This is a genomic window from Sphaerospermopsis sp. FACHB-1194 (assembly GCF_014696235.1).
GTDB lineage: Bacteria > Cyanobacteriota > Cyanobacteriia > Cyanobacteriales > Nostocaceae > Sphaerospermopsis > Sphaerospermopsis kisseleviana.
The window spans coordinates 1-57,671 of record NZ_JACJPU010000031.1 but is presented as its reverse complement, the minus strand read 5'-3'; the positions used below and the strand labels follow the sequence as shown (position 1 = coordinate 57,671).

General features: G+C 39.0%; 58 protein-coding genes, 1 pseudogene and 1 CRISPR repeat array (1 of these 60 running past the window's edge). Of the genes and pseudogenes, 39 read left to right on the top strand and 20 right to left on the bottom strand.

The features are described from left to right. A protein-coding gene (locus tag H6F45_RS17425; RefSeq protein WP_137668807.1) for a DUF3536 domain-containing protein crosses the window boundary here: on the bottom strand, positions 1-144 show its start. Its footprint begins 2,559 nt before the window's first position; only the first 144 of its 2,703 coding nucleotides appear in the window; it begins with the start codon at positions 142-144; its stop codon lies off the left edge, out of view. A 480-nt stretch (positions 145-624) separates the two neighbouring features. On the opposite strand from H6F45_RS17425, the gene cax reads away from it, so the two are divergent. After that, positions 625-1,719 carry a calcium/proton exchanger gene (cax, locus tag H6F45_RS17420; RefSeq protein WP_096572071.1) on the top strand — a complete coding sequence of 365 codons (1,095 nt, stop codon included), beginning with the start codon at positions 625-627 and terminating at the stop codon, positions 1,717-1,719. Between the two features lie 410 nt (positions 1,720-2,129). Here cax and H6F45_RS17415 read toward each other — a convergent pair whose 3' ends face one another. The 3 genes from H6F45_RS17415 to H6F45_RS17405 form a co-directional block, all read right to left on the bottom strand. Next, a complete protein-coding gene (locus tag H6F45_RS17415) occupies positions 2,130-2,444 on the bottom strand; it encodes a hypothetical protein (RefSeq protein ID WP_096572072.1) in 315 nt (104 codons plus the stop codon). A 24-nt stretch (positions 2,445-2,468) separates the two neighbouring features. Beyond that, positions 2,469-3,137, bottom strand: a complete 669-nt coding sequence (locus H6F45_RS17410) for a glutathione S-transferase family protein (protein ID WP_096572073.1) — start codon at positions 3,135-3,137, stop codon at positions 2,469-2,471. Between the two features lie 257 nt (positions 3,138-3,394). After that, a complete protein-coding gene (locus tag H6F45_RS17405; protein WP_096572074.1) occupies positions 3,395-3,625 on the bottom strand; it encodes a hypothetical protein in 231 nt (76 codons plus the stop codon). Positions 3,626-4,208: 583 nt separating this feature from the next. Here H6F45_RS17405 and H6F45_RS17400 point away from each other — a divergent pair. From H6F45_RS17400 to H6F45_RS17385, 4 genes are all read left to right on the top strand, one after another. Then, positions 4,209-4,712 (top strand): IS607 family transposase, encoded by a 504-nt coding sequence (locus tag H6F45_RS17400; RefSeq protein WP_236104138.1) that lies wholly within the window; start codon positions 4,209-4,211, stop codon positions 4,710-4,712. Beyond that, the gene (locus tag H6F45_RS17395) at positions 4,630-5,874 is read left to right on the top strand and encodes a transposase (RefSeq protein ID WP_347237745.1); all 1,245 of its coding nucleotides are present in this window, start codon (positions 4,630-4,632) and stop codon (positions 5,872-5,874) included. Before H6F45_RS17400 ends, H6F45_RS17395 begins: the two co-directional genes overlap by 83 nt. Before the next feature lie 89 nt (positions 5,875-5,963). Next, positions 5,964-6,539: a hypothetical protein gene (locus H6F45_RS17390; RefSeq protein ID WP_137666928.1), complete on the top strand. Its 576-nt coding sequence runs from the start codon at positions 5,964-5,966 to the stop codon at positions 6,537-6,539. Between the two features lie 131 nt (positions 6,540-6,670). After that, positions 6,671-8,494, top strand: coding sequence for a penicillin-binding protein 2 (locus H6F45_RS17385; RefSeq protein ID WP_190347927.1), 1,824 nt, complete (start codon positions 6,671-6,673; stop codon positions 8,492-8,494). 85 nt (positions 8,495-8,579) lie between these two features. Here the strand turns inward: H6F45_RS17385 and H6F45_RS17380 are convergent, their stop codons facing one another. Beyond that, the gene (locus H6F45_RS17380) at positions 8,580-9,677 is read right to left on the bottom strand and encodes a glutamate--cysteine ligase (RefSeq protein WP_190347933.1); all 1,098 of its coding nucleotides are present in this window, start codon (positions 9,675-9,677) and stop codon (positions 8,580-8,582) included. Positions 9,678-9,893: 216 nt separating this feature from the next. Between H6F45_RS17380 and H6F45_RS17375 the strand changes: the two genes are divergently transcribed. From H6F45_RS17375 to obgE, 3 genes are all read left to right on the top strand, one after another. Beyond that, positions 9,894-10,553 (top strand): Mo-dependent nitrogenase C-terminal domain-containing protein, encoded by a 660-nt coding sequence (locus tag H6F45_RS17375; RefSeq protein WP_137666925.1) that lies wholly within the window; start codon positions 9,894-9,896, stop codon positions 10,551-10,553. 83 nt (positions 10,554-10,636) lie between these two features. Continuing rightward, positions 10,637-10,840 (top strand): hypothetical protein, encoded by a 204-nt coding sequence (locus H6F45_RS27355; protein WP_347237744.1) that lies wholly within the window; start codon positions 10,637-10,639, stop codon positions 10,838-10,840. Between the two features lie 219 nt (positions 10,841-11,059). Continuing rightward, on the top strand, positions 11,060-12,088 hold the full coding sequence (gene obgE / locus H6F45_RS17365; protein WP_096572078.1) for a GTPase ObgE: 1,029 nt from the start codon (positions 11,060-11,062) through the stop codon (positions 12,086-12,088). 138 nt (positions 12,089-12,226) lie between these two features. On the opposite strand, the gene H6F45_RS17360 is transcribed toward obgE, so the two are convergent. Continuing rightward, a complete protein-coding gene (locus H6F45_RS17360) occupies positions 12,227-13,357 on the bottom strand; it encodes an acyltransferase family protein (RefSeq protein ID WP_190347926.1) in 1,131 nt (376 codons plus the stop codon). 418 nt (positions 13,358-13,775) lie between these two features. Between H6F45_RS17360 and H6F45_RS17355 the strand changes: the two genes are divergently transcribed. The 3 genes from H6F45_RS17355 (at position 13,776) to H6F45_RS17345 (ending at position 15,489) form a co-directional block, all read left to right on the top strand. Then, complete coding sequence (locus H6F45_RS17355; RefSeq protein WP_242052652.1) at positions 13,776-14,474, top strand: hypothetical protein; 699 nt, start codon at positions 13,776-13,778, stop codon at positions 14,472-14,474. Further along, positions 14,471-14,956: a PIN domain-containing protein gene (locus H6F45_RS17350; RefSeq protein WP_190347925.1), complete on the top strand. Its 486-nt coding sequence runs from the start codon at positions 14,471-14,473 to the stop codon at positions 14,954-14,956. The genes H6F45_RS17355 and H6F45_RS17350 overlap by 4 nt, the downstream gene beginning before the upstream one ends. Before the next feature lie 71 nt (positions 14,957-15,027). After that, positions 15,028-15,489 carry a peroxiredoxin gene (locus H6F45_RS17345; protein WP_096572080.1) on the top strand — a complete coding sequence of 154 codons (462 nt, stop codon included), beginning with the start codon at positions 15,028-15,030 and terminating at the stop codon, positions 15,487-15,489. A gap of 208 nt (positions 15,490-15,697) precedes the next feature. On the opposite strand, the gene raiA is transcribed toward H6F45_RS17345, so the two are convergent. Then, complete coding sequence (gene raiA, locus H6F45_RS17340; RefSeq protein WP_096572081.1) at positions 15,698-16,345, bottom strand: ribosome-associated translation inhibitor RaiA; 648 nt, start codon at positions 16,343-16,345, stop codon at positions 15,698-15,700. Positions 16,346-16,903: 558 nt separating this feature from the next. Beyond that, positions 16,904-17,194 (bottom strand): hypothetical protein, encoded by a 291-nt coding sequence (locus H6F45_RS17335; protein WP_190347934.1) that lies wholly within the window; start codon positions 17,192-17,194, stop codon positions 16,904-16,906. On the opposite strand from H6F45_RS17335, the gene lipB reads away from it, so the two are divergent. The 6 genes from lipB (at position 17,193) to H6F45_RS17305 (ending at position 24,552) form a co-directional block, all read left to right on the top strand. After that, the gene (gene lipB, locus H6F45_RS17330; protein ID WP_096572082.1) at positions 17,193-17,867 is read left to right on the top strand and encodes a lipoyl(octanoyl) transferase LipB; all 675 of its coding nucleotides are present in this window, start codon (positions 17,193-17,195) and stop codon (positions 17,865-17,867) included. The two genes, H6F45_RS17335 and lipB, sit on opposite strands and share 2 nt — an antisense overlap. Positions 17,868-18,056: 189 nt before the next feature. Next, on the top strand, positions 18,057-19,559 hold the full coding sequence (locus H6F45_RS17325) for an ABC transporter permease subunit (protein ID WP_137666919.1): 1,503 nt from the start codon (positions 18,057-18,059) through the stop codon (positions 19,557-19,559). A gap of 354 nt (positions 19,560-19,913) precedes the next feature. Then, positions 19,914-20,738 (top strand): RnfABCDGE type electron transport complex subunit D, encoded by an 825-nt coding sequence (locus H6F45_RS17320; RefSeq protein ID WP_137666918.1) that lies wholly within the window; start codon positions 19,914-19,916, stop codon positions 20,736-20,738. A gap of 160 nt (positions 20,739-20,898) precedes the next feature. Next, positions 20,899-22,275: a DUF2330 domain-containing protein gene (locus H6F45_RS17315; RefSeq protein WP_190347931.1), complete on the top strand. Its 1,377-nt coding sequence runs from the start codon at positions 20,899-20,901 to the stop codon at positions 22,273-22,275. Between the two features lie 243 nt (positions 22,276-22,518). Next, positions 22,519-23,190: a CAP domain-containing protein gene (locus tag H6F45_RS17310; protein ID WP_190347924.1), complete on the top strand. Its 672-nt coding sequence runs from the start codon at positions 22,519-22,521 to the stop codon at positions 23,188-23,190. A gap of 195 nt (positions 23,191-23,385) precedes the next feature. Continuing rightward, a complete protein-coding gene (locus tag H6F45_RS17305) occupies positions 23,386-24,552 on the top strand; it encodes a pyridoxal phosphate-dependent aminotransferase (protein ID WP_190347923.1) in 1,167 nt (388 codons plus the stop codon). A gap of 290 nt (positions 24,553-24,842) precedes the next feature. Here H6F45_RS17305 and H6F45_RS17300 read toward each other — a convergent pair whose 3' ends face one another. After that, positions 24,843-25,694 carry a WYL domain-containing protein gene (locus H6F45_RS17300; RefSeq protein ID WP_190347922.1) on the bottom strand — a complete coding sequence of 284 codons (852 nt, stop codon included), beginning with the start codon at positions 25,692-25,694 and terminating at the stop codon, positions 24,843-24,845. Positions 25,695-26,157: 463 nt separating this feature from the next. On the opposite strand from H6F45_RS17300, the gene H6F45_RS17295 reads away from it, so the two are divergent. The 13 genes and pseudogenes from H6F45_RS17295 (at position 26,158) to cas2 (ending at position 37,839) form a co-directional block, all read left to right on the top strand. Further along, positions 26,158-26,361, top strand: a complete 204-nt coding sequence (locus tag H6F45_RS17295; protein WP_236104022.1) for a hypothetical protein — start codon at positions 26,158-26,160, stop codon at positions 26,359-26,361. A 150-nt stretch (positions 26,362-26,511) separates the two neighbouring features. Beyond that, positions 26,512-26,763 carry a DUF433 domain-containing protein gene (locus tag H6F45_RS17290; RefSeq protein ID WP_190347921.1) on the top strand — a complete coding sequence of 84 codons (252 nt, stop codon included), beginning with the start codon at positions 26,512-26,514 and terminating at the stop codon, positions 26,761-26,763. Continuing rightward, positions 26,760-27,119, top strand: coding sequence for a DUF5615 family PIN-like protein (locus tag H6F45_RS17285; protein ID WP_190347920.1), 360 nt, complete (start codon positions 26,760-26,762; stop codon positions 27,117-27,119). The genes H6F45_RS17290 and H6F45_RS17285 overlap by 4 nt, the downstream gene beginning before the upstream one ends. Before the next feature lie 28 nt (positions 27,120-27,147). After that, a complete protein-coding gene (locus H6F45_RS17280; RefSeq protein ID WP_190347919.1) occupies positions 27,148-29,844 on the top strand; it encodes a CRISPR-associated protein Csc3 in 2,697 nt (898 codons plus the stop codon). A gap of 28 nt (positions 29,845-29,872) precedes the next feature. Continuing rightward, a complete protein-coding gene (gene cas7d, locus H6F45_RS17275) occupies positions 29,873-30,892 on the top strand; it encodes a type I-D CRISPR-associated protein Cas7/Csc2 (protein ID WP_190347918.1) in 1,020 nt (339 codons plus the stop codon). A gap of 3 nt (positions 30,893-30,895) precedes the next feature. Beyond that, a complete protein-coding gene (gene cas5d / locus H6F45_RS17270) occupies positions 30,896-31,669 on the top strand; it encodes a type I-D CRISPR-associated protein Cas5/Csc1 (protein ID WP_190347917.1) in 774 nt (257 codons plus the stop codon). Beyond that, positions 31,662-33,941, top strand: a complete 2,280-nt coding sequence (gene cas3, locus H6F45_RS17265; protein ID WP_190347916.1) for a type I-D CRISPR-associated helicase Cas3' — start codon at positions 31,662-31,664, stop codon at positions 33,939-33,941. Before cas5d ends, cas3 begins: the two co-directional genes overlap by 8 nt. Before the next feature lie 42 nt (positions 33,942-33,983). Then, entirely contained in the window at positions 33,984-34,589 is a 606-nt protein-coding gene (locus tag H6F45_RS17260; RefSeq protein WP_190347915.1) for a type I restriction enzyme HsdR N-terminal domain-containing protein, read from the top strand. Between the two features lie 2 nt (positions 34,590-34,591). Next, a pseudogene (locus tag H6F45_RS26625) lies at positions 34,592-34,711 on the top strand (type I-D CRISPR-associated protein Cas5/Csc1); the annotation flags it as partial. A gap of 66 nt (positions 34,712-34,777) precedes the next feature. Further along, positions 34,778-35,596, top strand: a complete 819-nt coding sequence (cas6, locus tag H6F45_RS17255) for a CRISPR-associated endoribonuclease Cas6 (RefSeq protein ID WP_190347914.1) — start codon at positions 34,778-34,780, stop codon at positions 35,594-35,596. 117 nt (positions 35,597-35,713) lie between these two features. Then, entirely contained in the window at positions 35,714-36,322 is a 609-nt protein-coding gene (cas4, locus tag H6F45_RS17250) for a CRISPR-associated protein Cas4 (protein ID WP_190347913.1), read from the top strand. A gap of 140 nt (positions 36,323-36,462) precedes the next feature. Continuing rightward, positions 36,463-37,467 carry a type I-D CRISPR-associated endonuclease Cas1d gene (gene cas1d / locus H6F45_RS17245; RefSeq protein ID WP_190347912.1) on the top strand — a complete coding sequence of 335 codons (1,005 nt, stop codon included), beginning with the start codon at positions 36,463-36,465 and terminating at the stop codon, positions 37,465-37,467. A gap of 99 nt (positions 37,468-37,566) precedes the next feature. Then, positions 37,567-37,839 carry a CRISPR-associated endonuclease Cas2 gene (gene cas2 / locus H6F45_RS17240; protein WP_096572095.1) on the top strand — a complete coding sequence of 91 codons (273 nt, stop codon included), beginning with the start codon at positions 37,567-37,569 and terminating at the stop codon, positions 37,837-37,839. Positions 37,840-38,066: 227 nt separating this feature from the next. After that, a CRISPR array of direct repeats spans positions 38,067-38,689; the repeat unit is 37 nt; unit sequence ATTGCAATTTCCATTACTCCCTATTAGGGATTGAAAC. A 112-nt stretch (positions 38,690-38,801) separates the two neighbouring features. Here the strand turns inward: cas2 and H6F45_RS17235 are convergent. The 3 genes from H6F45_RS17235 to bchI form a co-directional block, all read right to left on the bottom strand. Further along, complete coding sequence (locus H6F45_RS17235; protein WP_137666904.1) at positions 38,802-40,088, bottom strand: glycosyltransferase; 1,287 nt, start codon at positions 40,086-40,088, stop codon at positions 38,802-38,804. 84 nt (positions 40,089-40,172) lie between these two features. Next, complete coding sequence (locus H6F45_RS17230) at positions 40,173-40,490, bottom strand: hypothetical protein (protein ID WP_096572097.1); 318 nt, start codon at positions 40,488-40,490, stop codon at positions 40,173-40,175. 543 nt (positions 40,491-41,033) lie between these two features. Continuing rightward, the gene (bchI, locus tag H6F45_RS17225; RefSeq protein WP_190347910.1) at positions 41,034-42,152 is read right to left on the bottom strand and encodes a magnesium chelatase ATPase subunit I; all 1,119 of its coding nucleotides are present in this window, start codon (positions 42,150-42,152) and stop codon (positions 41,034-41,036) included. 42 nt (positions 42,153-42,194) lie between these two features. Here bchI and H6F45_RS17220 point away from each other — a divergent pair, with 42 nt between their 5' ends. Together H6F45_RS17220 and H6F45_RS17215 are read left to right on the top strand one after the other, a co-directional pair. Then, positions 42,195-42,560 (top strand): hypothetical protein, encoded by a 366-nt coding sequence (locus tag H6F45_RS17220; protein ID WP_190347908.1) that lies wholly within the window; start codon positions 42,195-42,197, stop codon positions 42,558-42,560. 8 nt (positions 42,561-42,568) lie between these two features. Next, on the top strand, positions 42,569-43,246 hold the full coding sequence (locus H6F45_RS17215; protein WP_137669334.1) for a Uma2 family endonuclease: 678 nt from the start codon (positions 42,569-42,571) through the stop codon (positions 43,244-43,246). Positions 43,247-43,321: 75 nt separating this feature from the next. On the opposite strand, the gene H6F45_RS17210 is transcribed toward H6F45_RS17215, so the two are convergent. Then, positions 43,322-43,858, bottom strand: a complete 537-nt coding sequence (locus H6F45_RS17210; protein ID WP_096572862.1) for a P-loop NTPase family protein — start codon at positions 43,856-43,858, stop codon at positions 43,322-43,324. Between the two features lie 215 nt (positions 43,859-44,073). Here H6F45_RS17210 and H6F45_RS17205 point away from each other — a divergent pair, with 215 nt between their 5' ends. Beyond that, positions 44,074-44,655 carry a nucleoside monophosphate kinase gene (locus H6F45_RS17205; protein ID WP_137669333.1) on the top strand — a complete coding sequence of 194 codons (582 nt, stop codon included), beginning with the start codon at positions 44,074-44,076 and terminating at the stop codon, positions 44,653-44,655. Here the strand turns inward: H6F45_RS17205 and H6F45_RS17200 are convergent. Then, positions 44,633-44,914: a hypothetical protein gene (locus H6F45_RS17200; RefSeq protein WP_190347907.1), complete on the bottom strand. Its 282-nt coding sequence runs from the start codon at positions 44,912-44,914 to the stop codon at positions 44,633-44,635. The two genes, H6F45_RS17205 and H6F45_RS17200, sit on opposite strands and share 23 nt — an antisense overlap. Before the next feature lie 78 nt (positions 44,915-44,992). Here H6F45_RS17200 and rph point away from each other — a divergent pair, with 78 nt between their 5' ends. Together rph and H6F45_RS17190 are read left to right on the top strand one after the other, a co-directional pair. Continuing rightward, positions 44,993-45,736 (top strand): ribonuclease PH, encoded by a 744-nt coding sequence (gene rph / locus H6F45_RS17195; RefSeq protein ID WP_096572099.1) that lies wholly within the window; start codon positions 44,993-44,995, stop codon positions 45,734-45,736. Positions 45,737-45,902: 166 nt separating this feature from the next. Further along, positions 45,903-46,688, top strand: coding sequence for an MlaE family lipid ABC transporter permease subunit (locus H6F45_RS17190; RefSeq protein ID WP_096572100.1), 786 nt, complete (start codon positions 45,903-45,905; stop codon positions 46,686-46,688). A gap of 283 nt (positions 46,689-46,971) precedes the next feature. On the opposite strand, the gene H6F45_RS17185 is transcribed toward H6F45_RS17190, so the two are convergent. Beyond that, on the bottom strand, positions 46,972-47,223 hold the full coding sequence (locus H6F45_RS17185) for a hypothetical protein (protein WP_190347905.1): 252 nt from the start codon (positions 47,221-47,223) through the stop codon (positions 46,972-46,974). Between the two features lie 70 nt (positions 47,224-47,293). On the opposite strand from H6F45_RS17185, the gene pgl reads away from it, so the two are divergent. The 4 genes from pgl to H6F45_RS17165 all read left to right on the top strand — a co-directional run bounded on the left by pgl (position 47,294) and on the right by H6F45_RS17165 (position 50,361). Further along, positions 47,294-48,016, top strand: a complete 723-nt coding sequence (gene pgl, locus H6F45_RS17180; RefSeq protein WP_190347903.1) for a 6-phosphogluconolactonase — start codon at positions 47,294-47,296, stop codon at positions 48,014-48,016. A gap of 169 nt (positions 48,017-48,185) precedes the next feature. Then, positions 48,186-49,223 (top strand): FHA domain-containing protein, encoded by a 1,038-nt coding sequence (locus H6F45_RS17175; protein ID WP_190347901.1) that lies wholly within the window; start codon positions 48,186-48,188, stop codon positions 49,221-49,223. Between the two features lie 106 nt (positions 49,224-49,329). Further along, positions 49,330-50,070: a M50 family metallopeptidase gene (locus H6F45_RS17170; protein WP_190347899.1), complete on the top strand. Its 741-nt coding sequence runs from the start codon at positions 49,330-49,332 to the stop codon at positions 50,068-50,070. Positions 50,071-50,196: 126 nt separating this feature from the next. Next, complete coding sequence (locus tag H6F45_RS17165; protein WP_190347897.1) at positions 50,197-50,361, top strand: hypothetical protein; 165 nt, start codon at positions 50,197-50,199, stop codon at positions 50,359-50,361. A gap of 105 nt (positions 50,362-50,466) precedes the next feature. On the opposite strand, the gene H6F45_RS17160 is transcribed toward H6F45_RS17165, so the two are convergent. The 5 genes from H6F45_RS17160 to H6F45_RS17140 are packed head-to-tail and all read right to left on the bottom strand — an operon-like array spanning position 50,467 to position 56,850. Continuing rightward, positions 50,467-52,497: a DUF1998 domain-containing protein gene (locus H6F45_RS17160; RefSeq protein WP_347237743.1), complete on the bottom strand. Its 2,031-nt coding sequence runs from the start codon at positions 52,495-52,497 to the stop codon at positions 50,467-50,469. Positions 52,498-52,522: 25 nt separating this feature from the next. Then, entirely contained in the window at positions 52,523-55,987 is a 3,465-nt protein-coding gene (gene drmA, locus H6F45_RS17155) for a DISARM system helicase DrmA (RefSeq protein ID WP_190347895.1), read from the bottom strand. Continuing rightward, complete coding sequence (locus H6F45_RS17150; protein WP_190347893.1) at positions 55,923-56,120, bottom strand: hypothetical protein; 198 nt, start codon at positions 56,118-56,120, stop codon at positions 55,923-55,925. Before H6F45_RS17150 ends, drmA begins: the two co-directional genes overlap by 65 nt. Beyond that, positions 56,117-56,587 carry a DUF3368 domain-containing protein gene (locus H6F45_RS17145; protein WP_187041991.1) on the bottom strand — a complete coding sequence of 157 codons (471 nt, stop codon included), beginning with the start codon at positions 56,585-56,587 and terminating at the stop codon, positions 56,117-56,119. Before H6F45_RS17145 ends, H6F45_RS17150 begins: the two co-directional genes overlap by 4 nt. Continuing rightward, positions 56,584-56,850, bottom strand: a complete 267-nt coding sequence (locus H6F45_RS17140; RefSeq protein WP_096572106.1) for a UPF0175 family protein — start codon at positions 56,848-56,850, stop codon at positions 56,584-56,586. Before H6F45_RS17140 ends, H6F45_RS17145 begins: the two co-directional genes overlap by 4 nt. Positions 56,851-57,671: the final 821 nt, after the last annotated feature.

Sequence of the window (57,671 nt, the reverse complement as noted above, 5' to 3'; positions counted from 1 at the left end):
ATAAAAATGTCCATGCACCGTCACGTATACACCACGGGGTTTTTTCAGGGGATCATTTTCAGTCAGGTGTTGAGAATCTGGTTCTGATTGATTTAATGTTAATGTTAAGCCAGAGTTTACTGGCAATTCAGCAGCAGATGTCATCATATTTTTATCCCAATTAAAATTACAGGTCAAATTGCAATTGTGGCGAAAGTGTGTGTTATGTGTACCTTTTTACATTTGTTTTATGGTCTAATCCGCTTTAAACAACAGCTTGAAAATCAAACCGAATCAGAATTTTGGCAAAAATTGTCTCAATATGTCAGGAAATCTGCATTCTCGCGCAACTGTTCCCTCGTAGATGAAAAATGATCAAAGATGGCATAAAATTTCATATTGGGGATTATATCACTGGCAACGCTCATCAGCCAAGACAATTAACGGTATTGTAATCTATTAAAACCCATTTTTGTGATAAAACCCAAGTTGAAAGTCATACTTTTGCAACAAAATATTGCAATATTGAATTAAATCGTCATCTTATTTTATATATCTGCGGAAATCATTGAAACAGTAGAATTTCCGAAAGCTTGACAGTATCCTATATCTTGGTTATACCTATCCAAAATTCGAGATCATATAATGTCAACTAAAAACATCATTTTTCTTGGCCTATTAGTTTTTATCCCCATTTCCCTAGCAGCGCACTTTTTAGAGTGGGGAGAATTGGTAGTATTCATCACCGCAGGATTAGCTATTTTGCCCCTAGCCGCTTGGATGGGTGCAGCTACCGAAGAAATTGCTGTAGTTGTCGGTCCGGTGCTGGGAGGGTTATTAAACGCTACCTTTGGTAATGCTACAGAATTGATCATAGCCTTGGTTGCCCTCAATGCTGGACTGATAGAAGTCGTTAAAGCCAGTATCACAGGTTCAATTATCGGTAACTTACTGCTAGTTATGGGTCTTTCTATGTTATTAGGCGGACTACGTTACAAGGAACAAACTTTTGAATCGGTGGTAGCTAGGGTAAATGCTTCGTCGATGAATTTGGCGGTTATAGCAATTTTGCTACCCACAGCTATGAACTACACTTCCATTGGCATTAGTGAAAAAGTAGTACAAAATCTGTCTCTAGCTGTGGCTGTAGTCTTAATTTTAGTTTATGGCTTGACACTGCTATTTTCTATGAAAACTCACGCCTATTTATATGATGTAGGTGTAGCAGAGATAGAAGAAGCTGAAGAAACTCCCCATGAAAAACCCAATCTTTGGTTGTGGAGTGGTGTACTCTTAGTTTGCACTCTGCTGGTGGCTTTAGAATCAGAATTATTGGTAGATTCTTTGGAAGTAGCTACTTCTAAACTAGGTTTAACAGCTTTGTTTACAGGGGTAATTTTAGTTCCCATTGTTGGTAATGCTGCTGAACACGCTACGGCTGTAACTGTGGCCATGAAAGATAAAATGGATCTTTCTTTATCTGTTGCGGTGGGTTCAAGTATGCAAATAGCGTTATTTGTTGCTCCTGTTTTGGTTATTGCAGGTTGGTTTATGGGTCAACCAATGGATTTAGATTTTAATCCTTTTGAACTGGTAGCTGTAGCGGTATCGGTTTTAATTGCCAATAGCATTAGTTCTGATGGTAAGTCTAATTGGTTGGAAGGAACTTTACTTTTAGCTGCTTATACAGTTTTAGGTTTTGCTTTTTATTTCCACCCGGTTACTAACAGTATCGGTTAGTGATTCAGTTTTGATACTCCCCACGGCTAAAAGCCGGGGGATTCTTGAATAGTCCACAAACGAACCTTCAACGGTGCTATCAAACCCACATTCCGCACCCCCTAGTGTCACAATCGGTAATTTCGGATTTTTGAATACCTTTGAGGATAATTTTGATACAAAATAGTCTAAATCTTAGGTGGCGATAGCGAAGCGCTGCTGCAAGCAGTTCGCCAATCTCAAATCCCCAAACGGTCAATCTTCGTTGTGTGACAGTTTAGGGTGCGGAAGGTGGGTTTCAAGGGGAAAAAACCCAAAAAAAATCCGCCCTTTAAGGGAGAGGTCATTGTCAATTTTTAATTGTTAATTGTCCATTATTGAAGAGCCTCAAACCTTTGATTTATGAGGCTTTTTGGTTTATTCAGCAACCCCTAAATATCTAAAAAAGGGAAAAGCTGTAATAATGTCTTGCGTAACTGTAACAGAAATATTTTTTCTCGGATTTGAGCATTAAGTTTTGGTGGGGGGCTGGTTTGTAGTTGCGCTTGTATTTGGGCATATTCAGCAGCAGTTAAGAGTTTACCATCAATAGGCGATCGCCCAATGGTAATAATCTCTGTCCGCAATATCTCCTCTGGTATATCCTCCACAGGTGGTAATGCCATGACCTTTGTTCCCCAATGGCTACTAACCACCACTAACATAGCGGTACTTATACCCAAAAACCAAAATTTCATACATCTCATTTTTGACTTTTGACTTTTGACTTTTTACAGTCCTGGTGGTAATGCTTCACCACACAATTGATGAATTTTGACAATGCGTTCAAACAACCAAGGATATCCTTGACGATATTGAGGAATAAGTGCTAGAGGACTCAATAAAGCGGCTGCGGCAATATCAGCTACACTCAAATGATCGCCTACTAAATATTCGCTGCTTCGCCAGCGTTTAGATAATTCTTCTAGGGCAATTGTCAGCCTTTTAGTAGCTAATTCTACACTAGCATTGTTAATACCATATTGTTTCCTAACCACACCAATCACTATTTGACTGGATAAAGAGGGATCAATGTTTTTACCTTCACCAGCCCGAAAATGATAATATACAAACCTTGTAGCAGTACCAATGCTTTCATCTAACCAGTCTTCCAGCATCAAAGCTTCTGTTTGTTGTTCCGGGTTACTGAAAAATAATGAAGGTTCTGGTTGATACGATTCTAAAAATTTTAAAACTTGCGTAGAGTCGCCAATAGCTTGGGGTTGTCCCTCTATTTGCGGCAACAAAACAGGCAGAGTAGTTAAACCTGTTAATGGCTTCACCTTGAGGATGTGCAAGCCAGGAGTGAGATTTTCTACCTGATAATTAATACCCTTGTAACCTAAAACCAGTCGAGCTTTACGACAATAGTGAGATGTACTGAATTGCAGTAGCAACATAAAGCTACTTTCTAAGTAAAGACAATTGTTGCAATCATGGACAATGAACAATTGACAATTACCGAAACAATTATCAATTGATAACCATAAGCGGATTGATTCGATTTTATCATAGTCGAGTCGCTCCGCTTTGGTTTTGATGGTCCTGCCAAGAAGGTTATCTCATACTGTTTACCATTCTGGATGCCTGATCAAATTATTTATGTGATTGCGATGCAGAGAGAATCGCTATCCTCAATAAATTATCGTATCCAGTCTTAGTTTGGAGTAGCAGCGGGGGTAGCTTCTGGTGTTGTTGTAGCAGCGGGGGTAGCTTCTGGTGTTGTTGTAGCAGAAGCGGGGGTAGCACCAGTGTCAGCAGGCTCGCCAGCTGCTGGTGTAGCAGCGGGAGTAGTGGTAGTACCAGCGGGATTGCCACCACCTTCACAAGCTCCCAGAGTGGTAGCCAGACTTAACATGAGAGCCAAACCAAAGATTTTTGTTTTCATAACTCCTCTTTCACCAATTAAGGCAATACTAAAAATTGCTCTGTTGACTACAATAGCTTATTTGTCGATTTTTTTGAAATGCTTTGAGAGTAGAAATTTCCACCCAACTTTTGGGTAATCTCTAACGGTAAACCAATATGAGTATTAGGTATTGCTTCTGACTGCTCTGCATTGCCATAATTTTAAATGTATTAAGTTTAAGTACAAAATCTATCATTTACAAAAATCATGACTGCTGTCCGCAAATTAGCTGTTGCTACAAAAAGTGCCTGGTTCAAGCGAAATTTGACCCCACCCTGGGGTCCTCACAAGGGTAGGTATTTTACATTTTCGTGAGGGCAAGACTTGGGGGACAAGGAAGGACAGTGGACAAGGGAGGAAAACCGTACAAATAATGTACAATTGGTAACAAAAACTGAGGCTAAACAGACCTTGTTTTGTAGAAAATCTTCCTTGTCTACAATACCTCCTTGTCTTCGGTGGTCCTGCCTCAACAGATAATATTAAAAACCTACCCCTGCGGGGAGGAAATTAGCTAGTTAATCATTTGCTAACTTTCGCTAACTAATGCTATACTTTCCTCATGGCATACATACCACTCAGAAAAGCGGTCGAATTTCTGGGATTGCATCCAAACACTTTAAGGAGATATGCAGATGAGGGGAAAATCAAAAGCATTAAAAACCCAGCAGGGCAAAGATTGTACGATGTCGAATCATACATCAGGGGCGATTCAACTAGAACTCCCACTATTTGCTACTGTCGGGTTAGCTCCTCAAAGCAGCGAGATGACCTCGATAGACAAATCGCTTATATGCAATCCCTCTACCCAGACGCAGAAATCATCAAAGATATTGGCTCAGGACTCAACTTCAAAAGAAAAGGTCTGCGCTCCCTATTGGACAGACTTCTGCAAGGAGATAAGTTCATCCTTGTTGTTGCCTGTCGGGACAGACTCGCAAGATTTGGATTTGAGCTTGTACAATATATGGTCGAGCAAAACGGTGGACAAATCGTGGTTCTCGACAAAACTGTACACTGTCCACAATCAGAACTTACCCAAGTGGTTCGGCTTCGCTCACCATAAAATTTACTATCAATCCTTCACATCTTTTCCTGTAGAATGCAGGACTGGAGAAAATACTTTAAAAAAATCAAAGAGGATTTATCTGAAATTGAGTCCTGCACAGAAAAGGAAGGTTAAATATTGGTTTGGTGTTTCCAGATTTGTTTATAACGAAACAATTCGGTATTTACAAACTCCAGAAACAAAAGCCAACTGGAAAGGGATAAAAACTGGGATTATCCAAGGATTACCTGAATGGTGTAAAGATGCGCCATATCAAATTAAATCTATTGCCATTAAAGATGCTTGCCAAGCTGTTAAAAATGCTAAGAAAAAGTATATTAATGGTGGTGGAATTAGCAGGTGTAGATTCAGAACCAAAAAAGATCCTGTGCAGTCTTGTTATATTCCCAAATCTGCCGTAAAAGATGCAGGAATTTATCACACTGTGTTAGGAGAGCTAAAATATAAAGATCCTCTCCCTGATGGGTTTGGAGATTGTAGATTAGTCTCATTTTACGGAGATTATTACATCTGCTTACCAATAGAAAGTCTACGGCATAAAACCGAGAACCAAGGTCGTGTTGTAGCTTTAGATCCCGGAATTAGAAATTTTTTAACCTTCTTTGCGGATAATTGCTTTGGATGGTTAGGCGAAAATGCTAATCTAAGAACCCAGAAACTTTGTTTCAAATTAGATAAGTTAATTAGCAAAATATCTAAGGCTAAGAGCAAACAGAAGAAGAGATTAAAAAATGCAGCAACTCGGCTAAGAGGAAAGATTAAATATCTAGTAGACGAGTTGCATAAAAAGACAGCTAGATTTTTGGTTGATAATTTTGATGTGATTCTACTTCCTACTTTTGAGACATCTATGATGTCTAGAAAAGTCAAGAGAAGGATTAAGTCTAAATCAGTCCGACAAATGCTTACTTTAAGTCACTACAAATTCAAGCAATTTATCAAACATAAAGCGCACGAATTTAATAAAATAGTGGTTGATGTTAATGAAGCATACACTTCAAAAACAGTAAGTTGGACTGGTGAAATCATCAATAATCTAGGGGGATCTAAAACTATCAAATCTCGGATAGATGGTAAAACTATGAACCGAGATTTGAATGGTGCGCGAGGAATTTATGTCTCGGCTTGCGCTCGACACAAGTCTTCGTGCATTGGTTGATACGCCTTGGTTGAGAGATAATCTCAACTTATGCATTTGTTAGCATTAGTTAGCAAAAAGGTATCGGCTCTAGTATCCTGTTAAAAAATATGCAAACAAATTCTAAATCGAATAGTGCATCCACAGTAGTGCGCTCTAAAAGAAAACGTAATTCCCCTAGAAAAATATCAACTTCTCTAGTCAGTGAGGCAGTAGTATCAACATTGGAGAAAAATTCTGGACAAAAAACAGTCACAAATACCACAAATGTGAATGGGCAGTCCAAGGATAAACACCTAAATGAGATGTCTACTGCTGCATCCACACCGATATGGTTGCTACGCTTGCACGCTGTCTATCGTTATTCCTCAGCTGCGACATTTGTATCTGTGGCTGCAACACTGGTGGTTTATGGTTTGACAGTCTATTCTCAAGAGCTTTGGAGTCAATATTACCGCACTCTGCAAAGCCTACAACGTCATGAGCGGCAGTTGAACACAATCAATGCAGCACTGATCAAAAAAATGGCTGAAGAGGGAGAAAAAGCAGAAGCAGGACTAAGATTACCAACTCCAGGGGAGACAATTTTTTTGCCACCAACATCCCCTAGTCCAAAGTCAGCATCCTCAAGTATAATTCCCAATTCACAAGTGCAGTCCCAAACTTCCTCTCCATTAGGATATTAAAATTTAAAGAGATTGGTGATTGCTAATTGATTACCCCTATTCCCTGTTCCCTGTTCCCTATTCCCTGTTCCCTATTCCCTGTTCCCTGTTCCCTGTTCCCTAACAACTGAGAACTGACACAAAAAAACCCAATGCAGAAGTCACCAAGCCGAACAAAATTGAGAAATTTGCAGAATTTAAAGTTTACAAGGCGGCGCAAGTTCTACAAACAAGCTGTACCAGAGAATGGTTTTCCTCAAGCTCAAGCAACCAATCCCAAGTCTCGACTGTTGATAGTTTGGGGTATATTGGTTGCTGCTGGGTTGGGGTTGGCTTTCAATTTGTATCGACTGCAAATTATTGATGGTGCAAAACTCACTCAAAGGGCAAGAAACCAGCAAATGGTGAATGTGCGTCCTTTTATACCCCGTCGCCCAGTGGTTGATCGCAATAACAATATGTTGGCCATTGACCGTCCAGTATATACCCTGTATGCCCATCCCAAACTATTTGATAAGTCTAAGGAGGAAATAGCAGAAAAAATTGCACCAATTCTCAACAAAGATGCTCGTCAGTTAGTAAAAACATTTGAAAGTAGAAGCAGCGGTATTCTAATTGCTAATGGTATTGGCGAAAATATTGCCGATCGCTTGATTTCATTCCGCTTGAATGGCTTGGAATTTATTCAAAAATATTCCCGTTTCTACCCACAAGATGATTTGGTTGCTAATGTAGTGGGCTATGTTAATCTTGACCGTCAGGGTCAGGCGGGGGTTGAATATAGTCAAGAGACACTATTGGAACGCTCCAGGCAAACAGTGCGTCTCAGTCGGGCTGGTAACGGCGCAATTATGCCAACCTATGCACCAGAAGGATTTTTGCATTCTGATGATTTAAAACTGCAACTCACTATTGATAATCGTTTACAACGGGCAGCCCGGACGGCACTCAAAGAACAGATTGACAAGTTTCAGGCTAAACGCGGTGCTGTAATTGTGATGGATGCCACCGATGGTTCATTATTGGCCTTGGTTTCTCATCCTACCTATAATGCAAATCAATATTCCAAAGCAGATATTTCACTGTTTAGAAATTGGCCTGTCGCGGATCTTTATGAACCAGGTTCTACTTTTAAACCTTTAATTGTGGCGATCGCTCTGGAAAATGGTGTCATCAAACCAGAGGATGTATTTAATGACCCAGGTACTATTAAAGTCGCTGACCGCATTATCAAAAACGCAGAAATTAACAGTTTTAGACGAATTAATATTGCCGAAATTTTACAAACTTCTAGCAACGTTGGTATGGTACAAATTATCCAACGTCTGAAGCCGAGAACATATTATAACTGGTTAGAAAAACTGGGACTAGGACAAAAAATGGATACAGATTTGCCTTTTGCAGTCAGTGGCAGTCTCAAAAGGCAAGAAAAATTCCTATCCTCTAATCTAGAACCAGCAACTACTTCTTTTGGGCAAGGTTTTTCTTTGACACCTTTACAACTGGTGCAAATGCACGGCGCTTTGGCTAATGGTGGTAAATTGATAACACCCCATGTAGTTGAAGGCTTGATTGATAATCAAGGTAAAATTCACTACTCACCTAATCTACCAGCACCACGCCAGATTTTCTCACCTACAACTACCCAAAAGGTCATGGACATGATGGAAACTGTGGTTTCTCAGGGAAGTGGTAAAGCTTCTCAAATCAAAGGATACGGTATTGCAGGTAAAACCGGTACAGCCCAAAAAGCCTCTCCTAAAGGTGGATATATTCCCGGTGCAAGAATTACTAGCTTTGTGGGTATTGTCCCAGCAGAAGCCCCCCGTTATGTAGTTTTGGCAATAGTCGATGAACCAAAAGGAGCAAATGCCTATGGTGGAACTGTGACAGCGCCTATTGTTAAATCTGTAATGGAAGTGCTTATTCCTATGCAGAAGATTCCACCAAGTCAGCAGGTGACAGGTGATAATTGATAATTGATAATTGATAATTGATAATTGATAATTGATAATTGATAGTTGTTTTTATCCAATTACCAATTACCAATTACCAATTACCTCAAACATAAGTTCTCTTGATTGTTTCTTCAATTGAACCTAGATTTTCAAACATTTCAATTAGTTGATGGGATTTGGTTTTGCGATTTGCCAAAATATCTTTTAATGGGGCTAAAAATTTAATATCTGGGTCATTTTCTAGAGCATTTTCAGCAGCGTGTAAAACTTTGGTGGCATTTAGAAAAATATCATCATGATCAAATCCTGCTTTGGCTGAAATTTGATGTAAAGTTGTATCAGGTACAATAGCTCTACCTTCCAAGGTTTTATCTAAAGCCAAACCTTTTAACAGTGCCAGTAACCCTGCATAAATAGAAAAATTATCACAGCTATCACAAGCTTTAAATTCGATTCTTCCTACTTCTGCGGGAATGCGGGCAATTTTCGTTAATGAAGGTACACTTTTAATTAAATGTTCCTGGTTTTCCACAAACACTAATGTTGCTGATCTTTTGCCAGTTCTGATAAATGTCCTCACTGATAAACCTTCCCATAAACTGCCATTATAAAACGGAGAACTGTAACTAAAAGGAACAATAAAAGGACTGTAATAGGTCAGTTTTTTCCCAATATCAATTACATTTTCTATAGGCAAATCTGCTATGGAAATATTTAAATCTGGACCATAGGAAACCATGTAAATATGGGCAGTTTGTTCATCTGGATAAGCTTGTAATTGCCTAAGTTCAAAATCATTTAATGGTGGTTGGGGTTCAAAAACACAAGTATAGGGATTAAAACTGATTAAAACAGGAGAAAAACCAAAACTAGCAGCTGTCTCACGTAGTAAAGAAAAACTAGCTGTTAATTCATCAATTGCACCTTGAATAGTAGAATTTATAGTAGTTCTAATTTCGATGCCTTTAGCTACACAATCAATTACTGCTTCTGAATCAGCAAATCTTTCAAAACCCTCAATATACCATCGCTTCTTTTTAATACCAGCATCACCAACCCTCAATTGTGGGTAGTCATGGGGGTAAAGAGGTAATTTGTCAACTATTTGCTGAAAATCAGCAAATTTTGTACAAGAGAAATCAGCAAACTTTCCTTCATGGTTAAGAAAAGCAACTTCATGTTCAATTCCGAAAAAAAACATAGGTGATTGGTGATTGGTGATTGGTGATTGGTGATTGGGCATTATTAGATTATTAATCTTCCCCTGCCTTTTGCCTCCTTTAAAGTAGTAAATAGAAAAAATTATCAATAATCTTTGTAAAAGGGATTTTAGCGCAAAACAGACGATTGGGGTAGTTTAGAAATGAATGATTGATAATATCTTGAATGTCTTGAATATCTTGAGGCGTGAGTTTTTATGACAAGTGCGGTTAAAACCCCCTACAGTAGCGAACAAATTACGGTTTGGTTACGTGGACTACTAACTATTGCTTGGGCTGATGGTAATTTTGATGCCCAAGAACAGGAGTTAATTAACAGCATTACCAAAGATGAATTAGCCCCTTGTCTGAAATGGGATTCATTAGAGATAATTACACCTGAAGAATTAGCTGCTGTGTTGGGTAAAGGTACAGCAGTTGGGGAAAATTTTTTGCGGACAGCAGTGATGGTGGCGATCGCTGATGGAATATATTCTCCCAGCGAAGAAAAAATTTTACACAAGTTTTGTCAAGCTTTGGAATTAGACACCCAAGCCCTCACAGCTTTACGTCACACATTGGAACATCCCAAACAAGTACAAGAAACCACCCTACACCCACCAGATATATTGCACCCGCTTCGGGATTGGTTAGACGGGTTAGAAATTCATGATCCTAGAGTGGCCAGATTTTTATGTAAAATGATTCCTTCCCAGTGTCCTTTTGAAAGAGATGTCACCCTATTTGGTAAAAAAATAGTCCATATTCCCCCAATGTGCAAAATCAACCCATTGTATGAACAATTAGTAGGTTTACGCTTTCGCGCTCTTTCCTACCTTGCTGATGAATGTCAGGAGGATGTTTCACAGTATATTTAGGCATTAGGTATGGAGCATGGAAGATTTTTTATGCTCTATTCCCGCCCTTAACAAATAAACCAGGTGCATAAGTCTTGTATTTAATGAATAGACCAGATTTTGAAAATTTAGAGGTTTACAAATTAGCTGAAAAGTTAGCTAATCAAATTTGGTATATTGTTAAAGAATGGGACTATTTCGCCAAGGATACTATAGGCAAGCAAATTGTGAGGCTGCTGATAGTGTTTGTACCAATATTGAGGAAGGCAGGGGGCGATATAATGACCAAGATAATCGCTGATTTGTAAAAATTGCTAGAGGGTCTTTATATTAAACAATAAGTTTGTTAAGACTAGCATACTCTAGACAATTATTAACCAATGAACAAATAAACCGATTCAAACCAATTATTGAGGAACTGTTACCTAAACTTAGTGCTTACTTAAAATCAATAGGAAACAGAAAAGACAACTAATAGCTAATTTTCAATGCCCAATGCCCAATGCCCAATGCCCAATAATTAAATTATGCAATTTATCGATCAAGCAGTAATTGAAGTTCAAGCCGGTAAAGGTGGCGATGGTATCGTCGCTTTTCGCAGAGAAAAATATGTACCAGCAGGTGGTCCTTCTGGTGGTAACGGAGGAAAAGGTGGTTCAGTGATTTTTGTGGCTGATACCAACTTACAAACCTTATTAGACTTTAGATATAAACATATATTTAAAGCCGATAATGGTGGTCGTGGTGGTCCTAATAATTGTACAGGTGCAAACGGCAAAGATTTAATTATTGAAGTTCCCTGTGGTACTGCCATTTATGATGGGGAAACGGACGCTTTGTTATGTGATTTAGTTGAACCTGGACAACGTTTTCTGGCTGCTGAAGGTGGCAAAGGTGGTTTAGGAAATCAACATTTTTTAAGTAACCGTAACCGCGCCCCAGAATATGCCCTTCCTGGTTTAGAAGGTGAACATAAATTTTTACGTTTGGAGTTGAAACTGTTAGCAGAAGTGGGAATTATTGGTTTACCAAATGCTGGTAAATCAACTTTAATTTCTTCTTTGTCTGCTGCACGTCCGAAAATCGCTGATTATCCTTTTACAACTCTTGTTCCTAATTTGGGAGTAGTGAAAAAACCCACAGGTGATGGTACTGTTTTTGCAGATATTCCTGGTTTAATTGAAGGTGCTTCTCATGGTGCTGGTTTGGGTCATGATTTTTTGCGGCACATTGAAAGGACTAGGGTTTTATTACACTTAATTGATGCTACAAGTGAAGATGTAATTGGTGATTTCCATACTATTCAAGAAGAACTCAAAGCTTACGGAAGGGGTTTGGCTAAACGTCCGCAAATTTTGGCGTTAAATAAAATTGATGCGGTTGATAGGGCAAGTGTTGATTTAGAGGCTTTAGCTACACAATTAAATCATCTTTCTTTAGCTCCGGTTTTTATTATTTCGGCTGTAACTCGCACTGGTTTAGATGAGTTGATGCAGGAAATTTGGCGAGTGGTTGATGAAGTGAATGCTTTGGAAGCTGCGGAGGTTGGGGTGTAGTTGATGTAAGGATTTTGTTGAGTAAATGTCCGCAAATGCGGACTCATTTTTACTATTTTCGTAATTATTTGGAAACAATATCTAACAAAATATTGGACAGGCATCTTGCCTGTCCCACAAAGGTTTTAATTACATTATTTACACTTTAATAAACCAGCGTTTCTGATACATTAAAACCGCCACACCATACCAAAACAACAGGGTAAAAAGTGCAAATAAAAATGAACCGTTGGCATTTCCCGCCCACGATGCCAAGATATTTTGATAAATCCAATTGTAGATACTAATGGCATTTTCACCAGTACCAATTTGAGTTCTTACTGTGACTTTGATTAACAAAACTGAGGCGATAAAAATAGCGATCGCATTTAACCCCATCACCTCAAAAGGTTTACTCCAGCGTTTTATCCCTCTCACTTCTATCAATTCATAACAACCCGCTAATAACATTAACCCCCAACCGCTGGTAAACAAAACATAGGAACTTGTCCAGAGTTTCTTGTTAATGGGAAATGCTACATCCCAAATAATTCCAATTACTAAACAACACAAACCAAATAAAACTAAATCCATGCTAGTTTGTGAATTAGCCTGTTTTTTATTTTTAATCCAGTCTCCTGCAAAATAACCGACTAAAACGCTAACTATTGCTGGAATTGTACTATATAATCCTTCTGGATCTCCCATGAAATTAAACCCATCACCTTTATATAAATGTGGTTTGGGAATAATTAATCTGTCAATAAATGCGCCAAAATTACCTTCCCGCGTCAGCACTCCCGCACCATAACCGGGAACAGGGACATACATCATTGTTATCCAATAACCAATAAGTAATATTCCTGCTAATATCCATTGACTTTTGCGGGGTAATTTTAAAACTATCAAAGATGCAAAAAGGTAAGTTAAACCTATTCTTTGCAATACCCCCATCAAGCGGAGACTACTAAAGTCAAAAGTCCAAACACCTTTATTCCAAAAGCCGTTAAGTATTAATCCTAATACAAAGAGAATAGCAGCGCGGCGCAGAATACGTAAGTAAACAGTTTTGGTAGGTTTGTTATTAGCGGTGTACTTTGATAAAGAGAAATTCATTGCTACACCAACAATGAACAGAAAGAAAGGAAATACTAAATCGGTGGGTGTACAACCGTTCCAGTCCGCATGATCTAAAGGGGGATATTTAGCCTCTGCGACTCCCGCCATATTGACAAGAATCATACCCGCAATAGTAATACCACGAAATACATCCAGTGAAGTCAGGCGCATAAGCGAAATAGTTTTTTTTGATGAATATTAAACTACCCTGCTTGATGCACGTTATCAAGAAAAAAAATGTATAAACTTGGTTAGAAGGTAAAATTTTGTTAATAAATCACCATACAAGGCATTTGCTCAATACAAAAAACCTGAAATTACTTAATTTGCCTAGAAGACATATAGGAATCCTACTTGAATCTTGCTCAATATACTGAAAATCAATCGTTGATAATATAGGGTTTAGGGTTTACAGCTTGTTCAAAAATCAAATAGGAGTCCTATAGATTGTGTGCGTATATTAACGATTGTCAAGTACAAATTTAGTTTAAACTAGAAATTGAATCACTTTGCCTCAAAAATGAAACCACCGCAGCTAGTTCAATCTGGAAAACTCCATACGAGCCTAACAGTTGACATTGATGGCTCGTTGCTTCCGTTTGACAAATTCCGCAAAGCCCAAGAAGAATTAGCAAATATATTACATGAAGTGGATCAGAGTCTGAGTGAAAAAAAACGTCCATCTGTAAATTGGGTTGTTTCATCTGTCACCAGTGGTAGTGTTCACCTAACAATAGAGGGTATAACGACTGATCGTGTAGCGATGGCGGCAATAGCTGAAGTTGTTACTACAGTAGAAACAGGAATTGCTACTCTTGAGGAATATCCTAAACGGCCACCTTTCTTTTCAGATCGAGCATTAGAAAGTGCTAGGTGTTTAGCTGGTTTAATTGGCGAAGATATATTAACTATTCAGGTAGGAGCTAATTCAAAAAAAGTTAATCTTACACAACATTTAGTTGCCAATGTTGATGAACTTATAGGCGCTCATTATAAAAGTTTTGGTTCTGTAGAAGGTGTTCTTAAAGCTATAGATTTAAGCCGAAAGCCTTTATTCAGAATTTATGATCTACTTACTGGCAAAGGTGTAAAATGCCATTTCATGCCAGAAAATATTGACTCTGTAAAGGATGCTCTTGGCAAAAGAGTATCTGTGTATGGTCTGATCCGTTCTAGGGAAGATGGACAAAAAGTTAGTGTAGAAGTTGAAGAAATGGAAGTTTTTCCAAGTGAGATAGAGCTTCCCCGCATTAAAGATATTATTGGTATTTTAGGAGGCGAAGATTGAAAAAGTCATCCAAGCCTCGTCATTACTGGGATTCATGTACTTTTTTAGCTGTGCTTAAAAATGAAAGTGATAAAATCAATGAATGCCTTTCAGTCATCAAAGCTGCTGAAGCTGGCGAAATTATCATTGTTACCTCTGCATTAACATTTATAGAAGTTATTAGGTTGGAGAAAGGTAAACCTAAACTTTCTAAGGATGTTGAGGAAAAAATACGTTCTTTTTTCAGACATGAATGGATTTATGTGTATGATGTAGATAGAAAAATTGGAGAATTAGCCAGAGATTTAATGTGGCAATATGAAAGTTTAAAACCCAAAGATGCTACTCATGTAGCCACTACTATACAGGCTAAAGTGGATGTTTTAGACACTTTTGATGATGGATTGCTCAAACTTTCTGGCTTGATAGGCGATCCTCTTTTACCCATAAAAAGACCTTATTGGCCAAATCAACTAGAACTAGAACTTTTTGATGAAATATAACTAATGTTGAGAATACCAAATGACAAATAATTAGTTAATGTAGATTTGTTAAGCCATTATTAATAGCCACCATGTCTATCAACATTGGAGATACTGCACCTGATTTTAGTCTACCCTCTCAAGACGGTTCTACAGTCAGTTTAAAGGATTTTCGCGGCAAAAAGGCTGTCGTCCTTTACTTTTATCCTAAAGACGACACCCCTGGATGTACTGCGGAATCTTGCGCTTTCCGAGATCAATATGAAGTATTTAAAGCTGCTGGTGCTGAAGTCATCGGCGTAAGTGGTGACTCTAGCGAATCTCATCAGAAGTTTGCAGCTAAGTACAATTTACCTTTTACACTGTTGAGTGATAAAGGCGACAATGTTAGAAAACAATATGGTGCAACTACTGCTTTTGGTTTTATCCCCGGCCGGGTAACTTACGTAATAGACCAAAACGGCATTGTTAAATCTGTGTTTGATTCCATGTTTAACTTTAAAGGTCACGTTGAGGAAACCTTGAAAATGTTACAACAGTTGGCTGCAAGATGATTTGGTGATTGGTGATACAATTTTGGAGTTTGGATTTTGGAGTTTGGATTTTGGAGTTTGGATTTTGGATTTTGGATTGTATTTCATGTACTCCAATCTAAAATCTAAAATCTAAAATCTAAAATCTTGTCCCAGTCCCCAGTCCCCAGTCCCCAGTCCCCAGTCCCCAGTCCCCAGTCTCCAGTCTCCAGTCCCCAATCACCTGAAATCAGACTTTAGACTTTTCCGGCATGGGAATATTACCTTGGGCGGTTTTGCCGTTCTTGCCGTTAGTTTGTCCGTTAGTGTTAGGGTTGCGGGGTTGAATGACACCATAACCGCCGTGGTTACGTTCATAAATAACGTTGATTTCTCCTGTTTCGGCGTTACGGAACATATAAAAGTCATGTCCTACAAGTTGCAGTTGTTCTTGCGCTTCTACAACTGTCATCGGAGGCATGGAAAAATACTTAGTCCTGACTACTTCTCCTGGTAGTTCAGGAGTGCGATCGCCGATTAAATCTGCTACTGGTTCGGCAACTACGGCTTCATTAGTTGGTATAGGCTGGGTTTTGTGTTCTTGTCTTCTTTCTTTGTATTTTCGCAGTTGACGGGATATTTTATCTGCCACCAAGTCAATACTTGCATATAAGTTCTCGCTGCTTTCCTCTGCACGGATGACGTTACCATTAGCATAAATAGTGACTTCAGCCGCTTGTCTAGTATTAATTCGCGGATTGCGAGCTACACTTAAATGGACATCTACTTCATTCGTGATGTTTTGAAAGTGACTAACTGCTTTTTCAATTTTTTGATGCACATATTCTCGAATTGCATCGGTAATTTCAATATTTTTGCCGTGGATGACAAGCTTCATGTAAACTCTCCCGCTAAATATTTAGCTAAATATTTATTTGATGTGAATGGGTTTTGTATGCACAGAGATTGCGGTAAGGTCTATCACTGCCGCCAATACAAATTGTGAACTGCTTTTAATGTAAGGCTTTTGTATTTGTTTCTCAAGTTGTTGCATCTTAACTATAAGTACCTCTAGCTTTGATTTAGTTTGTGAAACTCTGTGTTAGTATCCAACTGCTTGCCAGACAACTGGATCTGCAAAGAAAAACTTTCAATCAATCATTATTAGCTGTTCTGTACCTGCTTTTTCAGTTTGAGCAACTTTTATTTACAATTCTAGAAGTAGCTCCTCTTGTGATTCTTCTGTTGGCTTGCTCTTTCTATATATTAATTATGCCAGCCAGAATAGAAGTTTTGATTCTGATCGATGTCAACAACTTCTGAAGATACCATCAGCCATTCTATTTCTCTTGTTTTGGCGTGATGCTTATTGCAGGTAATTCCTCCCATCACCATTGAGGTTATATATTTAAACTAACACTTTCTTGTGGATAAAGTTTATTTCGTTGACTTTCCTTTAAGATCCTTTGCATTGCTTGACATTTGTTGACCCAATTCTTACTTTTTTGCAACATATATTCAGAGAATAGGTGACTGGGGACTGGTGATTGGTGATTGGTGATCTGTGATTGGGGACTGGTGACTGGTGACTGGTGACTGGGGACTGGTGACTGGGCATTGGGTTATTAACTTCCCCCTGCACCCTGCACCCTGCACCCTGCTCCCTTCCCCCTGCTCCCTGCTCCCTGCTTCCTGCTCCCTGCTCCCTGCTCCCTGCTCCCTGCTTCCCCTCATTGATTTTTTCCATGATCCATACTCAGACACCTCACAAGCACCGCTGTTTTTTGTATAACAAAGAATTAATGCCTTATGTAGATGCTCTTCAATGGCAGCGATCGCTACTCAAAGAACGCATCAATAACCCCGATCTCGAAGATGTACTCATCTTGCTGGAACATCCGCCAGTTTACACTTTAGGACAAGGTGCAAACCCGGAATTTCTTAAATTTGACCTTGACAAAAGTGAATATAATGTGCATCGAGTTGAAAGAGGTGGCGAAGTTACTTATCATTGTCCTGGACAACTGGTAGGGTATCCAATCTTAAATCTGCAACGTTATCGTCAAGATTTGCATTGGTATTTGCGTCAACTTGAGGAAGTATTAATTCGTGTTTTAGCAAATTATGGTTTGCAGGGAGAACGCATTCCCGGTTTTACAGGTGTGTGGTTAGAAGGAAGAAAAGTTGCAGCTATCGGCATTAAAGTGAGTCGTTGGGTGACAATGCATGGTTTTGCTTTAAATGTTTGTCCTGATATGACAGGATTTAATCGCATTGTACCCTGTGGTATTACTGATAAGCCTGTGGGCAGTCTAGCAGAATGGATTCCCGGTATCATAAGTTTAGAAGTGCGTTCTTGTATAGCTCAGTCATTTTCTGAGGTTTTTGGTGTGGAATTAATAGATTTACGTTATGAATAATACACCAGAAGTCAGTATTAATGCTATACCAATAGCTAGATAAATAACATTATAACCATACATGGATTAATTATTGTATAATAAAATACTGGTTATGTAGAGTATATGTGATCTCAGTAAAGCGATGGGGAAATTCCATAAATTTTCTGAGAAGATTATGATCTAAGTTACTTTTAAATCAAGGGATAAATGGTAAAATTTTTATTTGGGTGTTGGTTGCGTTGGTGTTTAGTGATAGGTTTAAGTTGCTGGCTATTAGCTAGTTGTAGTGTGAATCCTAGTGTGGCAAAAACTCTGCGAGTAGCGACTGAACCAGCATTTCCACCGTTTGAGTTTCAACAGAATGGGGGAGAGTTACAGGGTTTTTCTATTGATTTAATGAAAGCGATCGCAACTGCGGCTAATTTCCAGGTAGATTTTCAAAGTTTACCTTTTGATGGCATCATTCCCGCATTGCAAGCTAAAACCGTAGATGTGGCAATTAGTTCAATTACCATCACTCAAGAAAGGTCAAAAACTGTAGATTTTTCTCGTCCTTATTTTAAAGCTGGGTTAGCGATAGCTATTCGCACAGATAACCAAGAAATTAATAGTTTTGAAAGTCTACAAAATAAAAAAATCGCCGTTCAAATTGGGACAACAGGAGCAGAAACAGCTAAAACTGTACCTGGGGCGCAGGTGAGCAGTTTTGATTCTGCACCATTAGCATTACAAGAATTACTAAATGGAAATGTAGACGCAGTTATTAACGATGCACCTGTTACATTATACGCCATTAATACAGGTAATCTCCAAGGAATCAAAGTTATACAACAATTACTCACAGAGGAATTTTACGGAATTGCTACTGCTAAAAAATCACCTTATTTATCTTTAATCAATCAAGGTTTGACAAAAGTATTAGAAAACGGGACTTATCCAAAAATTTATCAAAAATGGTTTAAGTCAACACCGCCAGTATTACCAGAAAAAACACTATTTGCAAATCAAAACGCCCCTACTGTAAATTCTTTAGGCTTAATATTGCAATCATTACCGAATTTATTAACTGGTGTTTTGGTGACATTGCAACTAGCAATTATATCAGTTTTCTTTGGTTTAATTGGTGGTTCATTCATAGGAATTATTCGCCTTTCGGCAATTAAACCTGTGCAGTGGTTAGCCAGAACTTATATAGATTTTTTCCGAGGTACACCTTTATTAGTGCAGATATTTATGATTTACTTTGGTATACCTGCACTTTGGCAAGAATTGGGTTTTACCTTATCATTAAATCGCCTCGTTGCGGGAGTCATGGCTTTAAGTTTAAATAGTGCTGCTTACATTGCAGAAATAGTTAGGGCTGGGATTCAATCAATAGAAATTGGACAAATAGAAGCAGCCAAATCATTGGGGTTAAATTCTGTACAAACTATGCGTCATGTAATTTTTCCCCAAGCCTTCCGGCGCATGATTCCCCCTTTGGGTAATGAATTTATTAGCTTATTAAAAGATACCAGTTTAGTTGCGGTAATTGGTTTTGAGGAATTGTTTAGAAAAGGACAGTTAATAGTTGCAGAAAATTATCGCGCCTTTGAAATTTACGCAGCGGTAGCTGTGATTTATTTATGTTTAACCTTGGTTTCTTCTCAAGCTTTTAGTCGGTTAGAAGCGTGGATGAATCCAGGAAAAAAGCCAAATGCAAAGATTTAATAATTTATGAATTATTCAGGAGTCAGGGTAATACAGCCGTTTCCTAAGTTATGAGGTACAAGGCTAACAGGCAGGATGCCTGTTCCACAAGGGTTTTATGATTTCCGTTTGTACCTCACTAAAATGAAATATGCTGTAAGTAGAACGACGGGAAAAAACCAAAGTATCTAAAGAAAAGTAAATTAATCTAAAAACCTCTTCTCTCTTGCCTCTTGCCTCTTGCCTTGTCATAACGACAATTTTTAACGCCTACCTACTTAGTTGTCAGTTGTTACGATTTTTGAAACAAGAAGATGATTTTCTCTAACTCTAGTCTAAATTAATGAAAAGTTAGGGGTAAACCCGTACACAGGGATAATGTTCACAGATATTCGAGACTATCAAATTCTCTTTCTCAGTGTATTCCTGATTTTAGGAATTGCTGCTAGGGACTGGACATTGCGGCCTGAGTTGATTTTAATTGCGATCGCCACTTGTCTAGTCACACAATGGATATTGTCATTATTCATTAGTCATTGGTCATTATTAACTACCACAGCAAATGACAATAAGTTAACATTTAATTTCCGTAGTTCTTTAATTACTGCTTTAGGACTTAGTTTACTACTACGGGCTGACCATTGGACAACTATGGTTTTAGCCGCAGCAACGGCAATAAGTAGCAAATTTATCTTGAAAACAGGTGATAAGCATTTTTTCAACCCTGCCAACTTTGGCATTATTTCCGCCTTATCCCTTACCTCTGATGCTTGGGTTTCCCCTGGACAATGGGGGGACGAATGGTGGTATGGACTGTTATTTTTTGGTACAGGAGGAATGATTTTACAAAAAGTTGGTCGTTGGGACACTACCGCAGCTTTTTTAAGTGCATATTCCCTACTAGAAGCAGTGCGTAATATTTGGCTAGGTTGGACTTGGGATGTTTACTTACATCGGTTGATGAGTGGTTCGTTAATACTGTTTGCATTATTTATGGTGACAGATCCCCGATCTATTCCTAACGCTCCCATCGGTCGTATAATTTGGGCAGTTTGTATTGCCATTTTTACCTTTATTTTGCGAAATTATTTCTTTCTTTCTACCGCAGTTTTTTGGGCTTTATTTGTCCTTGCGCCGTTAACTGTTCTCTTTGATAATCTTTGGTTTTCTCCTAGATTTTCTTGGTTGCAAGAAGATTAGCAGTTTAATAAGATTGGCAGGAAAATATTTTTACCAATTCCCAATACCCAATCACCAATCACCAGTCACCAATCACCAGTCACCAATCACCAATTATCAATCACCAGTCACCAATCACCAATCACCAATTACCAATTACCAATTACCAATTACCAAAAAAATGAAAAAATTTCGTTTATTCATTCCCTTAATCATAGCACTTTTAGCTGTTTTATCTTTTGCCCCTACAGCTTTAGCTTTTTGTGGTTTTTATGTTGCTAAGGCTGATACTAAATTATATAACCAAGCTTCTCAAGTAGTCATTGCGCGAGATGGTAATAAAACAGTATTAACAATGGCTAATGATTTTCAAGGAGATGTGAAAGATTTTGCAGTTGTCGTACCTGTACCCACAGTCATCAAAGAGGAACAAGTGCGGGTTGCTCAACCTAATATTATTGAAAGATTAGATGCTTTTAGCGCCCCTAGATTGGTAGAATATTTTGATGAAGATCCTTGTTCTCCACAAATAAGACCACGGTCAATGTTAGCACCAACTGCCGCTGCAAGAGGTGGAAGTTCTGAAGAAAAAACAATGGCAGATAACAGTTTGGGTGTGACGGTTGAGGCACGGTTTAATGTGGGTGAATATGATATTTTGATCCTCAGTGCTAAAGAGTCTAATGGTTTGGAAACTTGGTTAAATCGCAATGGTTATAAAATTCCCAGAGGTGCAAATCAATTATTAAAACCTTACATTCGTTCCTCTATGAAGTTCTTTGTTGCTAAAGTTAACTTAGATAAATTTGAGGAATCTGGTTATCAATTTCTCAGACCTTTACAAATTGCTTATGAATCACCCAAGTTTATGTTACCCATTCGTTTGGGTATGATTAATGCTAATACTGAACAAGATTTGATTGTTTATATTCTCTCACCTCAAGGACAAGCAGAAGTTACTAACTACCGCACAGTAAAAATTCCTTCTAATATGAATATTCCTGTGTTTGTGAAAAACGAATTTGGGGACTTTTATAAATCTATGTTCCAAACTTCTTATACCAAAGAAGATAAAAAAGTAGCATTTTTAGAATATGCTTGGGATATGGGTAATTGTGATCCTTGTTCTGCTCAACCTCTCAATACTGAAGAACTCAAACAAGCTGGTGTATTTTGGTTAGATAATAATGGTAATAACAATAATAGAATCGCACCAGGTTTTGGTTTTCCGTTTTCTAATAATAATGTTTACATCACTCGTTTGCACGTTCGCTATACTCGCAATAAGTTTCCTGAAGATTTGATGTTTCAAACAACTTCTAACCGGGAATCTTTTCAAGGACGTTATGTTTTACAACATCCGTTTACAGGTAATTTACAATGTTCTGCGGGGAGAGAATATAAAAGATCATTACCCCGACGTTTTGAAAAAGAAGCACAAACTTTAGCCCAGTTGACAAATTGGAAAATTCAAGACATTCGCCAAAAAATGAGAATCTCTGTGGGAAATATCACAAATTCTTGGTGGGAAAGTTTCTTAATGTTTCTAGGATTATAAACTATTCTCTCAGACTTTTTTCAAAGTTTTAGTTTGTGAGTTGAAGAACTGGGGTATCCCCCTAACCTTTATCTAAAAAAGGGGGATAAATTCTTTATTAGTCAGGACTTACGCAAAAGATCACGAAAGTACAGGTAATTCATGAGTACGGGTAATTCATGAATTACCCCTACGCAATAATCAGCTTTTTAGTCCTATTTTGCGTAAGTCTTCTTAGTGCATTACCAACATATATTTTGAACTATGAATAGTAAGAAAAAAATCAAGAAATTTAATCTTTGGTGGCGATATTCACTTTTATTTATGGTGCTGTGGGTTACTCCTCCTACTATGCACTTTATTAGCCAAGCTTTGCGTGGGTATCCTTTGGATATTAACTATTTCTGGAGTGAACTTTCTTTGTTTCAAATTTCTAATCTTGGTTTTTATAATGGTTCTGGTGGTAGTGATGGGAAAATTGGACAAGCACAGGTTAATATTTGGAATGCAGAACAGTTGCGAACCGTAACAGAGTTAAGAAATTTTGCTTTAAATTTAGTTAATAGAGATAGAAAACTTAATAATTTACCGCCTTTAGTAGTAGATAATGTACTATCACAAGCTGCTCAAATTCATGCAGAAGATATGGGAGAAAAGAGATATTTTGATCATATTTCTCTGGATGGGAAAAGTCCTTATGATCGTTATGTTGCAGTGGGTGGTAATAGTAATTTAGGCCTAGGTGAAAATATATATCAAAGTTCAGGAACAGGTTTAGGGTTAACTTATGGAGAGGTGGAAAAATTCCAACGTGGTTGGATGTATAGTAATGGACATAGAAAGAATATTCTTTTACCAGAATATAAAAAGTTTGGTTATGGCATAGCTATGGGGAAAGATGGTAGTATTTATGCAGTGCAAATGTTTAGTAATTAATTTTTAGGAGTCAGTAGGGGCGAAGCATTCGGAAAATAGCCTTTTCATAAAATTGATAATTGATTGCCCGAATGCTTCGCCCGTACAGTAAGAATAAATACTAATGACTAATGACTAATGACTAATGACTAATGACTAATAACCAATAATCTGAGATATCCTGATAAATGATAGAGATTGGCTTAAAGAAGTAGAATGAAACTGGCAGCAAGAGTAAGTCAGGTGACACCCTCGATCACCTTAGCGATCGCAGCTAAAGCTAAGGCCATGAAAGCTGAGGGTATTGATGTTTGTAGTTTTAGCGCGGGAGAACCAGATTTTGACACTCCAGCCCATATCAAAGCAGCCGCAGCTAAAGCTTTGGAGGAAGGAAAAACTAAGTATGGTCCTGCTGCTGGTGAACCCAAGTTAAGGGAAGCGATCGCCAACAAGCTAAAAAGCGATAATGGTCTTGATTATAAATCAGAGAATGTGTTAGTTACCAATGGCGGTAAGCATTCTCTCTACAATTTGATTGTGGCATTAATTGATCCGGGTGATGAGGTGATTATCCCTGCACCCTATTGGTTAAGTTATCCCGAAATGGTAACGTTAGCTGGTGGGAAGTCGGTAATTGTCAATACAGATGCTTCCAATGGCTACAAAATCACCCCAGAACAGCTAAAAAAAGCGATTACCCCAAAAACTAAGTTATTTGTCCTTAACTCCCCTTCTAACCCCACAGGGATGGTGTACACACCAGAGGAAATTAAGGCTTTAGCTAAGGTAATTGTTGATGCTGATATTTTAGTTGTTTCTGACGAGATATACGAAAAGATCCTCTATGATGGTACAGAGCATATCAGTATTGGTTCTTTAGGTGCGGATATTTTTGCCCGGACTTTGATCAGTAATGGTTTTGCTAAGGGTTATTCTATGACAGGATGGCGTCTAGGTTATTTAGCCGGACCATTGGAAATTATTAAAGCAGCGAGTACCATTCAAGGACATAGTACATCTAATGTGTGTACCTTTGCTCAATATGGGGCGATCGCTGCTTTGGAAAGTTCCCAAGAATGTGTAGAGGAAATGCGTCAAGCGTTTGCTAAACGTCGTCAGGTGATGTATGACAGACTTAACGCTATTCCTGGGTTAAGTTGTCCTAAACCCGATGGTGCTTTTTACCTATTCCCAGATATCAGCAAAACCGGTTTGAAGTCTTTGGATTTTTGCAACGCTTTGTTAGAAGAATTGCAAGTTGCTGTTATTCCCGGTGTGGCTTTTGGTGCTGATGATAACATCCGCCTTTCCTACGCTACGGATATGGCAACTATAGAAAAGGGGATGGATAGGTTAGAGAAGTTTGTGCGTTCTCGGATCTAATAGGTGACGGTGAATAGGTGACAGGTGACAGAAAGTAGTTTTTTAGTAGGGGTTTATCTGTTAGCTTCCACACCCGCCAGAGAATAAATTCTCTGTCTCATAGCTCAAGTCCGTTAAAACGGACTAATCAATTTTCCTAGTGTTTAGTCATCTTTAGATGACTTTCTCTATTAGCAAGGAACTTGAGTTCCTTGCGCGATAGAGGTTTTATGTTAAGTTGATACCAATGTCCCCACCTCTTTTCTTAACTGTCACCTGTCACCTGTTCCCTGTCACCTGTTCCCTGTCACCTATAAAATGTCATATTTTTGACATTGTTCTATCAGTTTTTTCTTGATGAGCGATCGCACGTTTTCCGGTGAGACTATTTCGCAATTTTCCCCATAACGCAACACTTCCCGCACCAACCAAAAAGGGTTTGACACTTTTCTTACCACTTGACGCACTTCTCCTACAACTTCGTTACTGATGTCATTGGGTTTTGCTTCATAAGCTTTCACCATTCCCCCATAAAAGTGTAAGTGTATTTTTAGGGTATCTAGCCCTTCATGCCGCCATTGTCCGTTCACTGGGACAACACCTTTGATTCTATCCAGACGTAAACAACGGTTGTGTATAAGTTCTGGAAAGTCAGGTTTGACAATATCTTCAGTTTCATCACACCAAATATTTAAGAAAAAACGCTTTTCCTCAAAAGCAATTTCCGCATAACGCACTGTAAATGATACATCCTGTCCTTGAGAATTGGTATAGAGTAAGTGAAATGGTTGTTGACTTTGGCGAAATTGATCTGCAAGTATGCGCCATGCTTCCGTCGGTTGGCTAACTTGCTGAAGTAATAATTGACGCATCGGTTGTTCAAGTTGTCCGCGTTCAAGTAACAAACTAGAGACAGTTTGCGCTTGTTCAATAAAACCGGAATCCTTGAGTATTCCTATAGCTTGCTGGAGTGCGGTTACTTGTGTGGAGTTGAGGGTGAAAGGTTCACCGACCTCAAACTCTTTTTGGGCGATCGCTACAAGTAAACCAGAGATACTAGGAGATTTTCCCCAGAAGATCCGCAATTTGCGGGCGATTTCTTCTAGTTGTTCCTTTGTTCCAGCCGGAATTGACAGTGTAATTGTTTCTTTTTTCCTATTCATCTAAAAAGTGTAACTACATTATTGACATATTGCTGATTTACAGTTATTGTATCTGTATACAAGGGGGATAGATAAATGAAATGAGGAAAAATACAAGGTTACTATCTATGCAGATACAAAAAAAGCCAGAGTCTAGCTCTGGCATACAAGCCCTCATAGGGATTAATGAGTGTATTAAAGCCTTGATCACATCTCTTCTATAATTTCAATCCCTGATAGGGATTAGGTTTTAGTTTCAAGGCTTCTCTAGTATACATCTTGGGCAAAGCTAATGGAAAATTTTTTATTTTGCCTTCACATCTCTCCTATAGACCTAAAAATAAATGCTATGATTAGGAGAACTGAAAGAAAGTCATTCCAGTTCACCTGTGTTGAGTGGTATCTCATAGGTTAACACTGATATGGCTTCTTCGGCGCAAACCTATTGACATGATTTCTTATGAAAGAAAATCTGCCTGATCGTATGCTTCAGCTTATGTCAGATGCTTCTTGGTATTCTACAGAGGAGCTAGTCGAAAAAATTAGCCACCGGTTTTCTGCAACTATGCACGTTCTCAAGAAACAAGGTTATCAATTTGAAAAAAGACGTACTCACGGTCAAAAGTATGAGTATAGATTAGTAAAAGAGTCAAAAGCGATCGCTTCGCTCGCCATAGGCAACACTTAAAAAGAATTTCTGACATACTGGGGGTAGTTTCTCCTACTCCCATTTTCTAAAAATAGTAGCTAGTGAGGTCAAAAACTATGACCGATGATAATTTGCTGTCCAGAATTTCCATTGATCCAAATAAAGCATTTTTCGCTAAATAGGTAAACAATGAACGAACAAACATTACTAGAAAGAATCACATTTAACCCCCAAATCTTTGGCGGTAAACCCATAATTCGTGGTCGTCGTCTAGCTGTTGAACATATTTTAGGAATGTTAGCAGCAGGAGATACCATTGAAACTTTGCTAGAAGCATATCCCTGGTTAGAACGGGAAGATGTGCAAGCCTGTTTAGTTTATGCACGGAGATTAGTTGGACATGAAAGAGTTGAACCTTTATTGATAGAAACCCCAAGATGAAAATATTACTAGATACTTGTATTAATGCTAGGGTGCTTACCAACTTACAAACAGAAGGATATGATGTGATTTGGTCTGGAGACTGGCCAAAAGATCCAGGTGATGAGGAAATTTTAGCAACTGCTTATCGTGAAGGTAGGATTTTAGTTACACTGGATAAAGATTTTGGAGAGTTAGCAATTTTGCGGGGAAATCCTCACTGTGGTATTTTGCGTTTAGTTAATCTCTCAACTAAAGAACAATCAATAGTTTGTTTACGAGTTATCCAGCTTTACGGAAATGAATTATTGTCTGGTGCAATTGTCACTGCTGAATTAGATAGGGTCAGAATTAGACCTCCTGAAAATAGATTTTGAAATTATATTACAATTTCCATCTTTTAATATGATTAAACGTGGTCGGCTTTTAAATCGTCCTCCCATATCCTTGGAGGAACGTTACTTTAGTGAAATTCGCCCCCAGCTTTATGAAAATCATGCACATCATGATCAAACTGGTGTGAGAAAGGGTACAACTCTTGCAGAACATTTAGACTCTGCTTGTCAGTTTATTTTGACAGTTAGCCGCATAGCAGAAGTAGCAGAAGATAAACGACCTTTATTATTAGCTGCAACTGCTGTTCATGACCTCAATAAATTAGAAGGTTCTAAAGGACGAAATGTTAAAACTTTAGCTAGGGATCAAGACTTTCTAAAAGAACAGCTTGAAAAGGCTTGTGTTCTTAGCTTTGTAAACACAGAAGATGATTTAGAATTAGTCAGAAAACTGATTGAACGCCATTCAGGTCACAGTGCCAGTGATGGTGCTAGATTTTTACCAGAAGACCCAAATATTGAACGTTGGGCGGCAATGTTAGTTGCGGCTGATTTGTTTGATTTAGGTATTCCAGATGCGCTAAGATTTCGCAAAATAGAAACAGAATTAACCGTTGCTTTCGGCAGAAAATGTAATTTTTTCAGAGTGCGTTTATCAGAAGATAAAGGTTATATTACATCTCTGTTACTGGGTGCTTGTGAAGAAGTTTTACAAAAGTATGGCTTTCATCCCATCGCAATTTTTCCAGATAGCGAACTGTTTGAAGGGGCAAATTTACCAAATGTAGATTTAACAAACGAAATCGCTGCTGTTTGGCAAAATAAAATTGATCAAGTTTTTGGTAATAATATTGAGAAACTTGTCAGACCTACTAAAGATGGTATCAAAGTTACTCATCAGGCTATTCAACAAAATGTTGATGAAGTTTTGGTTAATATTCAGGCTCTTTTAGAAAAGAAAAAAGCTGGTTATAAATCAGATAAGATTGCTAAAGATGTAAGTAAATGGGGTGATAATGCTGGTGAGAAAGCACTAAAAAAAGCGGCTGAACTGGGATTATTACCTGTAAGTAGTGCAGAAGAATTTGCTATATCTGAAGGTTTAAAAGCAGCTTATTTGAGTTATAGAGAAGCTGGTTTAAATCCTAAAGAAGTTTGGGATAAAATCGCTCATCATACTGGAATTTCTGAACATCAACGTCTTGCGCTTGAACCATTTAATGGTCAGTATGGACGACCTTTATTTGCAGCAAAAGCCGCTATTAATGGCATTGAAGGTATTAACGAAGCTCTCAAAGAGTCTTTTAAATTAAGAAATAACAGTACAGAAACTTCTGAAGAAATACAAGTATCTGAAGAAATGATTTTAGCAGTTAACAGAATGGTAAATTTACCTTTTGCTAATCAGCTAATGGGAATTAATGAATTAGATGCTTATGTAGAAGCTAATCCTAGACAAAGATGTTCTTTAGGTGCTACATCCAGTGAAATAGATGAATTAATTTCCGCAAATATGCCTCCTGGAACAAAAGTACAGGCTTTTTCTAATCGTTTACCAGGTGGTATTAGTGCTGAACCAAAAAGACAAGCAGATTCTATTGCTGCTTTAGCTTATCAACTAATGACAGTGGGTGCTAATTTTCCTAAAGTTAGCAAACAAGAACCTCTTTATTTACATTTAGCATTACCTAAAGGTTCTGCTCCTGAACTTTTGAGAATTTGGCGTGAACTGTTAAAACAACTGGCAGCAACAAATACTGAAGGTGGTACTATTACTGTTGATCAATTACAACTTTATCGAGATAACAAACTTGAATTTAAAGCTAATAAGGTAGTTGGTGCAGCATTACCTAAACGACCAGATTTTGTTCATACATCTGTGATTATTCCTCTAGTTTGGGGAGATGTTAATGTTTCTTTAGCTTTGCTAAAATCACTGAGATTAGGATTAGAAATATCTTTATCTTTAGATATTGGTTTTTCTTTTACTTTAAGCAGCAATATGGAGGTAGATTTATTTGATGATGTATATGGCAGAGTTGAAGGTATTCCCTCTGCACTGCAACCATTACTAGGAAATGGGCAATATGATCAAAGTCAGGATGCAGAAAAAATTCTTGAAAGATTACGTTGTCTTGGAGAATTAGCAATATCTGTTGCTAGTATTCAAAAATCTGATGATTGTTTGTATGATTTGGCTCGTACTTGTGATAGACCAATTGAACTTTACTTTGTTTTATTACGTCGGATTTTACGAGAACAAGATGAACCAAATTTGAGTGTTATTTGGAGTCGAATTTGTCAGCCTTTAAATACATTACTGGAGAGCCTTATGCCTAATGATAATTCACTTTTGACTAAGTATTTGAAAGAAGCTGCTCAAATTGCAGCAGAAGGCAGAATTTGGGGAAGTTCATTTAAAAGAACTGCTCAATCAGAACCTTTCACAGCTTTTATTACTGCTGTAAAAAATCAAAAACCTTATTTGGATTTGGAGGTAATGTTTGCAGCTTTAGTTCAGCAATATCATACTCGTTTAGATAGGATTAGTGAATATAATGTAGGATTGAAAAAACTTGAACAAGTTAAGCAATATTATGAGATATTACGCAAGCTATATGAGGAGGTTTACTCTGCACGTCCAGAAAAGTTGTTATCTGATCAAAAGACTTTAGAAGCTGCTTATTTATTTTTCTTAGAAGAAGCACGTACAAAGCTAAAAAGTAAATCAGAAAATGATTCTGATGACACAAATACAAATGTTTAATGAACCATTAACTAACTAGGAGTTTATCATGTCAATTCAAAAACTTTCCCCTGTTCTTGCAACCACCTATGAAAATTTCCCCAAAGGTCGGTTTATTACTTTAATTGTTCTCAGAACTACTCACTCAGAAACCATTTTTCGCACAGAAGGTTCTGGTGAATCAATGTGTAATGAGTTTGTTCAAGCTGGTGTGAATAATGATAATATTATTCAACGGTTGGTGATGACTAAACGTAAACAAGTAGCACCAGAAAGACGTTATGGAAGAGAACATTTAAGGGCGCATGAACTTTTATACAGCAAAGATGGTTCTCTTTGTTCTTTAAATACTAATGCACCTTGTGAAATGTGTGTAGATTGTTTCCTTTATGGTTTTGCTGCTGGTGGAGGTGGCGCACAAAAAAGCCGTATTTGGACTGAAGATGCTTTTAGTATATTATCTGCTACTGATGTGGTAGGCGATCGCACTATTAACGCCATCTATGAAAACGGCACAATGCGAGATGAAAAAGGCAATCCTTCCACCGCTTTAAATACCAGCGAATACATCAAACCAGGAGTTCATTTTTTAGATGTTGTCACCCTCAAAGATGTAACTGCTGATGAACTGCGGTACATTGTTGGAAATATTCTTTTTACCAGTCGTTATGGTGCTGTTTCTAGTCGTGTAGGAAGGATGGAAAATCAAATATTAGGTGTTTTTGGCAGTATTACAGAATTGCCTAGTTCTTTGGAACTTGTACAAGCTACCTATGATACGTTAGGTGAACCTTTAGAACATCCTTTAAATATTCATCGAGTCATTGCAGCAACGAAACAAGTAATTACCAACTGGCAAAATAGAAGAGGGGTTTCTGTGCAACTATCAGATGAAGAATTAACAAATTTAATTACTGATGTAGAAACCCATTGGTCAGAAGCAGAACGTGATACTTTTCTCAAACGTTTAAGTCAATCCTATGAACCTTTCCGTCAAGTTGCACCTGAAAAAAACAAAGGCAAAGGTAAAGCTAAAAACAAAAATACTCCAGTTGAAGTAGAGGGTTAAATTATGTCAACAATTCCTTTTTCACAGGCAAAACTTATTGAATTAAACTGTCTTGAACCAGTCTTTTTTGCCTCTAGGGAGTTGTCTGATACCTATTACACTGAGGGGTTACTTGGGAATTATGCTTTAACCTATGCTTTAGGTTGGGTAAATTCCCCCTATCGTCTCCAAGGTCAGGCTACAGGACGACCAACCTACAAAGAAGATTTCCAAGCAATAGCGTCATCTTGCTACATTTTACCAGCTTCACCAATAGGCAGAATTACATTTAGATTTGAAAGATTTAACGCTCTTTCTGATGCTTATTGGTATACCATGACTAATAACCGTGTAGCAACTGCCAGAGAAGATTTACCATTGCAACGTCAATTACAACTTCAAAGCAAGGGAAAACCCAATTCATTTAAAGCAAGTAATTTTCCTCAAACGGGAAGATTACGCATGATTGAAAGGGGTAATAAATTCCAAACATTAGTATTTGGAAATCAACAATTACCAGATTATATTCGTGTGGGAAAATTTGCTAGTAAAGTAAAGGTAAAAGTTTTAAAAGAATTTCCTATAACTTTACTCCCAGAAGGCGAATATAAAAGTCAATTTTATCTAAATGTGGCAGATTTACCAACACAAATAGAAGTATTTGCTTTTGATTTGATTTCTATACCTCCTGCACCGATATTAAAAAATCTCCACTTCCGTGGTGCAGCTTGGCAAATTGGCGAAATGATTGTACCCGCAGGTTTACATTATTGTGGTAGAGAAAACAGAAATGAGTAATCAAAAATTAGTGATCAGGTTAGAAGATCGGAGTATTTCAGCTTGTGCATCTCCAGATGAATTATCTTTCATGGGTAGTAAACCACTACAACATCAAATTGATGTATTTGAAAAATCAAAAGATGCTGATATTATCCTTGATTTAGCACCCACTGGTACAGGTAAAACTAAAGCTGGGTTAACAGTTTTATTACATCAAAGAAACCAAAGTGCTGTTTATATAGCTCCAACTAATGCTTTAATTGAACAACAAACAGAAGCAGCACAAAAATTTCTTAAAGATGCCAATTTACCTCATGTAGTTAAATCAGCTTCAGCTAAAGACATTAAAAGCTGGCCTAGTGATAAAGTTGGCAATCGTCCAGGAGAAAAACTATATAATGTTTTGCGAAATCCGGCGACTGTTTTTAGTGATGTCGGTGCTAATACACCGATTCTGCTAGTAACTAACCCTGATATTTTTTACTATGCAACTTTCTTTGCATACAACAGGTTAGATAAAGGTAATATTGCTAGTGGTTTTTACACTAAATTCTCCACAGTTATCTTTGATGAATTTCATCTTTATGATGCTAAACAGCTAGTAGGGATGTTATTTTATCTTGCTTATTCTCACGTTTTTAAATTTTTCCAGTATGGACGGAAAGTAGTATTATTGACAGCAACACCTGAACCAGCTTGTGAATTAGCATTAGAAAATTTACAAAATGCAGGTGTAAGGATAGCAAAAATTGACGGAGAAGCAAATAATGGTCAGCTTTTACCGTCACAAACAGCAGTTAATTTAGAATTACGACCTAAACCAGACAATAAAGAAGAATGGTTAACAGAATTAGCAGCAGAAGTTGTTAAACGTTTTCAAGAAAAACCAAATGAAAATGGTGCAGTAATTCTTGATTCTCTGGATAATATTAATCGTCTCTCAGATTTACTAAAACAGCAAGGACTTAGTGAACATATTGGACGTATCACAGGACCCGCACCGAAAAAAGATAGACATAGTGCTATGCAACGTCAAATCATTTTAGCAACTAGCACTGTAGATGTAGGATTTAATTTTGAAAGAAATCCTGAACCAACAAGACAAAATTTAGATTGGTTGATTTTTTCAGCACGCGATCGCTCGGCATTTTGGCAGAGAATAGGTAGAGTAGGCCGTGTTTTAGGTAAATCTGAAACTAACATTGATTCAGAAGCTATTGCTTACTTACCTGCTGAAGCGTGGGAACAAGATATAACTTCTCTTGATACTACTGGTGGACGTGCAGCACTCAAAGAGATGTTAGATAAACTTCCTTGTTTAGATAAACCTTTCCTCAAAGTTTATTGGCATTCAGAAGCATCACTAGAAATAGCACGTCCTTTATTAGAATTGGAAGAATTACTTGATAAAATACCTGGTGCTGAATTAATTCCCCAACTGTTTGATACATTAAGACTAATTTTTGAAAGTAAACGGACTTGGGAAAAATGCCGCTACAGAATGAAAATTTTGCGAGGTGCAGAAGCTATTGCTGAAAAAACTATCCAAGAAATTAAAAAAGATTGGATAAGAATTAAAGGTCGTCAAGCTTTTATTAAAAGATTTATCGAGATAACATCACCTGAAGAATGGAATGATTTACAAGCTGGATTGACAATGATAGAAAAATATGAGGAGGAGTTTAGAAAGCGAGATGATATACTGGCTGATTTAAAAGAATTTGCTGAAATCTTCAGTACCAGCTATGCACCTTTATTTAGTTTCCGCTACAGTTTATTTGACACTCTTCCGATTCGAGATCCGCATGGATTTATTTTAGATGAATCTGAAGAAACACAATTAGATCCTTTTCACTTATTGAGGTATTATGAATTTTTCCAAAACGGTGAAGTTATAGAAATCCAAAGTCGTGCAAAAGAAATCTATAACATCAGTTTTAGAATGCGTTACCGTGATAGTAAACGAGAGTTTGCTAGTACGGAAATAAATAAATTAACCGCTTTTTCTAATTGTCAAGTTGTTCGCAAGATTGGAGATGCAATTAGACCAACACCTGCATTACAAATGTTATCAAAATATCTCTTACCAGGAGTAATTATTTGTCCCATAACTAATGCTGCTGTGATTTTTCAATTGCGTAAACAAGGAATAGTTTCCTATCCTATAACTATTGTTTGTAATGATGGTGAAAGAGAATATCAATTTTTAACAGGTTTATCAGGTATCTTAACAATTGCCATGAAGTTTAAACAGTTACAACTTCCAGATGATGAAGTTTTGATTGCTTAATTTCATATCCATAACAAGATTGAAACTGAGGAAAATTAGATAATGACCATTCTCGATCCCTCTCAGTCTTATACATTTAGCAAATATTTTGAGATGCACATTTCCCCTCAAGATTTTGCTGAAGAATTTGGCTATACATTTACTAGAAAACGTTTGAATTTACCCCAATATCAACAAAACCTAGACCGATTAACAGAACTGCAAGAAAGACTTGATGAAATTCTCCCATACTTTGATTTAGCTAATGAAACAAGTCGCAGAGAAGTATTAATTTCTCCCATCATTTTAGACTTAGTTCACTATACTAAATCACAGGTGAGAATTGAATATCAAATTAAAGTCAGTGAACAACTACAAGGTTACTTTGATTATCTCATCAAAAATCGCCATAACCTCTTAGTAATTGAAGCTAAAAAAGAGGATTTAGATTATGGTATGACACAACTTTTTGCAGAATTAATCGCCCTAGATCAATGGCAAGAAAATCCACAACAAACTCACATTATTGGTTCAGTTACCACTGGCAAAATCTGGGAATTTGCTCAACTAGATCGCATTAATAAACATCTCATTCAAGGACTTGATAGTTATCGTGTTCCTGATGACTTAGACCCCCTAATGCGGATTCTAGTTCAAGCACTCATTTAGCGGTAAATATGCCTCCAGTTAGCCTGAGTCAAAATGTACAAATGCGAGGAAAATATTACTATTTTGATGACCTCAAAAATGTAAAACTTCCCAAACAAATGCAGTACAAATTTAAGGCTTAAAATTTCAGATCCCCCCAACCCCCCTTTTTAAGGGGGGCTTTAAGAAATTACTAACCATTAATAATTATGCCCCACAGTCTCATCCTCAATATCACCCCCCAATCCCCCATCTACCCCAATTTCCTCTCCGGTAGACACTATCACGCCTTATTCCTGAATCTAGTCAGTTCTGTTGATAGAAAATTAGGCAACTATCTCCACGAATCAAACGCCGATAAAGCCTTTACTCTCTCACCTTTACAAATCCAAAACAGAAATAAAACTCAATTCCTGATCCTACAATATAATCATCAAAAACCAATTCCTGCTGGTACTCCCTGTTGGTGGCGCATCTCTTTATTAGATGACAATTTATTTAGTCAACTCACACCTTTATGGTTGAATCTTAACCCGGAACAACCTTGGCATTTAGGATCTGCTAATTTATTTATTACCAGCATTCAAGGTACACCCCAATCTACCCAACCTTGGGCTAATGTTTGTACATATCCTCAATTGTATGAAGCAGCAAGTGAAACAGAAAGGATCATTAATTTTATCTTTTCCACACCTGTAGCCTTTCGTCAAGGTGGTTTTGATAATGTTTTACCTACCAAAGAATCTGTTTTTAATAGTTTGCTTAGTAGGTGGAATAAATATAGTGGAATTGAATTAACTAATATTCCCCTGGAATCAATTTATCCTAGTGCTTTTAATATCAGAACTGAAGTTATTAGCAACTATGAAAATAAATTTATTGGTTGTCTAGGTGACATTAGTTATCGCATTCTGGGTAATGTGGAAGCAACAAGAATTAAACAAATTAATGCTTTAGCTGACTGCGCTTTATATGCAGGTATTGGGAGAAAAACGACTATGGGAATGGGTATGGCCAGAAGAAAGTAGGTTGGGTTGACGCAAGGAAACCCAACATCATCACAGGAAAAAATTTTGTTGGGTTTTCTCAACCCAACCTACAAATTAGTTTGTTTATTGTTTTGAAAATCAAATTGGGAATACTATATGCTATCCTCTATCACCTCTCCAGAAGATTACGTTAACATTGCCTCATTAAATCAATATTCCTACTGTCCCCATCGTTGTTGGTTGATTCATTGTGCTGGTGAATTTACAGATAATCAATACACTATTGAAGGCACAAGTCTACATGAACGAGTTCATACAATGAGCGAATTAAACAGAGATGAAACTTACCAAATACGGGCTATTTATCTTAAATCTGATCAATATCAATTAATTGGTAAATCTGATTTAATTGAATTTGAAAATGGTGAATATTACCCTATTGAATATAAACGCGGACGCAAAGGAGAATGGGATAATGATGAATTACAAGTGTGCGCTCAGGCTTTGTGTTTGGAAGAAATGACGGGGAAAAATATCAATTCTGGTTATATCTATTATGCCCAAACTCATCAACGTCAATTAGTAGAAATTACTCCAGAATTACGAGCTAATACTATTGCCACAATTGAAGCTGTAAAAATTTTGTTGTTTACAGGTGCAATGCCAAATCCTGTAAAAACAAAACGCTGTGATGGTTGTAGTTTATTTTTTCGATGTTTACCCCAAGCTGTTGATAAAGTTGGACGTTATCAAGAAGCAAGTTAATTGATAATTGATAATTGACAATTGACAATTGATAATGAATTGGTGATTGAGTAATCAACTATTTACTGTCACCTGTCACCTGTCACCTGTCACCTGTCACCTGTCACCTAAAAACTGTCACTTATTTTGAGGATTTTATCATGGGTACTCTTTACATTTCACAAGCTGATTCTTTTATCGGTAAGGTTGATGAAAGAATTAATGTTAAGTTCGATAAGAAAACTATCATAGATGTACCATTTATTAAGTTAGATGGTGTAGTGGTTTTGGGTCGTTCTACTGTTTCACCAGCGGTGGTTTCTGAGTTGATGAATCGTCACATTCCTTTATCTTTTATTGATGAAAGAGGTCATTATTTAGGACAGTTACAACCGCAAATGTCTGGTAATATTTTTGTGAGAAAGGCTCAATGGCAAGCTGCGGGAAATACACCTCAATCAGTTCATGTTGTGCAGGGTTTTGTGAGGGGAAAATTAAAAAATTATCGTCAACTTCTGGTGCGTCGTCAACGAGAATCTGATAATCTTGATTTGTCTGCTGATATTACTCCTTTAGAAAATGTCATTGCAGCGATTGATAAAACTGAAAATATTGATTCTTTGCGTGGTTTAGAGGGTGCTGGTAGTGCGATTTATTTTGGTTGTTTTAATCGCCTAATTCTTAATCCTAATTTTGAATTTACTAAGCGTGTCCGTCGTCCACCTACTGATCCGGTAAATTCTTTGTTGAGTTTTGGATATTCTTTATTACGTCATGATATCCAAGCTGCTGTAAATATTGTGGGTTTTGATCCTTATTTGGGATATCTCCATTTTGATCGTTATAATCGTCCTTCTTTAGCTTTGGATTTGATGGAGGAATTTAGACCTTTGGTGGTTGATTCTTTGGTTTTGACTTTATTGAATAAACAACTTTTAAAGCCAGATGATTTTATTAGTGAACCCTTGAGTAATGCTGTTTCTCTTACTGCTGAAGGTAGGAAAATTTTTCTCACTAATTATGAGAAGAAAAAACAATCAGATTTTAAACATCCAGTAATGGGTAAAAAATGTACTTATCGAGAATCTTTTGAATTACAAGCTCGGTTATTAGCTAAATATTTGATGGGAACAACTGACAAGTATCCACCTTTGTTTATTAGGTGACAGGTGACAGGTGACAGGTGATAGGTGACAGTAAATAGTTTATTACCCAATCACCAATCACTGATTCATTATCAATTATCAATTTTCAATTATTAATTTATGAATGTTGTTGTTTCTTACGATATTTCTGAGGATAAGCGGCGGACTAAAATTCACAATATCCTCAAGTCTTATGGCCAATGGGTACAGTATAGTATTTTTGAATGTGAATTGACTGATACTCAGTATGCCAAACTGCGATCGCGTCTCCATAAGCTGATCAAGGCTGATACTGACAGCATCCGTTTCTATTTCCTTTGTGCTTGCTGTCACGGTAAGATAGAAAGAATCGGTGGTGAGCAACCCCGCGATCACACTGTTTTCTTTGCTTGATGCGCGGATGGGTGGGTGTAAAAATTTTAGGTGAACAAAAAATGGCTGAAATTATCTCTATACAAGGCTTTCATGATTTTTATCCAACTCACCCACCCGCGCACTTTACACAGCAAGAGTTTCAGCCATTTTACCCCTTGACACAATTTCTGAAATCGACTATTATTATCTCATTCGCGCAATTGAACCTTGAAAACTACATATATATAGGCTTTCAGCCGCCCGCTATTGCAATTTCCATTACTCCCTATTAGGGATTGAAACTCCATCAAGTCCTTGACCAATAACAAGCAGGACAAGCGAATTGCAATTTCCATTACTCCCTATTAGGGATTGAAACGGTGATTGTGGCAGGGGAAATGATGGTAGTAGATATTGCAATTTCCATTACTCCCTATTAGGGATTGAAACGAATTTTAATGCGCCCCCGAAAAAGATGGACTCAGCAAGAATTGCAATTTCCATTACTCCCTATTAGGGATTGAAACCGCAAGACGGAATACAGCAAATTCACCGAGCGCGATTGCAATTTCCATTACTCCCTATTAGGGATTGAAACTCTTAGTGCTTTGATGTTTTCTGGTGTTGCACTTTGAAATTGCAATTTCCATTACTCCCTATTAGGGATTGAAACAGATTGGCGGAGCTTTGTGGTTGCCACTCCGTAACAATTGCAATTTCCATTACTCCCTATTAGGGATTGAAACGTATTTGGCATTGTCTCCAGTGGGTTACTCCTGAATTGCAATTTCCATTACTCCCTATTAGGGATTGAAACGGGATTATGCCCAGATATGGCAACACTGCCAACTAATTGCAATTTCCATTACTCCCTATTAGGGATTGAAACATTAAAAACATAAAAATATTGTAAGGGTTTAGCAAAGCTAAACCCCTACCCCCTGAATAATCAAACTCTAAAAACTGTCACCTGTCACCTGTCACCTGTCACCTGTCACCTGTCACCTCAAAAATCCCATTTCCTGTAAACCCTGACGCAACCTTTTAGCCTCTTGCGGATTATCTTTTTCATGGAGAGCGATCGCATATTCAAAAGCTGCCAAACTATTCTTCACATCACCCACTCTCAACAACACCACCCCTAAATTTTGATAAGCTTCCGCATAATCAGGATTTAAAAAAACCGCATGATTATAAGCATCAATCGCCTCAACAAACAAACCCATTGCTTTAAACACCATCCCCAAATTATAATACCCAATCACAAAACGATCATCAATTTTCAAAGCAGTTTCATAAGCATTTTTCGCCCCTGGCAAATCTCCCATCGCTTTCAACAAATTACCCAAATTATTATATCCTCCCAATTTCAACAAAGGATAAATAGGTAATTTAACCGCCGCTTGATAATAAGAAATCGCCAAAGAATAGTTTTTCAAATGTGTATGAGCAATACCCAAATGATAATTTAACTCATACAAAATATCATAATTTATTTCTTGAATATCTTGATCCCACAGATTTCTCACCTGATTAGAAGGTGAATCTTTCAACCAAGCAAAAGGTTTTTTATCTGTTTTTTTGCGACTACCAACAATCTGAATTAAACCCCGATTTAATAACTCTATTCCCTCATTAACTTTACCCATTTCCACATACAACGCCCCCAACTTACTGCAAACATAAGCATCATCTGGATGATTTGCAAAAAATTCCAGCATAGCAGTTGCAGCTTTAGCATATTTATTTTGTTGATTAATAGCAGATTTTTGATATCCAGTATGCAAAATAGCAACCTGTGGTAAATAACCAACTTGCCAATAAGTTTCTTTATTTAAAATCGCCGCAATACTATCATCAACCAAAGCATGATAAGGACGTTCAAATCTAATTTCTGGATGTTTACGAAATAAGCGAGAAACCAAAGAATAAGGTGATTGAGTTGCACCAACTTCTTGACGCACCAAATTGATTAATATATAATCATCTGTATTAATCGCTTCTCTAATTTGTGGTGCAATTTCTGGTGCAAGAACCTCATCAGCATCCAACACCAAAACCCAGTCACCAGTCACATATTTTAAAGCCTCATTCCGCGCCGCACTAAAATCATTACACCATTGAAAATAATGTAATTTAGCACCAAATTGTTGAGCAATTTCCGGCGTTTTATCAGTTGAACCCGTATCTAAAACTACAATTTCATCCACCAAATTTTGCACACTTTCCAAACACCTTGGTAAAGCAGCTTCTTCATTTTTAACAATCATGCACAAACTGAGTTTCATAATTTTTATTATATAATTTGCAATTCGTAATTCTTAATTAATAAGACCTTTTCCCAATCACCAATCACCAATCACCAATCACCCTTACAAAGACCGAATTAAATCCACAAAACCATAAATACTAACACTGAGTAAAAGACAAGCTGTAAATTGGGTAATTAATCTTTGGTAAAGAGGTGGGTGAACATTTTCCCTGATAGATATTGTTTCCCGAACCAAAATAGAAATTGAAGCCCCAAGTACAAAACTTAAACCCAGCACCAAATAAGGTGTATCTGGTACAATTGTGGAAATAATTAACATGGCGATCGCCAGCAGCAACATCAACAATTCAATAAATCGCGGTGGATTATATTGACTAGATAAAATTAAAGTATTAACCCAAAAATTCCACAATCTCATAATTGATAATTGATAATTGATAATTGATAATTGATAATTGATAATTGATAATTGATAATTGATAATTGATAATGGGTAATTAGTTTATAGGGAAATATCAAACTGATTACCCAGTCCCCAGTCCCCAGTCACCAGTCCCCAGTCACCAGTCACCAGTCCCCAGTCACCAGTCCCCAGTCACCAGTCACCAGTCACCAGTCACCAGTCACCAGTCACCAGTCCCCAGTCACCAGTCACCAGTCACCAGTCACCAGTCACCAGTCCCCAGTCACCAGTCACCAGTCACCAGTCACCAGTCACCAGTCACCAGTCACCAGTCCCCAGTCCCCAGTCACCAGTCACCAGTCACCAGTCACCAGTCCCCAGTCCCCAGTCACCAGTCACCAGTCCCCAGTCCCCAGTCCCCAGTCACCAGTCACCAGTCCCCAGTCCCCAGTCACCAGTCCCCAGTCACCAGTCACCAGTCACCAGTCCCCAGTCACCAGTCACCAGTCCCCAGTCCCCAGTCCCCAGTCCCCAGTCACCAGTCCCCAGTCACCTTATCTAACGTACACCAGCTTTGACACCAGTACCGTTTTTCTGTGTAGCATCTTCAGGAAGTTGCACACCAAAAACGCGAGCAAAAGCTTTTTCTACTTTATACCCAGAATCAATAGATTCTAACGGATCTTTCCGTAGACGGTGACGCAGACATAAAGTAATTACCCGACGAATATCATCAACAGTAACTTCTGTGCGTCCTTCAAAAGCAGTTAAAGCTTTAGCAGCACGGTTAGTAACAATATCACCCCGCAAACCATCCACATCTAACTCTGAACAAACCTCAGAAATTTTCACCCGCAGATCATAATCAAGATTCACCTGGGGTAACAATTCCTGAGCTTTAACAATCTTCTCCTGTAAAGCTTCCTGATCCGCCTTGTGTTGTTCCAAATATCCCACAGGGTTGCGATCAAAATCTCCCCGTTGTTCCACAATTTGCACCCGCAAAGCAGGTTCTTTCACCGTGTGAATTTCCGCGTGCATTCCAAAACGGTCAAGCAACTGGGGACGCAGTTCACCTTCTTCCGGGTTTCCCGAACCCACCAACACAAACCGCGCAGGGTGACGGATAGAAATACCTTCCCGTTCCACAGTGTTCCAACCACTAGCAGCAGAGTCCAGAAGAACATCCACCAAATGGTCATCTAACAGGTTCACCTCATCCACATAGAGAATACCCCTGTTTGCTTTAGCTAAAAGACCCGGTTCAAAAGCCTTCACACCTTCAGACAAAGCCTTTTCAATGTCGATAGTACCGCAAACCCGGTCTTCAGTAGCACCCAATGGTAAATCTACCATTTGCACTTTTTTATGAGCTATGGGAATTTCAGCCCCTTGTGCAGCTAACTGACGGACTTCATCGCTCATCAAGTCCGGGTCATTGGGGTCACTGTTGAAGGGGTCATTGGCAACTACGGGTATCTCTGGCAACAGGTCAGCCAAAGCACGGATAGTTGTAGATTTGCCGGTGCCGCGATCGCCCATGATCATCACACCACCAATTTTAGGATCAATCACATTTAACAGCAGAGCCAGTTTCATTTCTTCCTGGCCGACAATAGCAGTAAACGGAAAGACCGCACGACGCGCACTTGCTGTAGTTTGAGCAGTTGGAGTCACTAAATTACCTTAACAATATTTTTCTTATTACAACTTCCTATTTTGCCACATTTCGGGGCATGGGGCATTGGGTTATTCATCCTCCCAGTCACCAGTCACCAGTCACCAGTCACCAGTCCCCAGTCACCAGTCACCAGTCCCCAGTGCCCAGTCCCCAGTCCCCAGTCACCAGTCACCAGTCCCCAGTGCCCAGTCACCAGTCACCAGTCCCCAGTCACCAGTCACCAGTCACCAGTCACCAGTCACCAGTCACCAGTCCCCAGTCCCCAGTCCCCAGTCACCAGTCACCAGTCACCAGTCCCCAGTCCCCAGTCACCAGTCACCAGTCACCAGTCACCAGTCCCCAGTCCCCAGTCACCAGTCCCCAGTCACCAATCTCATATAATCAAAATATTCAAAGACCAGTGAAATCTATCATGTTAGATTACAATCCCCTGGCTTGTATGCCTTCTTCAGAAGAATTACCAGACTCAGACGAAACACCTGTAGATAATGAATTACAAGATTTAATTCCTGGATTGCTTAAAGCAATATTAGCAATAATTTGGGCTGACCGCATGGACTGGTTTTTTGGTGTGGATATGGGCATTTATTATGACCCCTATCAACCACCAATTGTCCCCGATGGATTTTTAAGTTTAGGGGTTGAGCGTTTTTATGATGAAAACTTGCGTCCTAGTTATGTACTTTGGGAAGAAGAAAAATTACCAATTTTGGCGTTAGAAGTTGTTTCTCACAATTACAGGAATGAGTATTCAACAAAAAAAGATGAATATGCCAAATTAGGTATATTATATTATGTAGTTTATAATCCCACTCGTCGCCGTAAACCCCGGTTAGAAGTTCACAAATTAATCAATGGAGTTTATAAATTACAAGATGGTAATATCGTTTGGTTGCCAGAAATTGGTTTAGGAATTGGTATAGAAAGAGGAACTTACCAAGGCATTACTAGAGAATGGATGTATTGGTATAACCAACAAGGAAAACGCTTTTTTACACCAGAAGAACGCGCCCAATATTCCCAACAACGCGCTCAAATTTTAGCAGAACGTTTACGAGAAATGGGAGTAGATCCTGATAGCTTAGTTTAAGCAATAAAGGACTTCCAGGAAATAAATTATCCAATCTTGTCTTGTGGGATGGGCTTCTAGCCCGTCCAGGTTTAATTACGGCTGATGACTACGACGAATTTCTGTAATTTGGTCTGCTACATCCAATAGAGATTTCGGCATTTGTGGACCAGTGAGAATGATATCAATATGAGAAGGACGGTTTGCTAGAAACTGTAAAACCTCTGTTTCTGGAATTAAACCAAAATTAATCGCTAAACTTAACTCATCCAAAACCACAAGAGAATATTTCCCTTCAGATACTACCTGTTGTGTATATTGCCACAACTTTTGTAATGCTTGGCTTTCTGTTTCATCTAAATTTGGTGTATCTATACAACGTGGTAAATCACAACGAATCCAATCTAAATTTTGCCCCATTTGTATAGGTTTGTCCTGTCCTTGATAAATACCACCTTTGAGGAACTGCACTATTAACACTGGTGTACCTTGTCCAGCAATTCTTAATGCTTGTGATATAACACTAGTAAAAAAGTTACGATGAGGGCTAGTGAAAACCTGTACTAATCCAGCTACAGAATATTGTAAGCTGAGTGTTGAATTGATACTGGGGGTTTCTAATTGGGCAACCATCATAATGAAGATAAACGGTAGTATCTATCAATTATCTAAGATAACAGGACTTACGCAAAAGGAAACGAAAGTAGGGGTAATTCATGAATTACCCCTACGCAAGAATAAGGTTTTCAGTCACATCTTGCGTAAGTCCTAGATAATTTTAATTTTTTGAGTAAAACAGAGTTAGGCAGTAGTGAATTTTAAATGATGATGATGAGGAGTGAATTGTGGTGAAATTGGTGATTTTAGGAGGTTCAGGCTCAGGAAAAAGCACTCAAGCACAAAGGCTTTGCAAATACCTTGATATGCCTCTGATTTCCACCGGTGAGATTTTAAGGGAAACTATATCTGGTAATAAATCAGCTAATGGGTACGGTGAACCAAATGATTTAGTCTCCTCTGCCAAACCTTATCTAGAAAAAGGGGAATTAGTTCCTGATGAAATGATGATTGAATGTATCAAAGTTCGCCTCAGTCAACTGGATGTTAGTTGTGGTTGGATCTTAGAAGGCTATCCCCGAACTGCTTTTCAAGCTGAAGAACTAGATTTTTTGTTGGACAGTTTAGGGCAAAAAATAGACTGGGCTATTTATCTGCAAGTACCAGAAGCGGTAATGGTTAGCCGTTCTTTAGGGCGATCGCTCCCAGATGATCAACCAGAAATTGTCCAGCGGCGTGTAGAACTATTCTATGATTGCACCATTCCTATTTTAGAATATTATGATCGTCGTCGCCGTCTATTAACCATTAATGGTGACGACTCACCAGAACAAGTACAGCACAATATTCTCAGTTTAATTGGTGATGGGTGACAGGTGATGGGTGACTGGGGACTGGTGACTGGGGACTGGTGACTGGGGACTGGTGACTGGGGACTGGTGACTGGGGACTGGGGACTGGGGACTGGTGACTGGGGACTGGTGACTGGGGACTGGTGACTGGGGACTGGGGACTGGTGATGGGTGACTGGGGACTGGTGACTGGGGACTGGTGACTGGGGACTGGTGACTGGGGACTGGTGACAGTGAATAGATAATTATTTATTCCCAATTCCCAATTCCCAATTCCCAATTCCCAATTCCCAATTCCCTGACTTCTGATAATCTCAAAGCAGAATGAACAAATTTTCAAAATTCTGAGGCAAATTAAATGGCTTGGCAGCGTCCCGATGGTCGAAACCCTTATGAACTACGTCCACTGAGTTTTTCACCTAATTTTACCCGCTTTGCCCCTGGTTCGGTGTTAGCAAAATGCGGTGATACTCAGGTACTTTGTACTGTAAGTGTCACTGAGGGAGTACCCAGGTTTTTAACCGGGAGTGGTAAAGGTTGGTTAACGGCTGAATATCGGATGCTACCATCTGCCACCCAACAGCGACAGGAAAGGGAATTATTAAAATTATCGGGACGGACACAAGAAATTCAACGTTTAATTGGACGTAGTTTAAGGGCAGCTTTAGATTTTGAAGTGTTGGGAGAACGGACGCTAACTGTAGATGCTGATGTATTGCAAGCTGATGCGGGAACGAGAACAACAGCAATCACAGGTGGTTTTGTGGCTTTAGCCCATGGTATTTCTCAATTATTGCAGCGGGGAGTATTAGAGCGATCGCCTTTGTGTGGACAAGTGGCAGCAGTTTCTGTGGGCTTATTAGAGTCAGAAGCATTTTTGGATCTTAACTACATTGAAGACGTAGCCGCCACTGTAGATTTTAACGTTGTCATGAATCACAATCTAGGAATTATTGAAGTCCAGGGAACAGCAGAGGACGGCAGCTTTAGCCGTCAGCAGTTAAATCAATTGTTAGATATTGCCGAAAAAGGGATACAAGAATTATTAATAGCTCAACGGGATGCAATACCTAATTGGAATACCTTGTTTGCTTTGGGGTAATGGGTAATGGGTAATGGGTAATTATTTTTTCCTGCCTCCTGCCTCCCCTGCCTCCCCTGCCTCCCCTGCCTCCCCTGCCTCCCCTGCCTCCCCTGCCTCCTGCCTCCTGTGCAATATTTCCCGCTTTTTGTTACTTGTGTTGAATAATATCAAAAAATCAACACTAATGGCGGTAAACTTGCAACCATCAAGAAACCCAGAGCAATTGTGGATTTTCCGCTGTTTAGCCACAGTGCTACTCCTTGGTCAAATTTCCCTGCACATACTTCAAGGCAAAACCTATTACCGAAAAATTCTAGAACATACAGTCAAGGCTGGACCTGGTTCTCTGTCACCAGTTCTTTTAGTCTCTGGTTTTGCAGGGATGATTTTCACCATTCAAACAGCAAGAGAATTGGTGAGATTTGGTGCTGTGGAGACTGTGGGAGGTGCTTTCGCCTTAGCTTTTTGCAGAGAATTAGCCCCAATTTTAACTGCTAGTATTATTGCCGGACAAGTAGGATCAGCGTTTGCAGCGGAAATAGGCGCAATGCGAGTCACAGAACAAATTGATGCCCTTTATATGCTGAAAACCGATCCTATTGATTATCTCGTACTGCCAAGAGTAATTGCTTGTTGTTTGATGATGCCTTTGATGATGATTTTTGCCGTAATTATTGGCATCAGTGGCGGAGTTTTCGCAGCAGCACAATTTTATCAAGTTCCGCCAGAGAGATTTTTAGAATCAGTCCGAGATTTTTTAGCACCTTCAGATATTTTGATTATTTTGCTCAAAGGTTGGATTTTTGGGCTAATAGTTGCAGTTAATGGCTGTAGTTGGGGAATGACTACCAGGGGGGGCGCTAAGGAAGTAGGAGAATCTGCAACAACCGCAGTGGTAACTACTTGGGTAGCAATTTTTATTATGGATTTTGTACTGGCTTTGCTACTGTTTGAGCAGCCTGTACTTTAACAGTTATCAGTTAACAGTTATCAGTTATCAGTTATCAGATAATAAACCAAGTTGCTGGTTATAACAGTGATGGGGAGCAAATCAAGTCAAAAAACAGGGACTGGGGACTGGGGACTGGTGACTGGGGACTGGTGACTGGGGACTGGGGACTGGGGACTGGTGACTGGTGACTGGGGACTGGGGACTGGGGACTGGTGACTGGTGACTGGGGACTGGTGACTGGTGACTGGGGACTGGGGACTGGGGACTGGGGACTGGGGACTGGGGACTGGGGAAGAAAATTTTAGATTTTAGATTTTAGATTAGATTTTAGATTGGAGATCACAAAAACAATCCAAAATCCAAAATCCAAAATAAAAAACTTCTGCCTCCCCTGCCTCCCCTGCCTCCCCTGCCTCCCCTGCCTCCCCTGCCTCCCCTGCCTCCTGCCTCCTGCCTCCTGCCTCCCCTGCCTCCCCTGCCTCCCCTGCCTCCCCTGCCTCCCCTGCCTCCTGCCTCCCCTGCCTCCTAACTCTGATGATGTTAAAAGTTTCAAAAGTTAAACTGGGAAATTGTCAGAAATTAGGTATTCTATTGCTGAAAGTCAGCTATGTGATGATGAACCCATGAACAAGAAGGTTGAAATTTTACCCGATCTCTCAGCTTTGGTAGCACGGGCGAGGGATTTGATTCTGTCCAAATTGGCCACTGCCATTCAAGAACGGGGACAATTTACTATTGCTTTGTCTGGTGGCAGCACACCTAAGCCTTTGTATGAAGCTATAGCCTCTTCAAACTTGCCTTGGGATAAAATTCATGTGTTCTGGGGAGATGAACGTTATGTACCACCAGATCACCCCGATAGCAATGAACTTATGGCGCGTCGTGCATGGTTAGATCGGGTTGCTATCCCAGCCGCTAATATTCACGCCATACCCACTTTATCAGCTAATCCAGCGGTAGATGCAGCTAAGTATGAACAGCATCTGCAAGAATTTTTCCATGCAGCACCGGGAAACTTTCCCCCATTGGATGTAGTTTTACTGGGAATGGGTGATGATGCCCACACTGCATCTTTGTTTCCTCATACAGAAGCTCTTAATGTACGCGATCGCTTGATTACTGTAGGTAACAAAGACGGTAATCCTCGCATCACTTTTACCTACCCATTCATCAACGCTGCACGGAGTGTAATTTTTTTGGCTGCTGGTGCTAATAAAAGACCTGCTTTAGCTCAAGTCTTCGCACCTACCGCTGATGATTTTACTTATCCATCTCGCTTGATTAAACCTCAAGGAGAATTGCTATGGCTGCTAGATGAAGCAGCAGGTTTAGAACTCAAACCCTAAATTAGTGAACAGGGAACAGGGAACAGGGAATAGGGAATAGGGAATAGGGAATAGGAAACATCAATTGCCTTTTGCCTTTTGCCTTTTGCTTTGTGCCACTGACAACTGATAACTGATAACTACTTGCTAGTAATATATTTTACAACTAACTTGATTAAGGCTTAAATCCATGATCGTCTGCCCAAATTGCAATCATCCCAATCCAGACGGCGCTGTTCAGTGTGAAGCTTGTTATACGCCGTTACCAGCGACTACAAACTGTCCCAGTTGTGGGGCAACTGTACAAGCAGATGCTGCTTTTTGCGGTCAGTGTGGCTATAACCTACACTCCGCTCCTGTTGTAGCAGAACCAACGGTAGTAAGTGCAACCATCGATCCTAATATTCCTGTGGAAGTACCACCTTTGGTTACTCCTGACCCCATGTTAGAACTTTTACAAGCTAATCCTTTAGGACTCGATACTTATACTCATCCTCCTGTTGCTTCTACTCTACCACCAACAGTCGTGGCAGCAGTTCCACAAGCCGCACCGGCACCGGCACCCGCACCAGTTCCACCTCCAGCCGCAGTAGCCCCACCCGTACCCACACCAGCACCCGCACCAGTTCCACCTCCAGCCGCAGTAGCCCCACCCGTACCCACACCAGCACCCGTACCAGTTCCACCTCCAGCACCAGTTCCAGAAGCGGTAGTTCCACCAGCACCTGTGCCAGCACCTGTGCCAGCACCTGTGCCAGCACCTGTGCCAGTTCCAGTTCCAGTTCCAGTTCCAGTTCCAGAAGCGGTAGTTCCACCAGCCCCAGTACCCGAACCACAACCAGAAGCACCAGCACCAGCACCAGCACCCGCAGTAGCAGTATCTAAAACTCAATTACAACAAGTGGTGGCGCGGCTATTCCATGTCCAAAGTAACCAAGAAATTGAATTACTGCAAAATGTGTCTGTAATTCATATTGGTAAACCCAATGATCGCATTCCCCCAGATATTGATGTAGCAGGATTTCCTAATTCAGAAATTGTCTCACGGATTCATGCAGATATTCGTGTTGAGGGAGATGCACATTATATAGAAGATGTGGGTAGTTCTAACGGCACTTATATTAATAATTTGCCGTTATTACCAGGAAATAGACACCGCTTACGTCCAGGCGATCGCATCAGTTTGGGTAAGGGAGATTTGGTAACTTTCTTATTTCAACTTTCTTAGAGAATAATTCGTAATTGATAATTCGTAATTCGTAATTAATAATTAGTAATTAGTAATTAGTAGTTATAAATTACGAGTTACGGATTATTAGTAGGAATATTACATAATGAGAGAACCAAAAAATTTTTCATCTTTGCTCACTCAAGAAGCACCCCCAGAAGTTGAACGTATGGGGTTAAGTTGGCTTGTAGGAGCAGCGATCGCCACTGCTGTTTTGTGGCAATTCCCAGCAGGTGATTATATTTTATACCCATTTACCATCTTGGCAACTTGGTTTCATGAAATGGGACATGGTTTGATGGCTCTGATCTTGGGGGGAAATTTTCATAAATTACAGATTTTTAATAATGGTTCTGGTGTGGCTACTTATTCTATGCGCTCTACTTTGGCTCCCCTTGCTCCTGCTTTGGTTGCGGCCGCAGGTCCGATGGGTCCACCTATTGCCGGTGCAGCATTAATTCTTGCTTCCCGCAGTTTTAAAGCCGCTTCCCTCAGTTTGAAAATATTAGGGGTGTTTTTACTATTTTCTGCATTGGTTTGGGTGCGTTCTTTGTTTGGGTTGATAGCAGTACCCTTACTAGGTTTAATTATTTTGGCAGTAGCTTTGCAAACTCCCCGCTGGGTACAGGGTTTTGCTATTCAGTTTTTGGGTGTGCAAGCTTGTGTGAGTACCTACCATCAATTAAATTATCTATTTAGTTATAGTGCAGGATCTTTAGGGCTTTCCGATACAGCACAAATGCAAAGATATTTACTGTTACCTTATTGGTTTTGGGGTGCTTTGATGGCTGTCGCTTCTGTGGTGATTTTAGTGCAAAGTCTGCGAGTTGCCTATCGTTTAAATTAGGTAAATTAGGGTTTGCTAAAAAAGTTACAGCACATTCCATTTACATGAGGTACACGATGAGCAGGCAAGACTTGTACTGAGCGAAGTCGAACTACGGTTAGTGAGCTTGTACTGAGCGAAGTCGAAGTGCGAAGTCGAACTACGGTTAGTGAGCTTGTACTGAGCGAAGTCGAAGTGCGGAGTCGAACTACGGTTAGTGAGCTTGTACTGAGCGAAGTCGAAGTGCGGAGTCGAACTATGTCAAAGTATGCCTGCACTACAAGCCATAATTTCTTTTCTGGAGAAGTCTAATGAATAAAGAAGCAATCAAAGATCATCAAGATTTGGGGATTTACAAAATTGCCTTTTTTCTCCTCTTGAGTGAAAACAAAAATGTCTGTATTCCTTCCCTGTTCCTTATTCCCCGAAATTGAGAAAAAACTCACAACCTAAATTTTCTAAAGTTGGTACAATTAAAGCCCGATCTAAAAATTCATTCCGCCATTCACAGGAAGTTTCGGCAATCAGTAAACAGCCATGACAAGCAGCACCATGTAAAAATCTTTCTTCTTGCAGGTTATCTGGTTGATGTTGAGAACATACAGGATCATTAGAACATAATTTACCTGTTTCTAAGGCAATTTTTAAATGGTATTCAATGTTATTACCTACCTCTACTAAACCCCCTAATGTCCCTTCAGAACCAGGCGAACCTGTATATAAAAGGATGCCATATCCTGTGTCTGGATTAGCATAAATTCTTTCTCTGATGGCACTGGCAGCATAACCACATTCTAAGGAAACGGTGGTAATTAATAGATGTGATAAGGAATGCAGCATTATATAGGGTAAGCCAGGAAATTTAACTTGATCTTCGGAGATATTTTTACTGAGACACCATTGTTTTAAACCGCTTACTAATTTTCTCCCTCTGGCTTTTACTACTTCTTTTTCTTGCCATTCTTCAATTACTTGTTTATGAAAGCCAATAAATACTCCTTCGCCTTTATTTTCAATGGCTGGTATCCATTTAGTTTCCAAATCTAATGCTGCACGCTGTACATTAATGGTTAAGTTTTTATCTATTTCTCCTTCAATATCTGGTAGAGAAGCTTCAAACCGAGTAAACCCTATTTGGGCAATAACTTCTCTTAACCGATGGACTAATACTACTCTTTCTATATAAGGTAATAATTCACTGGGAAAATGATCTAATTTGCGGTTAGTTGCATAAAAATCATCATGCTCTTTACCTGTAGTTTCTTCACAATTTAATAAAGCTTCTAATTCTACTTGTTTAATGGTTTTACTTTCACTGCTTTGTTTATTATTACGACGTTGAATTTCTGCCCAAATAGCATCTACATCTAATGTTATTAAGTCAGCATATTTAGGATTTTTTTTCTGAATTAATAAAAATCCTCTGAGATCATTAATTTCTTCTAAATATTGCAAATCTTCATAATGACAGTCTATGGTTTTCTTTAAATGTTCATTGAGATCGGGGATGGAAATGACGCTTAATGTTTGGGCAAAATAGGCATTACTGGCGGATCTAACTAATAGCCGGTTGTATTCTCGCTCCTTAGTTTTAACTATATTGCCTGTTTTATCTATTACACAACTGTAACAATCATTTTGTTTACCTTGATAACCCAACCAAGGGCGATCGCCTTGACATGGTCCTAAAACTCTGGACTTGGGTAGTTTGGCTTGAGACAGGGGACGACGCGCACCTTTACAAACTTCGCACCGCACAAATATTTCTTCAAAGTCGTTACCAGAACCGCCTTCATCTAACCATAGTTGATGTTTACATTTAGTATAAAGGTCATTATGGGCGAAGGCGTACCAGTTAATATCGCTGATGTGTCCATTGGCACAACCTTGGACAAAGCGGATGGGGACGGCGTTAACTGATTTACCATCAAATTTTAAGCCTGATTTGACTTCTCGCCAAGTGACTAGGGGACGGGTACGGTAGTCTTTGCCGTGAAAGCGGACTGTTTTTTCTACTTGGGCGACAAACCAGGTGGGGAAAATAAACACACCAACATTAGCATCTGGGGCATAGGAGTCAGGGTTATCCCTGGGAGGACTGTATAAATTAACGGGTTCTTGCAGTTCGAGAATTTCCTGAACTTTGTTTTTTAAGCGGTCTTCGCGGATGTATTGTTTTTCACCTTTCCAGAAGGATAAACCGCCGATAATAACGGAGTGTTCTGGTAAGTCAACCATTGAACCTGGTCCGTAGGTGTTAAGAAGTTGACTTTGGCGTATTTCTGCTAGGGGGGTTAGTCTTTTTTTGTGTTTGGGCATGGGTTGGTAATGGGTAATTGATAATTGATAATTGATAATTGATGTAGGGGTAGCGCCCCCGTGCGTACTTCGTTTTTTGGGGGCAACCACGGGGGGTTTGGGGCAACCACGGGTTTTTGGGGCAACCACGGGGGGTTTGCCCCTACGTAGACATCTATTCTTCTAGTTCTAAACCTCCTGGATCGCAAATTTTTAATTTAACTACTGGTTCAACGTCTCTTAAACTACGTTGGGCTTTAAATTTCTGTCGTTCTTGGGTTTGTTTCTCGGTTTGGGGATCGTAGGGATCTAAAAGCAAGGGGGAAAGAATTTCTAGTTCTTTCTGATATTGCAAGCGTTGATCTTGAATGACTATTTTTTCCCAGGTATCCAAAAGGTTGCTGACTGCTTTCTCTATATCTTGCACAAAGTTAGCGTCTGCTGTGGGACTATGCATGGCTGCACGTTGGGCGATCGCCTGAACTACTATTTCATCTAGTTCTTTTCTATACTGATTAATATAATTAGCTCCCATTGCTTCTGTCATCTCTGGTTTGCCTAGTCTACTTAATGCCACTGTCACCCCGGCTAAACCCCGATCTAAGGCACGGGGTGAAAATGGTGTGACGCTTGTTGCTTCTACGGCTCGGTAAAATGTCCTATGCCAATGGGCAAAACGTTCATAATGTGAGCGATCGCGTGGGCGGTGGATATTCAGTAATGTTACTACTAATCCTGGTTTTTTGGTATCTCTGCCGACTCGGCTGGTAGCTTGGATATATTCGGCTGCGGTCTTGGGTTGCCCTAATACTACCATTAATCCTAGTCTGGTAATATCCAACCCCACAGATATCATATTTGTGGCTAAAGCGACATCAACTTTTTCCGTTTCTCGAAATGGTAATGCTAACCGGCGTTTGGTTTCTGCTACTTTATTGGTGCTGATGCGGGATGTTAACTCTGTGGGTTCGTCGTCTATTTTGCGGTTAGCAAATAAACCGGCTGTTTCTCCGTAACGTCGCCGTTCTCCGTATTTGATCAGTCGGGAGTTTACCTCATCTTCTACTAAGCGCCGACTTCCCCCCAATTCTCGCAAGGAGTTAAAATAACCTAATAAGGTCATATAAGGATCAGCAGGGTTTTCAGGGTTTTTCTTCCCGCCTAATTCTAACCAGATTTTCTGTGCCGCTCCTAATAATGCTAAATAAGATTGCAATAATACTACTTTTAAACTGCGTCCTTGGGCGGCTACTCCTACATATAAACGCCCTGGGGAGTCTGTCACAGGTACGGTTTTAGCAAAAAATGAATCGTGGCGATCTGGTCCGGGTGGGGGAAATATTTCCACCTGTTGACGGGCAAATAAAGCCTGGATCTGTCTGTCTGCTCGGCGGACTGTGGCGGTTGAGGCGATGATTTTCGGGCGGACATTTACACTATTATAACTTATGGTGCAGAGAGCGTCAATAGCAGTTTCATAAAGTCCTACCATTGTTCCTAAAGGTCCAGAAATTAAATGTAATTCGTCTTGAATTACTAAGTCTGGAGGGGGTAAAAAGGTTTTTAATTTTTTTAAGTTTGTTCCTGTAACTTTTGCAGGTGGATCTGCGTGACTAAAAAAACCAAGTTTTTGATCATAATGAGTAACTTTACCGAATAAGGCCGCAGTTTGTCCCACCCAAGGTAAGTTAGCAAATTTATCCACGGTGGCAATGATAAAACAAGGAAGTTGTCGGTAAATTTGCTCATCTACGGCGATAATAGGCAGAAAATTGTTACCTTTCCAAACACAGGCGGGTTTTCCGTCGGGGTGGGTTTTGCGGTTGGAACAGGAAACTTTTAATTCTGTGGGATAATCTGCGGATGGTAATAATTGAAATGCTCGATTTGATAATTCTGTACCACACCAAGGACATCTTTCTAAAGGTATGGGTTTGGGTTTGGTTTTTTCATCCTGTTGAAAAGCTATTGTGCGTTCACGGGCAGAATTTTCATTTTTGTCGCCTTTTTTACCCATTTTGTTGGGTGTAGCACTGTCTCCTACCCATAAACCAATATTAAACGGATGTTGACCGAGTATGTCTGGGTGTTGTTGTCGTTGTAATTCTAAGGCACAGATGAGAGTTGTAGCTCGTTCTAATTGGTCAAGGGTGAGTAAGCGTAGGGTATAACGCATTAAAACTGTGAGACCGGCGGAGTAAATGCTAGGGTCTTTGAGACGACGTAAAACCAAGGTAAAAGCAGCTAAACCGAGATAAGCTTCGGTTTTTCCGCCACCTGTGGGAAAAAACAGCAAATCTACGGTTTCTCGGTCTGGGTGGATAGGTTGGCTAATACTGACAAGATTGAGGAGGAGGAAAGCTAACTGAAAAGGTCGCCATTTGGGGGTAGGTGCGTCATTAGGGGCTTTATTTGGGTTATCTTGACAAAAACGCTGTCGGCGGGCAGTTGCTAGGGCTTGGTTGGCTATTTGGAAGGCTTGAAATACTAGGGGGTCGTCTAATTCTTGCAGACCTGCGGCAATACGTTGATTAATTATATTAGCTTTGTTTAATAACTCTTGGGCGGTTTTGGCTAGGTGGGGTGGGGTGGGAATAGGTTGTTGAGATATCCAGTTTGCATATTCCGTCACTATCGCCCCAATCATATCACGAACAGTATCAGCGTTAGGGGCTTGGGCTAAAGCTTCCATTCCCAGTTCTAAACCGGCGATATTTGCAGCTTCCACCCTGGGGACTTCTGCGGTGGGTATCCAAGTGGTAGAAATTTCTTGACATTGGTTATTTTCCAGGAGTGCAAGCGCAGAGATATTATGACCAACTGCATATTCACAGTCATCACGGTATTGGAGAGATGCGATCGCCTCATCTTGGTCTAGAGTATTTTCTCCCCGCAAGTCAGGACGAGGAACAAATATATCTGATATATCTGATATATCTGATATTTCTGAAGTGCGAATAGTTAAACCTGCTTGAAAAATAAAACTTTCATCTTGTTTACTGTGGGGTTGATAAACACGATGGTTAACAACAAAAACAGAAACCGACTGTGTACCGATGGGAAGTTGAGGAGAAGTTGCAACGGGACGACGGGAAATATAAAGTTTTAACCCACTATTTAAACCATCTCGATCACTCACATCAAGAGAAATTTGATCATAATTGGCAGGTAGGGAAATTGGTATAGTAATAATATTAGGAAAGCGATGCCATAATATTTCTGTTGGGGGTTTGCTGGGTTGATCTTCGTTATTATTTTCTGCTGAAGTTTCTATTTCCCGTTCTTGGGGTTGATAGTCTCCCCATTCTACAGTTACTTCTAATTTTTCAGTTGTTGCAGGAACTAAAAAACTCAACCCGATGGAAGAAGGGAAAGGTGCTTTTCTTGCAGCAGCGGTTTCTGGTGTTTTGGCATCTTCGGCGATATCTTTATTAGTAATTACTTCTATTGTATCATCTGCTGTGGGGTCATATTTCATTTCTACCGGCGCACCAAAGGGAACTAAAAACCCGGTAAGATACCATTTAGATGGGGGTTGGTTTAAAATTTCGGTTTGATATTCTAGGTCTTGGGAACTAGGACCGATTAAATCTAATTTTAGGGCTTTTTGGATATAAGTGCGAACGTCTTGAGATTCCATATTTTTGGGGACTGGTGACTGGTGACTGGGGACTGGGGACTGGGGACTGGGGACTGGGGACTGGGGACTGGGATATAATTATTTTATTCTGTAGGTTGGGTTGACGCAAGGAAACCCAACATTTTAATTTCATGACTGGTTGAACATAGATTGTAGCAGGTGAGAACTAGCACGAAAATTAGTTTTTTGTAATGCGGTAATTGTTGTTTTCAAATCAATTAAATTCTGATTAGCTGCTAAATTTAAAATACCCAATAATCCGGTAATTTTTAAACCTCTAGATTGGGCAATTTGACGAGCGGCTTTTTCATCTATAATAATTAAATTAGCTTGGATTCTTTCGGCTAATAATATTGCTTCTTTTTCTCCCTGATGTAAGTTTACTAACATATTATCATCAGGAATGTTAACAGCAGCGACTTCCAACCATTCAGGAATATTTGTGATCCATTTTTGTACCTTTTCCGGTGTTCCTGTTGCTTGTAGTTCTTGGTAAACAGCTTTGGGAATCATGACTTTACCAAATAATTGTGGTAATAAATCAATTTGTTCAATGATGATTAAATAACAAATTGGTGAAGTATCTGCAACTACAATCATGATGATAAAACCTGATTTAATGTTTCCATATCTGCTGCTAAGTCTGCTTCTGTATAATCTAAATCAACATGAGCATTTTTTAAGAATGTTTCTGTTTCCCATCGGCTAGAAAAATGTAGTAATTCTTGAATTTGTGCAGTTGTGATCATGCCATTTTTATAAGATTCAATAGCTAATACTTCTAATATTTTTTGTGGTAAGTTATGCCAATTTTGTTGTAATTTTTGTCCAATTTCTTCAGGTATTTCAATGGTAATTTGCATATTTTTAACTCTTGTTAGTTAGTGATTGGTGATTGGGGTATTATTATTTTATCCTGTAGGTTGGGTTGACGCAAGGAAACCCAACATTTTTATTTAACGCAGATGAACGCAGATAAACACAGATAATAGATGATCATTTTATCATTTTTTTTGTCTGAATCAGGTGGTTATCGAGCGACCTGTACTGAGCCTGTCCTGAGCCTGTCCTGAGCCTGTCCTGAGCGGTGTCGAAGGGCGCAGTCGAAGGGCGATGTCGAAGGGCGCAGTCGAAGTAAGTCGAGATAATGTCCAGGATTTGAGGATTTATGACTAACGTCACGCTTCGCTATCAGGATGGAATTTTTATAATTTTATAAGATTATTTTTTTGTATTCTTGATGATTTTATATTATTTTGAGAATTTCTAAACAAAATCCCGTACATCCTCAAATCCTGGTTATCCTGATTCAGACAATTATCAATTATCAATTATCCATTATCAATTATCAATCACATCCCGTACATCCTATAATCCTGGTTATCCTGATTCAGACAATTATCAATTATCAATTATCCATTATCAATTATCAATCACATCCCGTACATCCTATAATCCTGGTTATCCTGATTCAGACAATTATCAATTATCAATTATCCATTATCAATTATCAATCACATCCCGTACATCCTATAATCCTGGTTATCCTGATTCAGACAATTATCAATTATCAATTATCCATTATCAATTATCAATCACATCCCGTACATCCTATAATCCTGGTTATCCTGATTCAGACAATTATCAATTATCAATTATCCATTATCAATTATCAATCACATCC

Coding starts and splice junctions, on each gene's coding strand:
- cax (WP_096572071.1), top strand. CDS start 625: ATGTCAACTAAAAACATCATTTTTCTTGGCCTATTAGTTTTTATCCCC.
- H6F45_RS17415 (WP_096572072.1), bottom strand. CDS start 2,444: ATGAGATGTATGAAATTTTGGTTTTTGGGTATAAGTACCGCTATGTTA.
- H6F45_RS17410 (WP_096572073.1), bottom strand. CDS start 3,137: ATGTTGCTACTGCAATTCAGTACATCTCACTATTGTCGTAAAGCTCGA.
- H6F45_RS17405 (WP_096572074.1), bottom strand. CDS start 3,625: ATGAAAACAAAAATCTTTGGTTTGGCTCTCATGTTAAGTCTGGCTACC.
- H6F45_RS17400 (WP_236104138.1), top strand. CDS start 4,209: ATGGCATACATACCACTCAGAAAAGCGGTCGAATTTCTGGGATTGCAT.
- H6F45_RS17390 (WP_137666928.1), top strand. CDS start 5,964: ATGCAAACAAATTCTAAATCGAATAGTGCATCCACAGTAGTGCGCTCT.
- H6F45_RS17385 (WP_190347927.1), top strand. CDS start 6,671: ATGCAGAAGTCACCAAGCCGAACAAAATTGAGAAATTTGCAGAATTTA.
- H6F45_RS17380 (WP_190347933.1), bottom strand. CDS start 9,677: ATGTTTTTTTTCGGAATTGAACATGAAGTTGCTTTTCTTAACCATGAA.
- H6F45_RS17375 (WP_137666925.1), top strand. CDS start 9,894: ATGACAAGTGCGGTTAAAACCCCCTACAGTAGCGAACAAATTACGGTT.
- H6F45_RS27355 (WP_347237744.1), top strand. CDS start 10,637: ATGAATAGACCAGATTTTGAAAATTTAGAGGTTTACAAATTAGCTGAA.
- obgE (WP_096572078.1), top strand. CDS start 11,060: ATGCAATTTATCGATCAAGCAGTAATTGAAGTTCAAGCCGGTAAAGGT.
- H6F45_RS17360 (WP_190347926.1), bottom strand. CDS start 13,357: ATGCGCCTGACTTCACTGGATGTATTTCGTGGTATTACTATTGCGGGT.
- H6F45_RS17345 (WP_096572080.1), top strand. CDS start 15,028: ATGTCTATCAACATTGGAGATACTGCACCTGATTTTAGTCTACCCTCT.
- raiA (WP_096572081.1), bottom strand. CDS start 16,345: ATGAAGCTTGTCATCCACGGCAAAAATATTGAAATTACCGATGCAATT.
- lipB (WP_096572082.1), top strand. CDS start 17,193: ATGATCCATACTCAGACACCTCACAAGCACCGCTGTTTTTTGTATAAC.
- H6F45_RS17335 (WP_190347934.1), bottom strand. CDS start 17,194: ATGGAAAAAATCAATGAGGGGAAGCAGGGAGCAGGGAGCAGGGAGCAG.
- H6F45_RS17325 (WP_137666919.1), top strand. CDS start 18,057: ATGGTAAAATTTTTATTTGGGTGTTGGTTGCGTTGGTGTTTAGTGATA.
- H6F45_RS17315 (WP_190347931.1), top strand. CDS start 20,899: ATGAAAAAATTTCGTTTATTCATTCCCTTAATCATAGCACTTTTAGCT.
- H6F45_RS17310 (WP_190347924.1), top strand. CDS start 22,519: ATGAATAGTAAGAAAAAAATCAAGAAATTTAATCTTTGGTGGCGATAT.
- H6F45_RS17305 (WP_190347923.1), top strand. CDS start 23,386: ATGAAACTGGCAGCAAGAGTAAGTCAGGTGACACCCTCGATCACCTTA.
- H6F45_RS17300 (WP_190347922.1), bottom strand. CDS start 25,694: ATGAATAGGAAAAAAGAAACAATTACACTGTCAATTCCGGCTGGAACA.
- H6F45_RS17295 (WP_236104022.1), top strand. CDS start 26,158: ATGCTTCAGCTTATGTCAGATGCTTCTTGGTATTCTACAGAGGAGCTA.
- H6F45_RS17290 (WP_190347921.1), top strand. CDS start 26,512: ATGAACGAACAAACATTACTAGAAAGAATCACATTTAACCCCCAAATC.
- H6F45_RS17285 (WP_190347920.1), top strand. CDS start 26,760: ATGAAAATATTACTAGATACTTGTATTAATGCTAGGGTGCTTACCAAC.
- H6F45_RS17280 (WP_190347919.1), top strand. CDS start 27,148: ATGATTAAACGTGGTCGGCTTTTAAATCGTCCTCCCATATCCTTGGAG.
- cas7d (WP_190347918.1), top strand. CDS start 29,873: ATGTCAATTCAAAAACTTTCCCCTGTTCTTGCAACCACCTATGAAAAT.
- cas5d (WP_190347917.1), top strand. CDS start 30,896: ATGTCAACAATTCCTTTTTCACAGGCAAAACTTATTGAATTAAACTGT.
- cas3 (WP_190347916.1), top strand. CDS start 31,662: ATGAGTAATCAAAAATTAGTGATCAGGTTAGAAGATCGGAGTATTTCA.
- H6F45_RS17260 (WP_190347915.1), top strand. CDS start 33,984: ATGACCATTCTCGATCCCTCTCAGTCTTATACATTTAGCAAATATTTT.
- cas6 (WP_190347914.1), top strand. CDS start 34,778: ATGCCCCACAGTCTCATCCTCAATATCACCCCCCAATCCCCCATCTAC.
- cas4 (WP_190347913.1), top strand. CDS start 35,714: ATGCTATCCTCTATCACCTCTCCAGAAGATTACGTTAACATTGCCTCA.
- cas1d (WP_190347912.1), top strand. CDS start 36,463: ATGGGTACTCTTTACATTTCACAAGCTGATTCTTTTATCGGTAAGGTT.
- cas2 (WP_096572095.1), top strand. CDS start 37,567: ATGAATGTTGTTGTTTCTTACGATATTTCTGAGGATAAGCGGCGGACT.
- H6F45_RS17235 (WP_137666904.1), bottom strand. CDS start 40,088: ATGAAACTCAGTTTGTGCATGATTGTTAAAAATGAAGAAGCTGCTTTA.
- H6F45_RS17230 (WP_096572097.1), bottom strand. CDS start 40,490: ATGAGATTGTGGAATTTTTGGGTTAATACTTTAATTTTATCTAGTCAA.
- H6F45_RS17215 (WP_137669334.1), top strand. CDS start 42,569: ATGTTAGATTACAATCCCCTGGCTTGTATGCCTTCTTCAGAAGAATTA.
- H6F45_RS17210 (WP_096572862.1), bottom strand. CDS start 43,858: ATGGTTGCCCAATTAGAAACCCCCAGTATCAATTCAACACTCAGCTTA.
- rph (WP_096572099.1), top strand. CDS start 44,993: ATGGCTTGGCAGCGTCCCGATGGTCGAAACCCTTATGAACTACGTCCA.
- H6F45_RS17190 (WP_096572100.1), top strand. CDS start 45,903: ATGGCGGTAAACTTGCAACCATCAAGAAACCCAGAGCAATTGTGGATT.
- pgl (WP_190347903.1), top strand. CDS start 47,294: ATGAACAAGAAGGTTGAAATTTTACCCGATCTCTCAGCTTTGGTAGCA.
- H6F45_RS17175 (WP_190347901.1), top strand. CDS start 48,186: ATGATCGTCTGCCCAAATTGCAATCATCCCAATCCAGACGGCGCTGTT.
- H6F45_RS17170 (WP_190347899.1), top strand. CDS start 49,330: ATGAGAGAACCAAAAAATTTTTCATCTTTGCTCACTCAAGAAGCACCC.
- drmA (WP_190347895.1), bottom strand. CDS start 55,987: ATGGAATCTCAAGACGTTCGCACTTATATCCAAAAAGCCCTAAAATTA.
- H6F45_RS17150 (WP_190347893.1), bottom strand. CDS start 56,120: ATGAAATTAAAATGTTGGGTTTCCTTGCGTCAACCCAACCTACAGAAT.
- H6F45_RS17145 (WP_187041991.1), bottom strand. CDS start 56,587: ATGATTGTAGTTGCAGATACTTCACCAATTTGTTATTTAATCATCATT.
- H6F45_RS17140 (WP_096572106.1), bottom strand. CDS start 56,850: ATGCAAATTACCATTGAAATACCTGAAGAAATTGGACAAAAATTACAA.